This is a genomic window from Pseudomonas sp. M5A4_2d (genome assembly GCF_053345295.1).
Genome location: NZ_JBKEZW010000012.1, coordinates 1 through 57,671 on the forward strand (window position 1 = coordinate 1; position 57,671 = coordinate 57,671).

The 57,671-nt window shown below is 60.7% G+C and carries 47 protein-coding genes, 1 other RNA gene and 1 pseudogene (1 of these 49 running past the window's edge); 29 read left to right on the top strand and 20 right to left on the bottom strand.

The window, feature by feature from the left end; translation table 11 throughout:
* The 5 genes and pseudogenes from ACLBW8_RS24325 to ACLBW8_RS24345 all read left to right on the top strand — a co-directional run.
* Positions 1–227 (top strand): annotated as a pseudogene (locus ACLBW8_RS24325) (hypothetical protein); the annotation flags it as partial.
* A gap of 324 nt (positions 228–551) precedes the next feature.
* Complete coding sequence (locus ACLBW8_RS24330; RefSeq protein WP_064450744.1) at positions 552–2,234, top strand: fatty acid--CoA ligase; 1,683 nt, start codon at positions 552–554, stop codon at positions 2,232–2,234.
* Positions 2,235–2,567: 333 nt separating this feature from the next.
* Complete coding sequence (locus tag ACLBW8_RS24335; RefSeq protein WP_447806495.1) at positions 2,568–4,427, top strand: DUF1302 domain-containing protein; 1,860 nt, start codon at positions 2,568–2,570, stop codon at positions 4,425–4,427.
* Positions 4,428–4,470: 43 nt separating this feature from the next.
* Positions 4,471–5,835, top strand: a complete 1,365-nt coding sequence (locus tag ACLBW8_RS24340; RefSeq protein ID WP_128590793.1) for a DUF1329 domain-containing protein — start codon at positions 4,471–4,473, stop codon at positions 5,833–5,835.
* Positions 5,836–6,087: 252 nt separating this feature from the next.
* Complete coding sequence (locus tag ACLBW8_RS24345; RefSeq protein ID WP_447806566.1) at positions 6,088–8,817, top strand: LuxR C-terminal-related transcriptional regulator; 2,730 nt, start codon at positions 6,088–6,090, stop codon at positions 8,815–8,817.
* Positions 8,818–8,819: 2 nt separating this feature from the next.
* Here the strand turns inward: ACLBW8_RS24345 and ACLBW8_RS24350 are convergent, their stop codons facing one another.
* From ACLBW8_RS24350 to ACLBW8_RS24365, 4 genes are read right to left on the bottom strand one after another with little or no spacing between them, the layout of a single operon-like run.
* Complete coding sequence (locus ACLBW8_RS24350; RefSeq protein ID WP_262667046.1) at positions 8,820–9,380, bottom strand: PqiC family protein; 561 nt, start codon at positions 9,378–9,380, stop codon at positions 8,820–8,822.
* A 14-nt stretch (positions 9,381–9,394) separates the two neighbouring features.
* Positions 9,395–11,044 carry a PqiB family protein gene (locus ACLBW8_RS24355; protein WP_064450749.1) on the bottom strand — a complete coding sequence of 550 codons (1,650 nt, stop codon included), beginning with the start codon at positions 11,042–11,044 and terminating at the stop codon, positions 9,395–9,397.
* A complete protein-coding gene (locus tag ACLBW8_RS24360; protein WP_447806496.1) occupies positions 11,025–11,669 on the bottom strand; it encodes a paraquat-inducible protein A in 645 nt (214 codons plus the stop codon). The genes ACLBW8_RS24355 and ACLBW8_RS24360 overlap by 20 nt, the downstream gene beginning before the upstream one ends.
* Positions 11,666–12,256 (bottom strand): paraquat-inducible protein A, encoded by a 591-nt coding sequence (locus ACLBW8_RS24365; protein ID WP_447806497.1) that lies wholly within the window; start codon positions 12,254–12,256, stop codon positions 11,666–11,668. Before ACLBW8_RS24365 ends, ACLBW8_RS24360 begins: the two co-directional genes overlap by 4 nt.
* Positions 12,257–12,420: 164 nt before the next feature.
* On the opposite strand from ACLBW8_RS24365, the gene ACLBW8_RS24370 reads away from it, so the two are divergent.
* Positions 12,421–13,065, top strand: a complete 645-nt coding sequence (locus ACLBW8_RS24370; protein ID WP_064450752.1) for an MBL fold metallo-hydrolase — start codon at positions 12,421–12,423, stop codon at positions 13,063–13,065.
* A 221-nt stretch (positions 13,066–13,286) separates the two neighbouring features.
* Positions 13,287–14,063 carry an OmpA family protein gene (locus tag ACLBW8_RS24375; protein WP_053254460.1) on the top strand — a complete coding sequence of 259 codons (777 nt, stop codon included), beginning with the start codon at positions 13,287–13,289 and terminating at the stop codon, positions 14,061–14,063.
* A 69-nt stretch (positions 14,064–14,132) separates the two neighbouring features.
* Here the strand turns inward: ACLBW8_RS24375 and ACLBW8_RS24380 are convergent, their stop codons facing one another.
* The 4 genes from ACLBW8_RS24380 to ACLBW8_RS24395 all read right to left on the bottom strand — a co-directional run bounded on the left by ACLBW8_RS24380 (position 14,133) and on the right by ACLBW8_RS24395 (position 17,579).
* The gene (locus tag ACLBW8_RS24380; RefSeq protein WP_064450753.1) at positions 14,133–14,714 is read right to left on the bottom strand and encodes a BON domain-containing protein; all 582 of its coding nucleotides are present in this window, start codon (positions 14,712–14,714) and stop codon (positions 14,133–14,135) included.
* Positions 14,711–15,304 carry a phosphoheptose isomerase gene (locus ACLBW8_RS24385; RefSeq protein ID WP_003216190.1) on the bottom strand — a complete coding sequence of 198 codons (594 nt, stop codon included), beginning with the start codon at positions 15,302–15,304 and terminating at the stop codon, positions 14,711–14,713. Before ACLBW8_RS24385 ends, ACLBW8_RS24380 begins: the two co-directional genes overlap by 4 nt.
* A gap of 92 nt (positions 15,305–15,396) precedes the next feature.
* Positions 15,397–15,768: a YraN family protein gene (locus ACLBW8_RS24390; protein ID WP_064450754.1), complete on the bottom strand. Its 372-nt coding sequence runs from the start codon at positions 15,766–15,768 to the stop codon at positions 15,397–15,399.
* Positions 15,768–17,579, bottom strand: coding sequence for a penicillin-binding protein activator (locus ACLBW8_RS24395; RefSeq protein ID WP_064450755.1), 1,812 nt, complete (start codon positions 17,577–17,579; stop codon positions 15,768–15,770). The genes ACLBW8_RS24390 and ACLBW8_RS24395 overlap by 1 nt, the downstream gene beginning before the upstream one ends.
* 176 nt (positions 17,580–17,755) lie before the next feature.
* On the opposite strand from ACLBW8_RS24395, the gene rsmI reads away from it, so the two are divergent.
* From rsmI to lpxC, 18 genes are all read left to right on the top strand, one after another.
* On the top strand, positions 17,756–18,661 hold the full coding sequence (gene rsmI, locus ACLBW8_RS24400; protein ID WP_167353675.1) for a 16S rRNA (cytidine(1402)-2'-O)-methyltransferase: 906 nt from the start codon (positions 17,756–17,758) through the stop codon (positions 18,659–18,661).
* Positions 18,662–18,756: 95 nt separating this feature from the next.
* Positions 18,757–19,110: RNase P RNA component class A (gene rnpB, locus ACLBW8_RS24405), an RNA gene on the top strand.
* A gap of 355 nt (positions 19,111–19,465) precedes the next feature.
* A complete protein-coding gene (mraZ, locus tag ACLBW8_RS24410; RefSeq protein ID WP_064450756.1) occupies positions 19,466–19,921 on the top strand; it encodes a division/cell wall cluster transcriptional repressor MraZ in 456 nt (151 codons plus the stop codon).
* Complete coding sequence (gene rsmH / locus ACLBW8_RS24415) at positions 19,918–20,865, top strand: 16S rRNA (cytosine(1402)-N(4))-methyltransferase RsmH (RefSeq protein ID WP_064450757.1); 948 nt, start codon at positions 19,918–19,920, stop codon at positions 20,863–20,865. The genes mraZ and rsmH overlap by 4 nt, the downstream gene beginning before the upstream one ends.
* Entirely contained in the window at positions 20,862–21,155 is a 294-nt protein-coding gene (gene ftsL / locus ACLBW8_RS24420; RefSeq protein ID WP_003216203.1) for a cell division protein FtsL, read from the top strand. The genes rsmH and ftsL overlap by 4 nt, the downstream gene beginning before the upstream one ends.
* Positions 21,155–22,897, top strand: a complete 1,743-nt coding sequence (locus ACLBW8_RS24425; protein WP_167353720.1) for a peptidoglycan D,D-transpeptidase FtsI family protein — start codon at positions 21,155–21,157, stop codon at positions 22,895–22,897. Before ftsL ends, ACLBW8_RS24425 begins: the two co-directional genes overlap by 1 nt.
* Positions 22,897–24,360, top strand: coding sequence for a UDP-N-acetylmuramoyl-L-alanyl-D-glutamate--2,6-diaminopimelate ligase (locus ACLBW8_RS24430; RefSeq protein ID WP_447806498.1), 1,464 nt, complete (start codon positions 22,897–22,899; stop codon positions 24,358–24,360). Before ACLBW8_RS24425 ends, ACLBW8_RS24430 begins: the two co-directional genes overlap by 1 nt.
* Positions 24,353–25,723 carry a UDP-N-acetylmuramoyl-tripeptide--D-alanyl-D-alanine ligase gene (locus ACLBW8_RS24435; protein WP_259763025.1) on the top strand — a complete coding sequence of 457 codons (1,371 nt, stop codon included), beginning with the start codon at positions 24,353–24,355 and terminating at the stop codon, positions 25,721–25,723. Before ACLBW8_RS24430 ends, ACLBW8_RS24435 begins: the two co-directional genes overlap by 8 nt.
* On the top strand, positions 25,723–26,805 hold the full coding sequence (gene mraY / locus ACLBW8_RS24440) for a phospho-N-acetylmuramoyl-pentapeptide-transferase (protein ID WP_058414269.1): 1,083 nt from the start codon (positions 25,723–25,725) through the stop codon (positions 26,803–26,805). The genes ACLBW8_RS24435 and mraY overlap by 1 nt, the downstream gene beginning before the upstream one ends.
* A gap of 6 nt (positions 26,806–26,811) precedes the next feature.
* Positions 26,812–28,158 carry a UDP-N-acetylmuramoyl-L-alanine--D-glutamate ligase gene (gene murD / locus ACLBW8_RS24445; RefSeq protein ID WP_447806499.1) on the top strand — a complete coding sequence of 449 codons (1,347 nt, stop codon included), beginning with the start codon at positions 26,812–26,814 and terminating at the stop codon, positions 28,156–28,158.
* Positions 28,155–29,372, top strand: coding sequence for a putative lipid II flippase FtsW (gene ftsW / locus ACLBW8_RS24450; protein ID WP_064450762.1), 1,218 nt, complete (start codon positions 28,155–28,157; stop codon positions 29,370–29,372). Before murD ends, ftsW begins: the two co-directional genes overlap by 4 nt.
* The gene (gene murG / locus ACLBW8_RS24455; RefSeq protein WP_128590812.1) at positions 29,362–30,432 is read left to right on the top strand and encodes an undecaprenyldiphospho-muramoylpentapeptide beta-N-acetylglucosaminyltransferase; all 1,071 of its coding nucleotides are present in this window, start codon (positions 29,362–29,364) and stop codon (positions 30,430–30,432) included. The genes ftsW and murG overlap by 11 nt, the downstream gene beginning before the upstream one ends.
* Positions 30,425–31,870 (top strand): UDP-N-acetylmuramate--L-alanine ligase, encoded by a 1,446-nt coding sequence (gene murC / locus ACLBW8_RS24460; RefSeq protein ID WP_432751536.1) that lies wholly within the window; start codon positions 30,425–30,427, stop codon positions 31,868–31,870. The genes murG and murC overlap by 8 nt, the downstream gene beginning before the upstream one ends.
* Positions 31,867–32,823, top strand: coding sequence for a D-alanine--D-alanine ligase (locus ACLBW8_RS24465; protein ID WP_064450765.1), 957 nt, complete (start codon positions 31,867–31,869; stop codon positions 32,821–32,823). Before murC ends, ACLBW8_RS24465 begins: the two co-directional genes overlap by 4 nt.
* 4 nt (positions 32,824–32,827) lie before the next feature.
* Positions 32,828–33,697, top strand: coding sequence for a cell division protein FtsQ/DivIB (locus tag ACLBW8_RS24470; protein ID WP_064450766.1), 870 nt, complete (start codon positions 32,828–32,830; stop codon positions 33,695–33,697).
* 15 nt (positions 33,698–33,712) lie between these two features.
* Positions 33,713–34,975 (top strand): cell division protein FtsA, encoded by a 1,263-nt coding sequence (gene ftsA / locus ACLBW8_RS24475; protein WP_017738691.1) that lies wholly within the window; start codon positions 33,713–33,715, stop codon positions 34,973–34,975.
* A gap of 74 nt (positions 34,976–35,049) precedes the next feature.
* Positions 35,050–36,255: a cell division protein FtsZ gene (gene ftsZ / locus ACLBW8_RS24480; protein WP_053254475.1), complete on the top strand. Its 1,206-nt coding sequence runs from the start codon at positions 35,050–35,052 to the stop codon at positions 36,253–36,255.
* Between the two features lie 112 nt (positions 36,256–36,367).
* Positions 36,368–37,279 (top strand): UDP-3-O-acyl-N-acetylglucosamine deacetylase, encoded by a 912-nt coding sequence (gene lpxC, locus ACLBW8_RS24485; RefSeq protein ID WP_003216227.1) that lies wholly within the window; start codon positions 36,368–36,370, stop codon positions 37,277–37,279.
* Positions 37,280–37,487: 208 nt separating this feature from the next.
* Here lpxC and ACLBW8_RS24490 read toward each other — a convergent pair whose 3' ends face one another.
* The 7 genes from ACLBW8_RS24490 to ACLBW8_RS24520 form a co-directional block, all read right to left on the bottom strand.
* Entirely contained in the window at positions 37,488–38,978 is a 1,491-nt protein-coding gene (locus tag ACLBW8_RS24490; RefSeq protein ID WP_447806500.1) for a diguanylate cyclase, read from the bottom strand.
* A gap of 63 nt (positions 38,979–39,041) precedes the next feature.
* On the bottom strand, positions 39,042–40,535 hold the full coding sequence (locus ACLBW8_RS24495; protein ID WP_447806501.1) for a diguanylate cyclase: 1,494 nt from the start codon (positions 40,533–40,535) through the stop codon (positions 39,042–39,044).
* 86 nt (positions 40,536–40,621) lie between these two features.
* Positions 40,622–41,944, bottom strand: a complete 1,323-nt coding sequence (locus ACLBW8_RS24500; protein ID WP_128590817.1) for an OprD family porin — start codon at positions 41,942–41,944, stop codon at positions 40,622–40,624.
* Between the two features lie 404 nt (positions 41,945–42,348).
* Entirely contained in the window at positions 42,349–43,713 is a 1,365-nt protein-coding gene (locus ACLBW8_RS24505; RefSeq protein ID WP_064450770.1) for a heavy metal sensor histidine kinase, read from the bottom strand.
* Positions 43,703–44,380 (bottom strand): heavy metal response regulator transcription factor, encoded by a 678-nt coding sequence (locus ACLBW8_RS24510; RefSeq protein WP_053254480.1) that lies wholly within the window; start codon positions 44,378–44,380, stop codon positions 43,703–43,705. The genes ACLBW8_RS24505 and ACLBW8_RS24510 overlap by 11 nt, the downstream gene beginning before the upstream one ends.
* Before the next feature lie 31 nt (positions 44,381–44,411).
* Positions 44,412–47,507, bottom strand: coding sequence for a multidrug efflux RND transporter permease subunit (locus tag ACLBW8_RS24515; protein ID WP_064450772.1), 3,096 nt, complete (start codon positions 47,505–47,507; stop codon positions 44,412–44,414).
* Complete coding sequence (locus tag ACLBW8_RS24520) at positions 47,504–48,670, bottom strand: efflux RND transporter periplasmic adaptor subunit (RefSeq protein ID WP_064450773.1); 1,167 nt, start codon at positions 48,668–48,670, stop codon at positions 47,504–47,506. Before ACLBW8_RS24520 ends, ACLBW8_RS24515 begins: the two co-directional genes overlap by 4 nt.
* Positions 48,671–48,885: 215 nt before the next feature.
* Here ACLBW8_RS24520 and ACLBW8_RS24525 point away from each other — a divergent pair, with 215 nt between their 5' ends.
* Complete coding sequence (locus ACLBW8_RS24525; RefSeq protein ID WP_053254483.1) at positions 48,886–49,119, top strand: hypothetical protein; 234 nt, start codon at positions 48,886–48,888, stop codon at positions 49,117–49,119.
* Between the two features lie 174 nt (positions 49,120–49,293).
* Positions 49,294–50,058 carry a transporter substrate-binding domain-containing protein gene (locus ACLBW8_RS24530; RefSeq protein WP_410524792.1) on the top strand — a complete coding sequence of 255 codons (765 nt, stop codon included), beginning with the start codon at positions 49,294–49,296 and terminating at the stop codon, positions 50,056–50,058.
* A gap of 72 nt (positions 50,059–50,130) precedes the next feature.
* On the opposite strand, the gene ACLBW8_RS24535 is transcribed toward ACLBW8_RS24530, so the two are convergent.
* The 5 genes from ACLBW8_RS24535 to ACLBW8_RS24555 form a co-directional block, all read right to left on the bottom strand.
* On the bottom strand, positions 50,131–50,874 hold the full coding sequence (locus tag ACLBW8_RS24535; protein WP_447806502.1) for a YkgJ family cysteine cluster protein: 744 nt from the start codon (positions 50,872–50,874) through the stop codon (positions 50,131–50,133).
* A 108-nt stretch (positions 50,875–50,982) separates the two neighbouring features.
* Positions 50,983–51,465, bottom strand: a complete 483-nt coding sequence (locus ACLBW8_RS24540) for a GNAT family N-acetyltransferase (RefSeq protein ID WP_447806503.1) — start codon at positions 51,463–51,465, stop codon at positions 50,983–50,985.
* A 3-nt stretch (positions 51,466–51,468) separates the two neighbouring features.
* On the bottom strand, positions 51,469–52,371 hold the full coding sequence (locus ACLBW8_RS24545; RefSeq protein ID WP_221293981.1) for a chemotaxis protein CheV: 903 nt from the start codon (positions 52,369–52,371) through the stop codon (positions 51,469–51,471).
* Positions 52,372–52,595: 224 nt separating this feature from the next.
* Positions 52,596–53,570: a 2-hydroxyacid dehydrogenase gene (locus ACLBW8_RS24550; RefSeq protein WP_447806504.1), complete on the bottom strand. Its 975-nt coding sequence runs from the start codon at positions 53,568–53,570 to the stop codon at positions 52,596–52,598.
* Between the two features lie 448 nt (positions 53,571–54,018).
* Positions 54,019–54,987: a LysR family transcriptional regulator gene (locus ACLBW8_RS24555; protein ID WP_053254489.1), complete on the bottom strand. Its 969-nt coding sequence runs from the start codon at positions 54,985–54,987 to the stop codon at positions 54,019–54,021.
* 182 nt (positions 54,988–55,169) lie between these two features.
* Here ACLBW8_RS24555 and ACLBW8_RS24560 point away from each other — a divergent pair, with 182 nt between their 5' ends.
* Positions 55,170–56,681 (top strand): efflux transporter outer membrane subunit, encoded by a 1,512-nt coding sequence (locus tag ACLBW8_RS24560; protein WP_447806505.1) that lies wholly within the window; start codon positions 55,170–55,172, stop codon positions 56,679–56,681.
* Between the two features lie 10 nt (positions 56,682–56,691).
* Positions 56,692–57,671, top strand: partial view of an FUSC family protein gene (locus ACLBW8_RS24565; RefSeq protein WP_447806506.1) — the beginning only. It continues 1,198 nt past the right edge of the window; 980 of the gene's 2,178 nt are visible here — the first part of the coding sequence; its start codon is at positions 56,692–56,694; the stop codon falls past the right edge of the window.

Below are 57,671 nucleotides of genomic sequence, written 5' to 3' on the forward strand. Positions count from 1 at the left end.
CGGCCAGCGTGGTTAACGGGGCCTGTCAGATCAAGATCAACAGCAGATCAAAAGCAGAGCACGGCGGCCTGGTAGCCGACCTGAGTGGTAGAAGCGAAAGCAGGGCAAAAGCAGGGCAAAAGCAAATCTGCTTTTCTGTGGGAGCTGGCTTGCCTGCGATGCAGACACCTCGGTACATCAGGAATAGCCAGTTGATGCCATCGCAGGCAAGCCAGCTCCCACATTGACCGAGTACGACCCTAAGAGCCGCACACCCTCCGCTTGATGTACCCAGTTCATAATTTAGGAGCGACGATTCGACTTGCTCGCGAATGCGGTAGGTCAGTCACCAGCCGCATCAACTGGCACACCGCTCCGCGTTTGCTTTTGATCTAACCACTCAGGTCGGCTTTCAGGTCTCCTGCATTTGACTCACAAACGCCCTGGTAATGGCGTAAAGCTAGCATTCATTGAGCGCTGCAAATCATTCCTTTGGCTGATTTAGCTGAAACATAAGCGCTCTAAAGTGCAGGTCTTCAAGCCAAGACCGTGCAGTCAGATAAGGGATTCGTATGTTGCAGACCCGTGTTATCCCGCCCGCCGAAGGCGCTTACCAATACCCGCTGTTGATCAAACGCCTGTTGATGTCCGGGGCGCGCTACGAGAAGACCCGGGAAATCATCTACCGCGACAAACTGCGCTACACCTACCCAACCCTGATCGAACGCGTTGCCCGCCTGGCCAATGTGTTGACCGAAGCCGGGGTCAAGGCCGGTGACACCGTCGCCGTGATGGACTGGGACAGCCACCGTTACCTGGAATGCATGTTCGCCATCCCGATGATTGGCGCGGTGATCCACACGATCAATGTGCGGCTGTCGCCGGAACAAATCCTCTACACCATGAACCACGCCGAAGACCGCTTTGTGCTGGTCAACAGTGAGTTTGTCGGGCTCTACCAGGCCATTGCCGGCCAGTTGACCACGGTCGACAAGACCCTGCTGCTCACCGACGGCGATTCCAAAACCGCCGAGTTGCCCCATCTGGTCGGTGAGTACGAAACCCTGCTGGCGGCCGCGAGCCCCAAGTACGACTTCCAGGACTTCGACGAAAACTCGGTTGCCACCACCTTCTACACCACCGGCACCACCGGCAACCCCAAGGGCGTGTACTTCACCCACCGCCAGTTGGTGCTGCACACCATGGGGGTGGCGACCATCATGGGCAGTGTCGACAGCGTGCGCCTGCTGGGCACCAACGATGTGTACATGCCGATAACACCGATGTTCCACGTCCACGCCTGGGGCTTGCCGTATGTGGCAACCATGCTCGGCTTGAAGCAGGTGTACCCCGGCCGCTACGACCCGGAATACCTGGTGGAGTTGTGGCGCAAGGAAAAGGTCACCTTCTCCCACTGCGTGCCGACCATCCTGCAAATGGTGCTTAACGCCAAGGCTGCCCAGGACGTGGACTTTGGCGGATGGAAAATCGTCATCGGCGGCAGCGCGCTTAATCGCACGCTGTATGAAGCGTCCAAAGCGCGAGGCATTCAACTGACCGCCGCTTACGGCATGTCCGAAACCGGGCCGCTGGTGTCTTGCGCCCATCTCAACGAAGAGCTGATGGCCGGCAGCGAAGACGAACGCACCACCTACCGCATCAAGGCCGGCGTGCCCGGGCCGTTGGTGGAAGCGGCGATCATCGACGGCGACGGCAACTTCCTGCCCGCCGATGGCGAGTCGCAGGGCGAGTTGGTGCTGCGGGCGCCCTGGCTGACCGAAGGCTATTACAACGAGCCGCAAAAGGGCGCCGAGCTGTGGGAAGGCGGCTGGATGCACACTGGCGATGTGGCCACTCTGGATGCGTTTGGCGTGATCGATATTCGCGACCGCATCAAGGACGTGATCAAGACCGGTGGCGAGTGGATCTCGTCCCTGGCCCTCGAAGACCTGGTCAGCCGTCACCCGGCGGTACGCGAAGTAGCGGTGGTGGGCATCGCCGACCCGCAATGGGGCGAGCGTCCGTTTGCCTTGCTGGTGGTGCGTGATGGCCATGTGATAGGTGCCCGCGAGCTCAAGGAACACCTCAAGCCTTTCGTCGAGCTGGGCCATTTGAGCAAGTGGGCCATTCCTAGCCAGATCGCCGTTGTTACTGAAATTCCCAAGACCAGCGTAGGGAAACTCGACAAAAAACGTATCCGCATCGACATCATTGAATGGCAGGCCAACAACAGCACGTTCCTGTCCACTCTCTGACGCCTCTCGCCGCGCCCGTTCGGGCGCGGCAATGCTCTATCTCGCGCCTTCACTTGTGATTTATCGATTTTCAGCCATCCTTGCCTCGCCGGCCTTCGTCGGCGTGGCGAAAGGGTTGTGGCAGACGGGTCGGTGATGCAAATCACACTTTAGAGGGATCAAGCGATACCCCCCGCTGGCTATAGTCCCTTCCAGAGTTTTTCAAGGATGTTGTGCTTCGGGCCATGGGGGCTCGGTTGCCGTTCAGCATTGGAATCGTTGTATTCCGGCCGTTACAAGCATCCAGAAGAAAGAACTCACTGCCATAACAATAATGCACATGGAGTAGCGTCGATGACCTCAGTAAACCAGTTCTGGCGCCGGGCAAGACTGCCCCTGGCCGTCAGTCTCGCTTCTACGCTCGCCGGGCCCGCATTCGGCGTCAGTTTCAACATCGGTGAAATCGAAGGTAGCTTTGACTCATCCCTGTCCGTAGGGGCGAGCTGGTCGACTGCCGGTCGCAATAAAGACCTGATCGGTGCCAACAACGGTGGCAGGGGGTTGTCGCAAACCTCTGATGACGGCCACCTGAACTTCAACAAGGGTGATGCCTTCTCGAAGATCTTCAAGGGCATCCATGACCTTGAGTTGAAATACGGCGATACCGGCATCTTTGTGCGTGGCAAATACTGGTACGACTTCGCGCTGCAAAACGAAGACCTCGACTTCAAGAACGTCAGTAACGATGGCCGCAAAGAGGGCGCCAAGTCCTCTGGCGGGCAGATTCTCGATGCCTTCGTCTACCACAACTACACCATCGCCGATCAGCCGGGTAACGTGCGTCTTGGCAAGCAGGTCGTAAGCTGGGGCGAAAGTACGTTCATTGGTGGCGGTATCAACTCGATCAACCCGATCGACGTCTCTGCATTCCGCCGTCCGGGCGCCGAGATCAAGGAAGGCCTGATTCCGGTCAACATGTTCTACGTGTCCCAGACCCTGACCGATAACCTCTCTGCAGAGGCGTTCTACCAGTTGGAGTGGGACCAGACCGTGGTGGATAACTGCGGTACGTTCTTCTCCCAGCCGGACGTGATCGCCGATGGTTGCAGCAATAACCTGCGCGTCTTGAACAAGCGTTCCACCATCCCTGGCGCGGCCTTGCCAACCCTTAACGCGCTTGGCGTCGATGTGAACAACGAAGGCGTGCTGGTGCGTCGCGGCGGTGACCGTGATGCACGCGACAGCGGCCAGTTCGGCGTGGCCATGCACTACAACTTCGAGCCGCTGGACACTGAGTTCGGCGCGTATTTCATGAACTACCACAGCCGTGCGCCGATCTTCAGCGCGACAGGTGCGCCAAACTCGGCTTACACCCGTCCGCTGGGGCCATTGGCGGCATTGCGTCCGTTGATCGTGGCGGGCAGTTCGAATTACTTCGTTGAGTACCCGGAAGATATCCGCCTCTATGGCTTGAGCTTCTCCACCACGCTGCCTACCGGCACTGCCTGGAGTGGTGAATTGAGCTATCGGCCAAACGCGCCGGTCCAGCTGAGCACCACCGATATTCTGTATGCGGGCGTCACGCCGATTCCGGGCTTTGGCAATGCTTCGGTGCTCAAGGGCACGCCGGGCCAGGACCTGCACGGTTACAACCGCAAGGAAGTGACCCAGTTCCAGACCACCTTTACGCACTTCTTCGACCAGGTGATGGGCGCCACCCGCCTGACAACCGTGGGCGAAATCGGCGTGACCCATGTGGGCGGCCTGGAGAGCAAAAACGTTGCACGTTATGGCCGTGATCCGGTCTTTGGTCCCGGCTCCCTGCCTGGCGGTTTTTGCAACGCACTCAACAACTCGACAGCCAACGGCGCAGGTCTGCCCAATGCGTCCGGCCTGAACACCAACTGCAACAATGACGGCTACACCACTGCGACGTCCTGGGGTTACCGCGCCCGGGCAATCTGGGAATACCCGGATGTGTTTGCCGGTGTGAACCTCAAGCCCAACGTGGCCTGGTCCCATGACGTCAAAGGTTACTCACCAGGCCCTGGCGGCAACTTTGAAGAAGGTCGCAAGGCCGTCAGCCTGGGTGTCGATGCCGAGTACCAGAACACCTACACCGTCAGCCTGAACTACACCAACTTCTTTGGTGGCAAATTCACCACGGTGGATGATCGCGATTTCATCGCTCTGAGCGCCGGCGTGAACTTCTAAGCACACTCTTTTCAGATGCATGTAATTCAGGAAGAACCAGAACATGAAAATAACTAAAAGTCTGTTGCATGTGGGTGTGCTTGGGCTGTCGATCATGGCGGGTAGCGTCATGGCGGCAGTCTCGGCGGATGAGGCGGCCAAACTGGGCACGACCCTGACGCCGATGGGCGCCGAAATGGCCGGTAACGCGGCCGGCACCATTCCGAAATGGTCGCCACTGCCGACCAATGCCGGCGCTGTGGACGCCCGTGGTTTCCTGGCCAACCCGTATGCCAGCGAACAACCGCAGTTCACCATCACCGCGCAGAACGTCGAGCAGTACAAAGACAAGCTGGCGCCTGGGCAGTACGCGATGTTCAAGCGTTACCCGGACACCTTCAAGATGCCGGTCTACCCGACGCATCGCGGCGCCACCGTGCCGGCTGATGTGTTCGCGGCCATCAAGAAGAACGCCACCCACACCAACCTGGTGTCGGGCGGCAACGGCCTGGAAAACTTCGAAACCGCTGTACCGTTCCCGATTCCCAAGAGCGGCGTCGAGGTTATCTGGAACCACATCACCCGTTATCGCGGCGGCAGCGTGACCCGCCTGGTCACCCAGGCCACCCCGCAAACCAACGGCTCGTTCAGCCTGGTGTACTTCCGCGATCAGTTCGTGTTCCGCGACAAGATGAAGGACTACGACCCGAAAAACCCGGGCAACGTGCTGTTCTACTTCAAGCAGCAAGTGACCGCGCCGGCGCGTCTGGCCGGTGGTGTGCTGCTGGTGCACGAAACCCTCGACCAGGTGAAAGAACCGCGTTCGGCATGGGTCTACAACGCCGGCCAGCGCCGTGTGCGCCGGGCACCGCAAGTGTCCTATGACGGGCCGGGTACCGCTGCCGACGGCCTGCGTACCTCGGACAACCTCGACATGTACAACGGCGCACCCGACCGCTACGACTGGAAGCTGGAAGGCAAAAAAGAAATCTACATCGCCTCCAACAGCTACAAGATCGACGATCCGAAACTCAAGTATGTCGACATCATCAAGGCCGGCCACATCAACCAGGACCTGGCTCGCTACGAGCTGCGTCGCGTCTGGCACGTGGTCGCGACTTTGAAGGAAGGCCAGCGCCACATTTACGCCAAACGTGACTTCTTCATCGACGAAGACACCTGGCAAGCAGCGGTCATCGACCACTACGACGGCCGTGGCCAACTGTGGCGCGTCGCCGAAGCCCATGCCGAGAACTACTACGACAAGCAAGTGCCGTGGTACGCCCTGGAAACCCTCTACGACCTGCAGTCCGGCCGCTACCTGGCGCTGGGCATGAAGAACGAAGAGAAGCAGGCGTATGACTTCGGCTTCACCGCCACCACCAGCGACTTCACCCCCGCGGCCTTGCGCCAGGACGGTGTTCGCTAAGCCGCACTCGCTCGACAATGTGGGAGGGGGCTTGCTCCCGATAGCGGTGGATCAGTCGATGTATTGAGTGACTGACACACCCTTATCGGGAGCAAGCCCCCTCCCACTTTTGTTTGTGGTGTTCTGACTGGGATATTTTTTGTCGCAGTTCTTTTTCAGGCAAATGTTGCAAAGATCTACAAACCTGCCGCTTTTACCGCTAGTCTGCGGACATCTGCAATGCCGACAACAGCCTTCTACAAGAGCCCGGCGATGACTGATCTGTCCCGAATCCAAGGGCCTGCAAGCGCTGTGATTCCGACGCTGGAAGCGCGCTTCTACAGGCCACCGTTGCCTGACGGCTATGTGCTGCGCCCGCGCCTGTGCGAGCGGCTGAGCGCGGGGCTGGAAGGGCGACTGTTACTGGTCAGCGCCCCGGCCGGGTTCGGCAAGAGTTCGTTGGCGGTGGAGTTCTGCCAGAGCCTGCCCGCCCATTGGCAAAGCCTGTGGCTGGGCCTGAGCCCTCGGGATAACGACCCCGGCCGCTTCCTCGAGCGCCTGCTCGACGGTTTACAACAATACTTCCCACAGCTCGGCGCCCAGTCCCTGGGCCTGCTGAAAATGCGCCAGCGTCACCAACCCTTTGCCTTTGAAGAATGGCTCGATGGCTTGCTCGATGAGCTGACGCTGCACCTGTCCACGCGCGCGCCGATATTGCTGGTGCTGGATGACTACCACCTGGCCCAGGGCCCGGTGCTGGATCGCTGCCTGCAATTTTTCCTCAACCATTTGCCCGATGGGCTGTTGGTCATGGTCACCAGCCGCCAACGTCCGGACTGGCATCTGGCACGACTGCGGTTGTCGCGGCACCTGCTGGAACTGCACGAACAAGACCTGCGCCTGACCCATGACGAGTCGCTGGCTGTGTTGGATCGGCACAGCAGCTCGTTGCGCGGCGAGGCCCTGGATAACTTGATTCGTCGCAGTGAGGGCTGGGTGGCCGGCCTGCGCTTCTGGTTGCTGGCCATTTCCGAAGCCGGCAATGAGGCCGTGTTGCCGCAACACTTGCACGGCGGCGAAGGGCTGATTCGCGATTACTTGCTGGAAGAGGTCATCGACTGTCTGCCGGTTGAAGTGCAAGCGTTTTTGTACGACACCGCCCCTCAGGATCGTTTCTGCAGTGAGTTGTGCGACGCCGTGCGTGAGGCCCATGACAGCGCAGAAATCCTCGGGTATTTGCAGGCCCACCAAGTGTTTCTGGTGCCGCTGGACGAGCAGGGCCACTGGTATCGTTATCACCATCTGTTTTCCGACTTGCTGCGCACCCGCCGTGCCAGCAATGCCACGTTGCCGATTGCCAGCCTGCACCTGCGGGCCTGCCGCTGGTTCAACGCCCAGGGTTTGATTGATGAGGCGGTGGAGCAGGCGTTGCGCGCCGGCCATCTGGATGTGGCGGCGAACCTGGTGCAAAACCTGTCGGAGGAGCAACTGCTGGCTGAACAGAATGTCGGCATGCTGCTGCGCTGGAAGATGGACTTGCCCGACAGCCTGCTGATCAGCACGCCGCGGTTGATCGTGCTCTACAGCTGGGCGTTGGGGCTGGCCTGTCAGTTGGATGCGGCGGAAGAATTGTCCGGCTATCTCAGTCGGTTCCTGCCGGCGCCGTCGGCCACTGCGCAAAAATCGATGCTGGCGCAATGGCTGGCGCTGAGCGGGATCATCGCTCGCGGCCGAGGCGATCGCGAGTTGACCCAGCGCTATTGCAGCGAGGCGTTGGAAAGCCTGCCGCACAAGCGTTACGGCCAGCGCCTGATGTGTTTGTCGACCCTGTCCAACCTGGCCATCGTCGACGCCGATCTGTGGCGCGCCCGTGGCCTGAATCGCGAATCCCTGGAGTTGGCCCAGCGCGTCGGCAACCCGCTGTTTGAAGCCTTGGCCCACTACGACCGGGCGCGTGTCTTACAAGCGCGCGGCGAAATCCTGCGTTCGCTGGATGAAGTGCGCCAAGGCTTGCAGCGCCTGCAGGGCCTGGCGCCCCAGCGCCTGTACGCCGTGCGTGCGCGGTTATCGCTCTACGAAGGTTATTTGCTGCTGGTGCGTTACCAGCCCGAGGCCGGCCTTGCACGCTTACGTGCCGGCTTGAGCGAGGCCCGCGCCTGCCGGGATATCAGTGTGTTGATCGGGCATTGCGTCATCGCCAGCTTTGAAGGGCGGCGTGGCGATTTCCCGAAGGCCTTCGCCGAACTCGCCGAAGCCGAGCGCTTGATGCATATCTGGGACGTGCCGCCGATCTACTACCTGGCGATGATCACCCTGATCAAATGCGAGTTGTGGCTGGCCCAAGGGCGCACTGACCTGGCCGACGCCTGGCTGGTTCGGCTGGGGCAAACCTACAATGGCGAGCACGCCGCCGCCGCCCCGGAGTTTCACCCACACCTGCCGCAACACATCGGGCTGCAACAGGCCGCGCTGGACGCTACTCGGCATCAGCCCGCCGCCGCATTGGAACGCCTCGAAGACCTGGCGCAACAGGCGCATAACAGTGGGCGCCAGATGATTGCGCTGATGGCCCTGACCCAGCAGGCGTATTTACTGCTGGAATGCGGCCAGGAAGCCAAGGCGCGGCCAATAGTGGTTCAGGCCCTTGAAGCCGCCGCCGGTGGTGCGTTGCAGCCGTTCCAGCGCCTGCTGGAACGTTACCCGGACTGGATGCGTGAGCAACTGGGCAAAGACCCCCATGGTTTGCTGAACCAGAGTCTGTTGGCGCTGCTGCCGGCAGTCGCTGACGCGCCGGCGGCGCCCAATCACGAAACGCTGAGCACCCGCGAACTCGCGGTGCTGCAACTGATTGCCCAGGGCTGCTCGAACCAGGAGATCAGCAATCAGTTGTTCATCTCCCTGCACACGGTGAAGACCCACGCCAGCCATATCAACAGCAAGTTGGGCGTGGAGCGCCGCACCCAAGCGGTAGCGCGGGCCAAGTCGATGGGCTTGCTGGCCTGAAACTACCGCGCGGTCGGGCACTCTTTCAGCGATGTGTCTACCGCTTGGCTGACCAGGGCGGCGAAGCGCTTGACGTTGTTCTGGTGCGCCGCCACGAGGTCGTCGATGCTCGGGCCTGCTGGCGTTTGCAAGGTGGTGCGGCAGTTCAACGGCGGGCGGTCACCGCCGCTGGTTGGCCTCAGGCGCCAGCGCACGTCGAGCAACGCGTACTGCCCGGGCACCGAGTCAAAACGTTGAACCTCAAGGCGCAACGACACGGCTTGCCGGGAATGACTGTTCGCCAGTTGATCCACCAGCGCACTTTTCAGCTCATCGGCCAGGCTGGCGGCCCACCACTGGGTTTCCAGAATCGCCACACCACTGTCACCCTGACGAATCACGATCTGCGGCCGGTCAACCTGTGGCGGCACGCTGATGCTTTCAATGCGGATATCGCTCGCCTGCGCTTGAGTGGCGTTATTCCAGTGCGCCGGCGTCAGGGTGTGGAATGCAATCGGCTCACTGCGACACGCCGCGAGTAGCACCAGCGCGGTAACCAGAGTGATTTTCAAGGGACGGGTCATGGCGGCTCCATTGCTCATTTGCGCGGTGGCCCTTGCAGGTCCAGGGGCGCGGCGTTGTCGGGGCGACCGCGAATCAGCGACTCCGGATGTCGGCCGAGGTAGTCCGACAGTTCGCGCAAGGAGCGCGACATGCGCGCCAGTTCATCCAGGGTCTGGGTCAGTTGTTCGCGTTGCGGCGAGTCGTCGGCCAGGGTCGAGTTGGCCGATTGCAGCGTCTTGCTCACGTCGCCCAGCGTGGCCTGTACACCGGGCAGGGTTTTGGCGTTGAACTGGGCGAGCCCTTTGCGCAGTTCGACCAGGCTGCTGTCGAGGTTACCCGCAATGCGCTCGACGGGCAGTTGGTTGAGCTTGTTGACGATGCCTTCGAGTTTTTCCTGCAGTTGTTCCAGGTTGCCGGGAATGGTCGGAATGTTGATCGGGCGCAGGTTCGGGTCAAACGCAACTTTTTCGGCTTTGGGGAAGAAATCCAGGGCGATGTACAGCTGGCCAGTCAGCAGGTTGCCGCTGCGAGCCTGGGCACGCAGGCCGTTTTCGATAAACGTGCCGATCAAGCGAACGCCCCCCGCTTCGTCGTTGGGGTCATGATTGGTGGCCTTGAGCAGCTTGGTATTGGCTTCCCCGAGCAATTGCGGATAAATCACGATGCCGACGTTGATCGGAAAGCTGCGCTTCTTCGCATCGTAATCCAGGTTGATCGACACCACTTTGCCGAACTCGACGCCGAGGAACTCCACCGGTGCACCGACTTTCAGGCCGCGCAGGGCCTGATCAAACCGCAAGGCCATATATTGCCCTTTGCCATTGGGCGGGGCGAGGGCGCTTTGCTGGTCGTCGAACAGCTCATAGGCGTGATCTTCAGCGGCCGGCTTGTCGTTGGGGCTGTAGGGCGGCGCCTGGAAAGCGATGCCTCCAGCCAGCATTGACGACAGCGACTCGGTTTTAAGCGCGAAGCCATTGGCGCCGACGCTCAGGTCAATACCACTGGCGTTCCAGAATCGCGTGTTTTCGGTGACATACACATCATTGGGCGCATGCACGAAGACTTCGATATTCACGCCTTTGCCGTCGTCATCCAGCTCATAGGCCACCACCTGGCCGACCGGAATTTTGCGGTAATACACTGGCGAGCCGATATCCAGCGAACCCAGGCCCTGGGTATGCAGGGTAAAACGTTTGCCCGGTTCGCCATAGGTGATGGGCGGCGGGTTTTCCAGGCCTTTGAACTGTTTTGCGCGGGTGTCGGACTGGCCGATATCGGCACCGATGTAGTCGCCTGACAGCAAGGTGTCGATGCCGGACACGCCACCGGCGCCGATGCGCGGGCGGACAACCCAGAATTTTGAGTCTTCTCGGGTGAAGCTTTCCGCCTGCTTGGCCAACTTGATCGTGGCGTTGACGCTTTTCTGGTCGTCACTCAAGGCCACGTCAGAGACCTGGCCGATCACCACATTGCGATATTTGACGTCAGTTTTGTTGGCGACCAAGCCGCTGCCGGTCTTGAAATTGAGGACGATGGTCGGTCCCTGTTGCAGCACGCTGTGAACCACCAGCGAAATCCCCACCAGCACCGCCACTATCGGCACGATCCACACCAGCGAAACGCTGAAACGTCGTGTCTTGATCGCGGGTGAGCCGGCCGGCGTGTCAGTGTTGGGTGAGCTCATCCGAGGTCTCCTCATTGTGTGGGTTTTCCCAGATCAGCCGTGGATCAAAACTCATGGCTGCCAGCATCGTGAAGACCACCACCAGGCCAAAAAACAGGATGCCCAGGCGCGGTTCGATGGTGCCCAGCGCCTGGAACTTCACCAGTGCGGCCACCAGTGCAACCACAATCACATCGAGCATCGACCAGTAGCCGATCAGCTCGACAAACCGAAACAGCTTGGAGCGTTCCTTGCGCGCCCACAGGCTCTTGCGTTGCACGGTGACCAGCAGCAGCGTCAACGACACGAACTTGATTCCCGGCACTGCAATGCTGGCGATGAAAATGATCAGGGCAATGTCCCAGGCGCCGTGCTGCCAGAACTCCAGTACGCCACTCATGATGGTGCTGTCCGCCCCCGAGCCGAGCATCGTCGTATTCATCACCGGTAACAAATTTGCCGGGATATAAAACGCGAGTGCCGTGAGCATATAGGCCCAGGTGCGCGTCAGTGAGTGAATCTTGCGCCGGTGCAGGGGCGCGCCGCAGCGTTCGCACTCGCTGGGCTCGTCGCGCATGTCGCACGACTGGCCGCAGGTGTGGCATAGGCATAGGTTCAGCTCGCGGGCGGTCGGTGGCGAATTCATACGGTGTCCCACAAGTCGCGCACATCACGCCCGGCGATGCGGATCAGCAACAGGGCCAGGGCGGCAAGGGCAAACAGGCCGGTGCCGGGTATCACGTCGAGCATGCCGGCCAGTTTGAACACGGCCACCATCGAGCCCAGCAAGCAGACTTCCAGCATGCTCCACGGCCTGAGCGCTTCCAGCCAGCGCATGCACAATTTGAACGCCGGCGAGCGCTTGCCGGTCAAGGCGAAACTCAAGACCCAGATCAGCAACAGCAGTTGAAAAACCGGCGCGATGATCATGGAAATCGCCGCCACCAACGCAATAAAGGTGATCGGCCCCAGGCTCAACGCAACCACCGAATCCCACAGGGTCGCGCTGTTTTTCAAGCCTTGCAGGCTGATGCTCATCACCGGGTAAAAGTTGGCGAAGGTCCACAATACTGCCGCCGTGACGGTCAGCGCGAGTCGCTGTTGCACTGACAACCCGTTGTAGCGCTGCAATACGCCGGCGCAGCGTGTGCACAGGGCTTTTTGATGTTTGGCGAGCGTGACCTTTTCGTACACACAATCGCAGTGTTCGCAGATGACCCGGTGATTCGCCATAAGTCTCGCTCCAGACGCGACGCTGCGGTGTTGGACGTGCTACGGGTTTGATGGCGCCTGAGTAGATTAGCAGTTGAAGCATCCCAAGCTTGATCCCTTCCTGATCAAGGGCAAGGTCAACCATACTGCGACTGGAATGTGCCATAGAGTTTGCAGGAACGCCCATGAATATCGAAAAAGCCGCGCTGATCCGAGAAACCTTCCCCGTCGGCCCGTTGCAGTGCAACTGCACCATTATCGGCGACCCGATCACCAAAAAAGCCATCGTGGTCGACCCGGGCGGTAATCACGAGCTGATCCTGGCACGCCTCGACGCGCTGGGCTTGAAGGTGGTGAGCATCATCCATACCCATGCGCACCTCGATCACTTCCTGGCGTCCGGCCAGTTGAAAGAGAAAACCGGTGCCACCCTGCATTTGCACAAGGAGGACCAATTCCTCTGGGACAACCTGGAAATGCAGTGCCAGATGTTCCGCGTGCCCTACACGCCGGTGCCGCCGCCGGATCGCTGGCTGGAAGATGACGAGGAGTTGGCCTGCGGTTGCGGGGTGGCGCTGCATACGCCGGGGCACACACCGGGCTCGATGAGCTTTTGGTTTGCCGATGCCAGGTTATTGATCGCCGGAGACACCTTGTTCAAGCGCGGTGTGGGGCGTACGGATCTGTGGGGCGGGGACCAGGCGACCATCGTGCGTTCGATCAAGCAGCGTTTGTATACCCTGGATGAGGGCGCAACCGTCGTGACGGGGCATGGGCCGGACACGCGTCTTGGGGATGAAATGCGTGAGAACCCGTTCGTAAGGGCTTAGGTATCTTCGCGGATACCAAGTGGCAACCGTTCGACGATCCCTATAAAGAAAATGACAATTCCCGTTCAGGAAGTCTCTGCTAGGGTTTTAGAGTGCTCGTCGGTTGTAGAGCGCGGGCCTGCCGGGCATGGAATTTTTACCGTTTGTCGTGTTCCAAACTCGGCACAGGTCTATTGCCAATGTCCTCTGCATCACAGAATGCAAAAGTAGGAGCTTTCTTCATGTTCACTTCGCGTCGTCTGCTTGTCGTTGCCACGGCTGTTGCCTTGTTGTCCGGCTGTGCGTCTCCTAACCCTTATGATGGAAGCCAAGGACAGGCAAACGGCTCATCGGGCATCAGCAACACGGCCAAATACGGTGGCCTGGCTGCATTGGCCGGTGGTCTGGCCGGTGCTGCGATCGACCACAATAACCGTGGCAAGGGCGCCCTGATTGGTGCTGCCGTTGCGGGCCTGGGTGGTGCGGGCTATGGCTACTATGCCGACCAGCAGGAAAAGAAACTGCGGGCAAGCATGGCCAATACCGGGGTTGAAGTTCAGCGCCAGGGCGACCAGATCAAGCTGATCATGCCGGGTAACATCACCTTTGCTACCAACTCGGCGGATATTGCCGGCAGTTTCTACACGCCGCTGAACAACCTGGCCAACTCGCTCAAGCAGTTCAACCAGAACACTATCCAGATCGTCGGCTACACCGATAGCACCGGCAGCCGCCAGTTGAACATGGACCTGTCCCAGCGTCGTGCGCAAAGCGTGGCCAACTACCTGACCTCCCAAGGTGTCAGCCCGACCAACCTGAGTGCACGCGGTGCCGGCCCGGATAACCCGATTGCCAGCAACGCCGATGTGAATGGCCGTGCCCAGAACCGTCGCGTAGAGGTTAACCTCGGCCCGATTCCGGGTCAGCAATACGGTCAGCCTGGGCAACAGCAGCAACAGCAACAGGCGCCACAGCAGAACAACCAGTTCCAGGGCAACCCATACCAGCAGTACCAGTAAACACCGGCCACAAAAAAGGGCGCCGTGCAATCAATGCACGGCGCCCTTTTTTTGTGGCTGTCGGTTACATCAGTCGATGTATTCGAACACTTTCACGATTTTCTGCACGCCGGACACACCCTGTACCAGGTTGGCCGCACGGGTGGCTTCCGCCTGCGTCAGCAGGCCCATCATGTAGACGATGCCGTTGTCGGTGACGATCTTGATGCGCGAGCCAGGGATCGCGTTGTCGGTCAGCATCTGCGCCTTGATCTTGGTGGTCAGCAGGGCATCGTTGCTGATGGCCAGCAGCGTGATCGGGTCCATGACTTGCAGTTCGTTGTGAACCTTTTTCACCCGTTGCACGCTGGAGGCCGCTTGTTCAGCCTGCGCCTTGAGGTCGGCACGCGGGGTTTGGCCGGCGAGCAACACCACGCCGTTGAAGCTGGTCACGACAATGCGCGACGCACCATTGCCCAAGTCGGTGGCGGCCTTGGCGACGTTCACTTCAACTTTGGTTTCGATCAACGAGTCGTCAATCTTGCTGCCGAAGGTGCGTGTGCCCTTGTCGTCCTGGATGGGGGTGTCACGTGTCGCAGTGATTGCCGTGCTGCAGCCGCTGATGGCGAGGCACAGCGTAATGGCCAAAAGGCTGATGCGGTTAACGGTCATTCTTCACTCCCGAACAGTTGGCTGTCGATCAAATCGCACAGGCAGTGGATCGCCAGCAGGTGGACTTCTTGAATGCGTGCAGTGACATTGGCCGGGACGCGGATCTCCACGTCTTCAGGCAATAGCAGCGAGGCCATGCCGCCGCCATCGCGTCCGGTCAATGCTACGACAATCATTTCTCGATCATGTGCGGCCTGGATCGCTTGAATAATGTTTGCCGAGTTGCCGCTGGTGGAAATCGCCAGCAACACATCACCCGGCTGGCCAAGGGCACGGATCTGCTTGGAGAAGATTTCGTTGTAGCTGTAGTCATTGGCGATCGAGGTAATCGTCGAGGTGTCGGTCGTCAAGGCAATGGCCGGCAGGCTCGGGCGCTCGCGCTCGAAGCGGTTGAGCAGCTCGGAGGAAAAATGCTGGGCATCACCGGCCGAACCGCCGTTGCCGCACGAAAGCATTTTGCCCTCGTTGAGCAAGGCATTGACCATGACCTGACTGGCTTGCTCGATGTGCGGTGCAAGTACGTCCATCGCCTGTTGCTTGGTATCGATGCTGGCCTGGAAAAGCTGGCGAATTCGGGATTGCATGTCCATCTGTGTGACCTTAAGTAGCGCGGCTGTGTGGCACAGGAATGTGCAGCCCGCAAAGCAAAGAGCAAAAGTGTGTGGTGAAGATGTCCGGTGAATCAGCTGTCGAAGGCATCTTTGAGCCAGTTCGGATCAGCAGGACCAGACGGTGTGCTTTCTATGGCAACCACATCGAAACGGCAGGGATAGTCAGCCCAGCGATGCTCTTTTTGCAGGAAAAACTGCGCAGCGAGTATCAGCTTCTGACGCTTGCGCCCGTCGATACTGGCGAGCGCGCCACCCCATTGTGCGTGTTTTCTGTAGCGGACTTCGACGAATACTACTGTATCGCCGTCAAGCATGACCAGATCAAGCTCACCGCGTTTACACAACCAGTTCTGCGCCAGAAGGCGCAGACCCCGTTGTTGAAGATACTCGAGAGCTTGCAGTTCGGCGTCCTTGCCGCTTTGTGCGCTGGACCGCTCGGGCATCAGCGCGGGGTGTCCGGCAGGCGCTGGATATCGCCGCCGACGAACTTCGCCCACGGCATCTGGCGGTCAACGCGCTGGTTGGCGCTGATGCCCAGGTTGCCCGAGAGACCGTCAACGCGCGTGTCCGGCAGTGCCTTGAGTTGGCCCAGGCGCGGTGCCAGGCGGTAGGCGTCCACGCCCATCGCATACAGGCGGCCGAGGCTGCCATTGGCCTGTGGCCATTGCGCGGCAACCTGATTGCGCAGTGGGTCAGTGGTGTTGAGCAACCAAGGGGTTTCGCAGAACATCACGTTAGTCATGTCCAGGTACTGGTTTTTATCGCCACTGGCGCTGAACACGTGGGACGTCGCATACACCGGCACATCACCGGCGTACTGGAAGTTCAGGGTCGGCTTGATCTGCTGGGCCAGTTGCGGTGTCACGGCCAGGAAGATGAACTCGATGTCCTGACGGCGCGAAGGCTGCGCCGCTACGTCGGTGCCGACGGTGCTTTGCAGGCTCTTGGCGCGACCTTCACTTTTACGCAGTTGGAACAGGTCGGCAATCTGTTGGGCGAGGGCGACCGGCTGATCGACATACTCGACGCCGACGACAGTGCCGCCATTGGCTTCCCAGTCCTGACGGAAGGCTTTGTAAACGCGCTCGCCCCATTCGCCACGGGGTACCATGGCGGCTGCGCGATGCAAGCCGTCGGCGCGGGCGCGGCGCGAGACTTCGCGGGCTTCGTCTTCAGCTGCCAGGCCGAACTGAAACAGTTGCGGCGGGTTCTGATCGACTTCGCTGTAGTTCAACGCCAGGGTGGTAATCGGCAGTTGCGGGCGCGCGGCCAGTTGTTTGACCAGCGGTTTTTCCAACGGGCCGACCACCAGTTGTACGCCGGCGGCCTGGGCCTTGGCGTAGAAGTCGTCGATGGAGCTCAAGCGCGAACTGTCATAGAACTCGATGACTGGCGGCTTCTGTCCGGCTTGTTCAGCCTGGTAGTGCGCGGCCATGAAGCCTTCGCGCAGTGCCTTGCCGACCGAGGCCAGCGGACCTTCCTGCGGCAGCAGCAGGGCGATTTTGCTCAGGGGCTGGCTGGCCAGTTCCTTGAGCTTGGTCAGCGGGGTTGGCAGATCCACCGCCGCTGGGTGGCCTGGGTTCTGAGCGCGCCAGGTATCGATAGCGGCTTGCTGCTGCTCCAGGGTCCCGGCGCCTTTGACGGCCTTGGCCAGGCTGATCCAGCCGTCGAGTGTCGGGTTGCCGCTGGCTTGCAGTTGTTCGGCCGGCAGCGCGGCAATCAACGCCCAGATGGCTTCGTGGTTGCTCTTGGCGGCGTCACCTGTCAGCAGCGGGGCCATGGCGACACGCTCGCGAGCGGCTGCCAGGGTCTGGCCATCCGCTTCATAGGCGCGCGCATGCACGGTGCCGGTGCGGACCTGCTGGTCTGTCGGCAGCTCCTTCAGGCTTTGCAGGCTGGGGTGGTTCAGGGCGGCCAGCGCAGCCTTGGGCTGGTTGCGCGCCATGGCCAATTCGGCAGCCAGTGTGCTGGCAAATACTTGCGCGGCCGGCTTCAGGACATCCAGGGGCACCTGCGCAAGAATCTGCGACGAACGGCCAGGGTTGTTCTGGTGGTAGGCCAGGTCTGCCGCACTCAGGCGCAACAACGCGGCCTTTTCTGGCGTCTTGGCGGAAGTGGCCTGTTCGAGCAGTTGCTCGATACTGGCGTCCGGGGTCCGGGGGAGGTCGCCAAGGCTGGACGAGGGCGAGCTGGCGCAAGCGGCCAATAAGGCAGCGAGGCAGAGGGCGGAGAGCAGCCGCAGGCAAGCGATCATGTAAGTGTTCCTGATACCGATCAAATTAGCGTGGAATTGTACCCAAGCACTGGCCCAGGCGCGATGTTACTGGTGTGAAACCGTCGATTTAGGTCATGTAAATGTTGCTATTCGTCATCGGCGGCTGAAAAGGCATCAGCGTTGATGGCATATTTTCGAAGCGCCTACGCGTTACAATGCGGCTTTTGCCAACCATCGAGGTGTGCGTTTTGACTGCTCCAGGTCCTTTGAATTCCACTGCAGGCTCGCTTTTTGTCGTGGCGACGCCCATTGGCAACCTGGACGACATCAGTGCCCGGGCACTGAAAGTGTTGCGCGACGTAAAACTGATCGCGGCGGAAGACACACGGCACTCCCAGCGTTTGATGCAGCATTTTGGTATCAGCACGCCATTAGCCGCGTGCCATGAACATAACGAGCGCGAAGAAGGCAGCCGTTTTATCACCCGCTTGTTGGCCGGTGATGATGTGGCGTTAATCTCGGATGCCGGAACCCCGTTGATTTCCGATCCCGGCTACCACCTGGTCCGCCAGGCCCGTGCCGCAGGTATCAATGTAGTGCCTGTTCCGGGGGCTTGCGCGCTGATTGCTGCATTATCGGCAGCCGGGTTGCCCTCAGACCGTTTTATCTTCGAAGGTTTCCTGCCGGCCAAGGCGGTTGGGCGTCGGGCGCGTCTGCAAGCCTTAAAGGAAGAACCGCGCACCTTGATCTTCTATGAAGCCCCGCACCGCATTCTTGAATGCCTGCAGGATATGGAACTGGTGTTTGGCGGTGAGCGCCTGGCGCTGCTGGCCCGGGAGCTGACCAAGACCTTCGAAACCCTAAAGGGCTTGCCCCTCGAAGAGCTGCGAGCCTTTGTCGAGGGTGACAGCAATCAGCAGCGCGGCGAATGTGTGGTGCTGGTAGCCGGTTGGACTGCGCCGGAAAGTGAAGATGCCGTGAGCAGCGAAGCCATGCGTGTGCTGGATTTGTTGCTCAAGGAGATGCCGCTCAAGCGTGCAGCAGCCCTGGCGGCTGAAATAACCGGTGTGCGTAAGAATGTGCTTTATCAGGTCGCACTGGATAAACAGAAAGCCGAATAGTTCCGGGGTTAAACCTGTATTCCGTCTGAACGTGATGGCATTGCTGCACTTTAATACTTGTCCTGAGCCCGCCGTGCCGTTAACCTGCGCGGCGGAGAGTCGATTGGACAGTCGCTGCCTTCTATGAAAATTAGGGGGGGGAGGAAAGTCCGGGCTCCATAGGGCGAAGTGCCAGGTAATGCCTGGGAGGCGTGAGCCTACGGAAAGTGCCACAGAAAATAACCGCCTAAGCACTTCGGTGCCGGTAAGGGTGAAAAGGTGCGGTAAGAGCGCACCGCACGACTGGCAACAGTTCGTGGCTAGGTAAACCCCACTTGGAGCAAGACCAAATAGGGTCCCAAGGCGTGGCCCGCGCTGGGACCGGGTAGGTTGCTAAAGATGTCCAGTGATGGCCATCGTAGACGAATGACTGTTCAAGACAGAACCCGGCTTACAGATCGACTCTCCACCTTTTTTCCTTCTGTTCGAATCTCGTGCAGAAACCCGGTAGTAACGCAAGAATCCCTCCCTGCCAAATCATTGGCAGATGCATCTTCGTAATACCAAAAAAATCTTACTCTTAATAAATTACTTTAACTTTAAGCCATAGCTCTATGAGCTATCTGCGGTTGTTGAGTCAAAAACATCGCCAAACTCTCGTTTCTCCTCCTTTTACGTTCCTAAATCTCCGTTCTGTAAGGCTTTTCCTTGAATCCGCGCCTTGACGGTGTGGTAGGCGCATTCCTATAGTGTGCGCAAGTGGCGGAAAGTGGCACAAAGTGGGTTTTTTGAACGTAAAACGCTAAAATTTGGAGAAACGCATCTGTGTTTCGCGGAGCTAACGCTATCAGTCTCGATGCAAAAGGCCGTCTCGCTATGCCGAGCCGGTATCGTGACGAGCTCGTTTCGCGAAGTTCAGGCCAGTTAATCATCACGATTGACGCCGTTGACCCTTGTTTGTGTGTTTACCCGCTCGATGAGTGGGAGTTGATCGAAACCAAGTTGCGCGCTCTGCCTTCATTGCGTGAAGAAAACCGCCGCCTGCAGCGTCTGCTGATCGGTAATGCCGTCGACCTAGAGCTCGATGGCAGCGGTCGTTTCCTGGTGCCTCCGCGTTTGCGCGAGTACGCCAAGCTGGATAAGCGCGCAATGCTGGTAGGCCAACTGAACAAGTTCCAATTGTGGGACGAAGATGCCTGGGATGCTGTTTCTGCAGCTGACCTGGCTGCTATTCAACAACCGGGCGCTATGCCTGATGAACTGCGTGATTTGATCCTGTGACTATTGATAGCGGCTTTAACCACATCACCGTACTGCTTGACGAAGCCGTTGAGGCTCTCGCCGTACGCGCGGATGGCTGCTATTTGGATGGCACCTTCGGCAGGGGTGGGCACAGCCGGTTGATACTCAGCCAGCTCGGGCCTGACGGCAAACTCCTCGGGTTTGACAAAGACCCTCAAGCGATTGCCACCGGGCAAGCGCTAGCGGCCGAAGACGGCCGCTTTGTCGTTGTGCAGCGTAGCTTTGCCGAGCTGGGTGCCGAAGTGGCCGAGCGCGGCATGGCAGGCAAAGTGGCCGGGGTTCTGCTCGACCTGGGCGTGTCTTCGCCACAGCTTGACGACCCGGAGCGCGGCTTCAGTTTCATGAACGACGGCCCGCTCGATATGCGCATGGACCCTACTCGCGGCATCAGCGCTGCGCAGTTCATCGCCACCGCGCCCCACGAAGAAATTACCCGTGTATTCAAGGAATACGGCGAAGAGCGCTTCGCTGGCCGTATGGCTCGCGCGGTTGTCGAGCGCCGCGAAATCCAGCCGTTTGAACGCACCGCCGACCTGGCTGAAGTGCTGAAAGTCGCCAACCCTGCGTGGGAAAAGGGCAAGAACCCTGCGACCCGCGCATTCCAGGGCCTGCGCATTCACGTCAATAACGAACTGGGCGATCTGGAGGCCGGCCTCGAAGCCGCACTGGAAGCCCTGGAAGTGGGCGGTCGCCTGGTGGTGATCAGCTTCCACTCCCTGGAAGACCGCATCGTCAAGCTGTTCATGCGTCGTCTGGTCAAGGGCGAGTCCGATAACCTGCCGCGCAACCTGCCGGTACGTTTTGAAGCCTTTGTGCCGAAAATCAAAATCCATGGCAAAGCGCAGTTCGCTTCCGAAGCCGAACTCAAGGCCAACCCACGTTCCCGTAGCGCCGTCATGCGCGTCGCGGAGAAGCTGCGGTGAGCAAGCTTTTCGCCAAGCCCCTCCCGGGCGGCAGCTTCTTTATGTTGCTGCTGTTTGTCGGCGTGCTGGTGTCCGCGATTGCGGTGTCCTACAGCGCCCACTACAACCGCCAATTGCTCAATACCCTTTATGGGGAATTGAGTGTGCGTGACAAAGCGCAGGCGGAATGGGGCCGGTTGATCCTTGAGCAAAGTACCTGGACGGCCCATAGCCGCATCGAAGTATTGGCCACCGAACAGCTTAAAATGCATATTCCGGGCGCGGCTGAAGTTCGCATGGTGGCGCCATGATGAAACTTGAAGGCGCACTCTACCCATGGCGCTTCCGTCTGATGCTGGGCTTGCTGGCACTCATGGTGGGCGCGATTGCCTGGCGGATCATCGACCTGCAAGTGGTCGACCGTGACTTCCTGATCGGCGAGGGCAATGCCCGTAGCCTGCGGCATATCCCGATTCCTGCGCACCGCGGCCTGATCACCGACCGTAACGGCGAGCCTCTGGCCGTCAGTACGCCGGTGACCACTCTGTGGGCCAACGCCAAGGAACTGCAAACCGCCAAGGAAAAATGGCCAGAGCTTGCTGCCGCCCTGGGTCAAGACCCGAAAGCCCTGGCCGAACGCCTGGAGGCCCAGGCTAATAAAGAATTCATCTACCTTGTTCGCGGGCTCACCCCCGAGCAAGGCCAGCAAGTGCTCGACCTTAAAGTCCCCGGTGTCTACGGCATCGAGGAGTTTCGGCGTTTCTACCCGGCCGGTGAAACCACCGCGCACATGGTTGGCTTTACCGACATCGATGACCATGGCCGTGAAGGCGTAGAGCTGGCCTACGATGAATGGCTGGCCGGCGTTCCCGGTAAGCGGCAGGTCATCAAGGATCGGCGCGGCAGACTGATCAAGGATGTCCAGGTCACCAAAAACGCCAAGGCTGGTAAGCCCTTGGCGTTGTCGATTGACCTGCGCCTGCAATACCTGGCCAACCGCGAACTGCGTAACGCGATCATCGAAAACGGCGCCAAGGCCGGCAGCCTGGTGATCATGGACGTGAAGACCGGCGAGATCCTCGCCATGGTCAACCAGCCGACCTACAACCCGAACAACCGTCGCAACCTGCAACCGGCGATGATGCGTAACCGCGCGATGATCGATGTGTTCGAACCTGGTTCGACCATGAAAGCCATCTCCATGAGTGCCGCCCTGGAAACCGGGCGCTGGAAGCCGAGCGACAAAGTCGAGGTTTACCCGGGCACCCTGCAACTGGGCAAATACACCATTCGTGACGTATCCCGTACCGAAGGCCCAGTGCTGGATTTGACCGGCATTCTGATCAACTCCAGTAACGTGGGCATGAGTAAGGTCGCCTTCGATATCGGCGGCGAAACCATCTATCACCTGGCGCAAAAAATCGGCTTGGGTCAACCCACAGGCCTGGATTTCCCGGGTGAGCGCGTGGGCAACCTGCCGAACTACCGCGACTGGAAAAAGGCCGAGACCGCCACGCTGTCCTACGGCTACGGCCTGTCGGTGACCGCGATCCAGTTGGCCCATGCCTTCTCTGTATTGGCCAATAATGGCCGAATGGTTCCCTTGAGCCTGATCCATGTCGACGAAGCGCCGAAAGCCACCCAGGTGATCCCGGAAAACGTCGCCAAGACCATGCAAGGCATGCTGCAACAAGTGATCGAAGCACCGCGCGGCGTATTCCGTGCCCAGGTGCCGGCGTATCACGTGGCAGGCAAGTCGGGTACCGCCCGTAAAACGTCGGTGGGCACCAAGGGTTACGCCGAAAACTCATACCGCTCGCTGTTCGCCGGCTTTGGCCCGATGAGCGACCCGCGCTACGCCATTGTTGTCGTGATTGATGAACCGAGTAAGGCCGGCTACTTCGGTGGCCTGGTATCGGCGCCCGTGTTCAGCAAAGTGATGTCCGGCACCCTGCGCCTGATGAACATCACGCCGGACAACTTGCCGCCGACTCAACAAGCGAACGCCGGGCCACCGGCCGCTGCTGCCAAAGCCAATGGAGGGCGCGGCTGATGTCTCTTAGTCTGAACAAGATTTTTGCCCACGCCGGTCGCGATCTGCTGATTCGCGAGTTGAGCCTGGACAGTCGTAATGTACGCGCCGGTGACTTGTTCCTGGCGGTGCCTGGCGGCAAGTTCGATGGCCGTGCGCACATTGCGGATGCCTTGCAACGCGGTGCGGCCGCCGTCGCTTATGAAGTGGAAGGCGCCACCGTGCTGCCGATCACCGATGTGCCGTTGATTCCGGTCAAGGGTCTGGCTGCGCAGCTGTCGGACATTGCCGGGCGTTTCTATGGCGACCCGAGCCGTCAATTGAACCTGGTGGGCGTGACGGGCACCAACGGCAAGACCAGCGTGACCCAATTGGTCGCGCAAGCCCTTGACCTGCTGGGTCAGCACTGCGGCATTGTCGGCACCCTGGGCACCGGTTTTTATGGCGCGCTGCAAAGCGGCATGCACACCACACCGAACCCGATTGCTGTGCAAGCCACCCTGGCCGACCTGAAAAAGGCTGGTGCCAAGGCCGTTGCCATGGAAGTCTCCTCACACGGTCTGGACCAGGGGCGCGTGGCTGCCCTGGCGTTTGACGTGGCGGTAATGACCAACCTGTCCCGCGATCACCTCGATTACCACGGCACCATGGAAGCGTACGCCGCCGCCAAGGCCAAGCTGTTTGTCTGGAATGACCTGAAGTGCCGGGTGGTCAACCTGGATGATGCATTCGGTCGTCAGTTGGCTGCCGAAGACAGTGAAGCGCGCTTGATCACCTACAGCCTGGAAGATTCCAGCGCGTACCTGTATTGCCGTGAAGCCCAATTTAATGATGAAGGCGTGCTCGCCACCTTGGTCACGCCGCAGGGCGAGCACCACTTGCGCAGCGCACTTCTCGGCCGTTTCAACCTGAGCAACGTGCTTGCCGCCATCGGCGCACTGCTCGGCCTGGATTACGCGCTGGATGAAATCCTGCGTGTGCTGCCGAAGCTGGAAGGCCCTGCCGGTCGCATGCAGCGCCTGGGTGGCGGTACACAACCGCTGGTCGTGGTCGATTACGCCCATACCCCGGACGCCCTGGAAAAGGTGCTCGAAGCCTTGCGCCCACACGCCAAGGGCAAGCTGCTGTGCCTGTTCGGCTGCGGCGGTGATCGCGATCGCGGCAAACGTCCGTTGATGGCCGAGATCGTCGAGCGCCTGGCTGATGGCGTGCTCGTGACTGACGACAACCCGCGTAGCGAAGCCCCGAGCCAGATTTTCGATGACATCCGTGTCGGCTTTAAAGACGCCTCCAAGGCGAGCTTCGTTGCCGGTCGCGGCGCAGCCATTGCGCAATTGATCGCCAGCGCCAGCGCTGACGATGTTGTGGTGCTGGCCGGTAAAGGTCACGAGGACTATCAGGAAATCAACGGCCAACGCCATGCCTTCTCTGACCTGGTCGAGGCCGATCACGCGCTGACGGCCTGGGAGATCGCCCATGCTTAAGGCGATGAAGTTCAGCGAACTGACCCAGGCCTTGTCGGCCCGCGTACTGTCGAGCGATTGCAGCTTCGACGGTGTCAGTATCGACAGTCGCAACATCAAACCGGGGCAACTGTTTGTCGCATTGGCCGGCCCGCGTTTCGATGGACACGACTACCTGAACGAGGTCGCCGCCAAAGGTGCCGTAGGCGCCTTGGTACAGCGCGAAGTGGCGGATTCCACTTTGCCGCAGTTGTTGGTCGCTGATACCCGCCTGGCTTTGGGCCAACTGGGGGCTCTGAACCGCGCTGCCTTTAACAAGCCGGTTGCAGCCATCACCGGCTCCAGCGGCAAAACCACGGTCAAGGAACTGCTCGCTGGCGTCCTGCGCACGCGCGGGCCGGTCCTCGCCACCCGTGGCAACCTGAACAATGATTTCGGCGCTCCGCTGACCCTGCTCGAACTGGCCCCGGAACACACGGCGGCGGTGATCGAGCTGGGCGCTTCGCGTATTGGCGAAATTGCCTACACCGTGGCGCTGACCAAGCCCCACGTTGCGATTCTCAATAACGCCGGTACCGCCCACGTTGGCGAGTTCGGCGGCCCGGAAAAAATCGTCGAAGCCAAGGGCGAAATCCTTGAGGGCCTCGATGCTTCGGGCACCGCTGTATTGAACCTCGACGACAAGGCATTCGAGACCTGGCGTGTACGCGCCGCCGGTCGCAAGGTGCTGACGTTTGCCGTGCTGAACGCGGCGGCTGATTTCCATGCCTCCACGATCACCGTCGACGCCCGTGGCTGCCCGTCCTTCACCTTGCATACCCCGCAAGGCAGTGAGCATGTGCAATTGAATCTGCTGGGCAACCATAACGTCGCCAATGCCTTGGCCGCTGCCGCTGCCGCCCATGCCATGGGTGTGTCGCTGTTCGGAATTGCCACTGGCCTGGGCGCGGTGCAGCCGGTTAAAGGCCGCACGGTCGCGCAGTTGGCTACCAACGGCATGCGTGTGATTGATGACACTTACAACGCCAACCAATCCTCGGTCTGTGCCGCCATTGACCTGCTCAAAGGCTTCGAGGGGCGCAAGGTATTGGTGCTGGGCGATATCGCCGAGCTGGGCGACTGGGCCGAACAGTCCCATCGCGAAGTCGGCGCCTACGCCACAGGCAAAGTCGATGCGCTCTACGCCGTCGGCCCGAACATGGCTCACGCGGTAAACGCTTTCGGTCTCGGCGCGCGGCATTTTGCAACCCAGGCCGAGCTGATCCAGGCGCTGGGCGTGGCTGAACAAGACAAACACACAACCATTTTGATCAAGGGATCGCGCAGCGCGGTGATGGAAAACGTCGTCGCGGCCTTGTGTGGCTCAAGTACGGAGAAACATTAATGCTGCTGCTGCTGGCTGAGTATCTGCAACAGTTCCACAAAGGCTTCGCGGTCTTTCAGTACCTGACCCTGCGCGGGATTCTGGGTGTGCTGACCGCGCTGTCTCTGTCGCTGTTCCTGGGGCCGTGGATGATCCGCACCCTGCAGAACCTGCAAATTGGTCAATCGGTTCGCAATGACGGCCCGCAGTCGCACCTGTCCAAGTCCGGCACCCCGACCATGGGCGGCGCGTTGATCCTCTCGTCCATCGGCATCAGCACCTTGCTGTGGGCCGACCTGCATAACCGCTACGTGTGGACGGTGCTGCTGGTGACCTTGTTGTTCGGCGCCATTGGCTGGGTTGATGACTACCGCAAAGTGATCGAAAAGAACTCCAAGGGGCTGCCGAGCCGCTGGAAGTATTTCTGGCAGTCGGTGTTCGGCCTTGCGGCGGCGATCTTCCTTTACACCACCGCGCCGAGCGCCGTGGAAACCACCTTGATCATCCCGATGCTCAAGGATGCGAGCATTCCACTGGGCATTGGCTTCGTGGTGCTGACCTACTTCGTCATCGTCGGCTCCAGCAACGCCGTGAACCTGACTGACGGCCTCGATGGCCTGGCGATCATGCCGACGGTGATGGTGGGCGGCGCGCTCGGCATCTTCTGCTACCTGTCGGGTAACGTGAAGTTCGCTGAATACCTGCTGATCCCTTATGTGCCGGGCGCGGGTGAGTTGATCGTGTTCTGCGGCGCGCTGATCGGTGCCGGCCTGGGCTTCCTGTGGTTCAACACCTATCCCGCACAAGTCTTCATGGGCGACGTCGGCGCACTGGCGCTGGGCGCAGCCTTGGGCACCATCGCCGTGATCGTTCGCCAGGAAATCGTGCTGTTCATCATGGGCGGTGTGTTCGTGATGGAAACCCTGTCGGTGGTCATCCAGGTGGCCTCCTTCAAATTGACCGGGCGCCGCGTGTTCCGTATGGCGCCGATTCACCACCACTTTGAACTCAAGGGCTGGCCCGAGCCGCGTGTGATTGTCCGTTTCTGGATCATCACCGTGATTCTGGTACTGGTCGGCCTTGCCACCCTGAAACTGAGGTAGAAACGAGTGTCCCTGATCGCTTCAGACCACTTCCGCATCGTTGTCGGCCTCGGCAAGAGCGGCATGTCCCTGGTTCGCTTCCTCGCGAACCGGGGCACGTCGTTTGCCGTGGCCGACACGCGGGAAAATCCACCGGAGCTGGTCACGCTGCGCCGTGACTACCCGCACGTGGAAGTGCGTTGTGGCGAGTTGGATGTCGAGTTTCTGTGCCGCGCCGATGAGCTCTACGTGAGCCCCGGCCTGGCTCTTTCGACACCGGCCCTGCAAGCGGCAGCGGCGCGTGGTGTGAAGCTGTCCGGCGACATCGACCTGTTCACACGTAACGCCAAGGCGCCGATCGTGGCCATCAGCGGCTCCAACGCAAAAAGCACCGTGACGACCCTGGTCGGCGAGATGGCGGTTGCGGCCGGCAAGCGCGTGGCTGTGGGCGGCAACCTCGGCACGCCGGCGCTGGACCTGCTCAGCGACGACGTCGAGCTGTACGTGATGGAGCTGTCGAGCTTCCAGCTGGAAACCACGCACGACCTGGGTGCCGAAGTGGCCACCGTGCTGAACGTCAGCGAAGACCACATGGATCGTTACAGCGGCCTGCCGGCGTATCACCTGGCCAAGCACCGGATCTTCCGCGGTGCCCGGCAAGTGGTGGTCAACCGCCAGGATGCCCTGAGCCGTCCGCTGATGGGCGAGGGCCTGCCATGCTGGACCTTCGGCCTCGGCAAACCCGACTTCAAGGCGTTCGGCATTCGCGAAGAGAACGGCGAGAAATACCTGGCCTTCGAATTCCAGAACCTGATGCCGGTCCGCGAACTGAAAATCCGTGGCGCACATAACCAGTCCAATGCCCTGGCGGCCTTGGCGCTGGGCCATGCTGTGGGCCTGCCGTTTGATGCCATGTTGTCCAGCCTGCGCACATTCGCCGGCCTTGAGCACCGCTGCCAGTGGGTGCGCGACCTCAATGGCGTCAGCTATTACAACGATTCCAAGGCCACCAACGTCGGTGCTGCCCTGGCGGCCATCGAAGGCCTCGGTGCTGACATCGAAGGCAAGCTGGTGCTGATCGCCGGTGGCGATGGCAAGGGTGCCGACTTCAAGGACCTTAAAGGGCCGGTGGCTGCGCATTGTCGCGCCGTGGTGCTGATGGGGCGTGATGCCGACCTGATCGCCGCCGCCCTGGGTGACGCTGTGCCGCAAGTGCGCGCCACGTCCCTGGACGACGCCATTGCCCAGTGCAAAGCCATGGCCCAGCCGGGTGATGCCGTGCTGCTGTCGCCGGCGTGCGCCAGCTTCGACATGTTCAAGAACTACGAAGAGCGCGGCCAGCTGTTCGCCCGCGGCGTGGAGGCCTTGGCATGAATTTCAGAAATATCATCAAGCCGTATCCGTCGCCGATCATCACCGGGCGTGGTATCGACCTCGACTTCCCGATGCTTGCCGGTTGCCTCGCGTTGCTGGGCCTGGGCCTGGTGATGATTACGTCGGCGTCCTCCGAAGTGGCCGCCGTGCAGTCAGGCAACACCCTGTACATGATGATCCGCCACCTGGTGTACCTGGTGATTGGTCTGGGCGCGTGCATCGTCACCATGATGATTCCGATTGCTACCTGGCAGCGCCTGGGTTGGCTGATGCTGATCGGTGCGTTTGGTTTGCTGGTCATGGTGATCCTCCCCGGCATCGGCCGCGAGGTGAACGGTTCGATGCGCTGGATCGGCTTCGGTGCGTTCAACGTGCAGCCGTCTGAAATCGCCAAGGTTTTCGTGGTGATCTACCTCGCCGGTTATTTGGTCCGCCGTCAGAAAGAAGTGCGCGAAAGCTGGATGGGCTTCTTCAAGCCGTTCATCGTGCTGCTGCCCATGGCCGGCCTATTGCTGATGGAGCCCGACTTCGGCGCCACCGTCGTTATGATGGGCGCGGCTGCAGCCATGCTGTTCCTTGGGGGCGTGGGCCTGTTCCGTTTCACCTTGATGGTGGTGCTGGCCGTGGCCGCAGTAACCGTTCTGGTGCAGGCGCAACCCTACCGGATGGCCCGTCTGATTACCTTCACCGACCCCTGGTCCGACCAGTTCGGCTCCGGTTACCAGTTGACCCAGGCGTTGATCGCCTTTGGTCGCGGCGAGTGGCTGGGCGTGGGCCTGGGCAACAGCGTGCAGAAGCAGTTCTACCTGCCGGAAGCGCACACCGACTTCGTGTTCTCGGTACTCGCCGAAGAACTCGGCGTGGTCGGTTCGCTGTGCACTGTCGCGCTGTTCGTGTTCGTGTGTGTACGCGGCATGTACATCGGCTTGTGGGCCGAGAAGGCCAAACAGTATTTCGCCGCGTATGTGGCCTACGGCTTGTCGTTCCTGTGGATCGGCCAGTTCCTGATCAACATCGGTGTGAACGTCGGCCTGCTGCCGACCAAGGGCCTGACCTTGCCGTTCCTCAGTTATGGCGGCAGTTCGTTGGTGATTTGCTGCGCGTGTCTCGGGTTATTGCTGCGCATCGAGTGGGAGAGTCGAACCCACTTGGGCAGCGAAGAGATGGAATTCAGCGAGAGCGATTTTGCCGAGGAGCCGAACCATGGGCGCTAACGTGCTGATCATGGCGGGCGGCACCGGGGGCCATGTGTTCCCGGCCCTGGCTTGCGCGCGTGAATTCCAGAACCGTGGCTACACCGTGCATTGGCTCGGTACGCCGCGCGGCATTGAAAATGAATTGGTGCCGAACGCCGGCTTGCCACTGCATTTGATCAACGTCACCGGCCTGCGCGGCAAGGGCAAACTGTCCCTGCTCAAGGCGCCGTTCGTGTTGCTCAAGGCCGTCTGGCAGGCGCGCAAAATCATCCGTGAATTGAAGCCGGTGTGTGTGCTGGGTTTTGGCGGTTATGTGACCGGTCCTGGCGGTGTCGCCGCCAAGCTCGCCGGTGTGCCGGTGATTGTGCACGAACAGAACGCCGTCGCCGGCACCGCGAACCGTTTGCTGGTGCCGTTGGCCGCGCGAGTGTGTGAGGCCTTCCCGAAAACCTTTGCTGGCTCGGACAAGCTTCGCACCACAGGCAACCCGGTGCGTACCGAGCTGTTCATGGATATTGCCCGCCAAGCGCTGACAGGCCGAAAGCCACACTTGCTGATCCTTGGCGGGAGCCTGGGTGCTGAGCCGCTGAACAAGTTGCTGCCTGAGGCACTCTCGCAGCTGCCTGTGGAATTGCGGCCAGAGGTGTTTCACCAGGCTGGCAAAAATCATGATGAAGTCACTGCCCAACGCTATCGCGAGGCGGGTGTGGAGGCTGATGTACAGCCCTTCATCAAAGACATGGCCCACGCCTATGGCTGGGCCGACCTGGTGGTCTGTCGCGCAGGCGCGTTGACCGTCAGTGAACTGGCTGCGGCCGGTCTGCCGTCCTTGCTGGTGCCTTTGCCCCACGCCATCGACGATCACCAGACCCGCAACGCCGAATATTTGGCCGGGGAGGGCGCTGCCTTCCTGCTGCCGCAAAGAACGACTGGCGCCGCCGATTTGGCCGCACGCCTGACCGAGGTTTTGATGCAACCGGAACGACTCAACAGCATGGCGAGCACCGCAAGCCGCCTGGCTAAACCTGACGCAACCCGCACCGTGGTCGATATCTGCCTGGAGGTGGCCCATGGTTGAGAATCAGAAAGCCATGCCACAACCCGAGATGCGCCGCATTCGTCGCATTCACTTCGTCGGCATCGGCGGCGTGGGCATGTGCGGGATTGCCGAAGTGCTGCTGAACCTGGGTTATCAGGTGTCCGGCTCCGACTTGAAAGAGTCGCCGGTGACTGATCGCCTGAAGAGTTTTGGTGCACAGATCTTTATCGGCCACCGTGCCGAGAACGCCGCCGAGGCTGACGTGCTGGTGGTATCCAGCGCCGTGAACACCTCCAACCCGGAAGTGGCCACTGCCCTTGAACGTCGTATTCCGGTCGTGCCGCGTGCCGAGATGCTCGCCGAGCTGATGCGCTATCGTCACGGCATCGCCGTCGCCGGTACCCACGGCAAAACCACCACCACCAGCCTGATCGCTTCGGTGTTCGCGGCCGGTGGCCTGGACCCGACGTTCGTGATCGGTGGCCGTCTGAATGCAGCGGGTACCAATGCCCAGCTCGGCACCAGCCGTTACCTGATCGCCGAAGCCGATGAAAGCGACGCAAGCTTCCTGCACCTGCAACCGCTGGTCGCTGTCGTCACCAACATCGACGAAGACCACATGGCGACCTACGACGGTGACTTCAACAAGTTGAAGAAAACCTTCGTCGAGTTCCTGCACAACCTGCCGTTCTACGGTTTGGCCGTGGTGTGCCTGGACGATCCGGTGGTTCGCGAAATCCTGCCGCAGGTCAAGCGTCCGACCGTGACCTATGGCTTCAGCGAAGACGCTGACGTGCGCGCGATCAATGTGCGCCAGGAAGGCATGCAAACCTTCTTTACCGTATTACGCCCCGATCGCGAGCCGCTGGACGTGTCGGTGAACATGCCGGGCAACCACAACGTGCTCAACTCCCTGGCGACCATCTGCATCGCGTCCGATGAGGGCGTCAGCGATGAAGCCATCGTCGAAGGCCTGTCGCGCTTTGCCGGTGTCGGCCGTCGCTTCCAGGTCTACGGCCAACTGCCGGTAGACGGCGGCGACGTGATGCTGGTGGACGACTACGGTCATCACCCGACCGAAGTCGCAGCCGTCATCAAAGCCGTACGCGGTGGCTGGCCGGAGCGCCGCCTGGTGATGGTTTACCAGCCGCACCGCTACAGCCGCACCCGCGATCTGTATGACGACTTCGTCAATGTATTGGCCGATGCCAACGTGCTGCTGCTGATGGAAGTCTACCCGGCCGGTGAAGAGCCGATCCCGGGCGCGGACAGCCGCAAGCTGTGCAACAGCATCCGTCAGCGTGGCCAGTTGGACCCGATCTACATCGAGCGCGGTGTGGACCTGGCGCCGATCGTCAAGCCGCTGCTGCGTGCCGGCGACATCCTGCTGTGCCAGGGCGCCGGCGATATCGGTGGTCTTGCGCCTAAATTGCTCGCGAGCCCGCTGTTTGCAGCCGTGCAGGGGAAGTCGAAATGACCACGAACTACGACGCCCTGTTTTCCACCATCACGCCCGCCGACTTTGGCCGCGTGGCCGTGCTGTTTGGCGGCAAGAGCGCTGAGCGCGAAGTGTCGCTCAAGTCCGGCAATGCCGTGCTTGAGGCGCTGCAAAGCGCCGGCGTGAACGCGTTCGGTATCGACGTGGGCGATGATTTCCTCGCCCGCCTGCAAGCCGAGAAGATTGATCGCGCCTTCATCATCCTGCACGGCCGTGGCGGTGAAGACGGCAGCATGCAAGGCCTGCTCGAGTGCGCCGGCATCCCTTATACCGGCAGCGGCATACTTGCTTCGGCACTGGCGATGGACAAGTTGCGCACCAAGCAGGTGTGGCACAGCCTGGGTATTCCAACCCCGCGTCACAGCGTGCTGTGCAGCGAAGACGATTGTATTTCTGCAGCCAAGGAACTGGGCCTGCCTTTGATCGTCAAACCTGCCCATGAAGGCTCCAGTATCGGCATGGCCAAAGTGAACTCGGCCGCCGAATTGATCGACGCATGGAAAGCGGCAAGTACCTACGATTCGCAAGTGTTGGTGGAACAGTGGATCCAGGGTCCCGAGTACACCATCGCCACCCTGCGTGGCCAGGTATTGCCGCCTATCGCATTGGGCACGCCCCACACCTTTTATGACTACGACGCCAAATACCTGGCCTCCGATACTCAGTACCGGATCCCATGTGGCCTCGACGCAATCAAGGAACAGGAATTGATGGACCTCACGGCGAAAGCCTGTGAGGCGCTGGGTATCGCCGGTTGGGCGAGGGCAGACGTGATGCAGGATGACCAAGGGAATTTCTGGTTCCTTGAAGTCAACACTGCTCCCGGCATGACCGATCACAGCCTGGTACCTATGGCAGCCCGTGCCGCCGGTTTGGATTTCCAGCAGTTGGTGCTGGCGATCCTGGCCGCAAGCATTGAGCCAAGAGGCTAAGCACATGAACGGCGCATCGCTTCGTCATCAGCCCCCACAAGCTCCCGGCCGCAAGCCGGTGCCGCGGGGTGCCAGCCGGATGGTGGCTAAAGAACCGATGTCGGCGCGCCTGCCGAAAGCCAACTTTGGTTTTATCAAAGCGCTGTTCTGGCCGGTGCTGCTGGTGGCGTTGGGCTTCGGCACTTACGAAGGCGCACAGCGTCTGTTGCCGTATGCCGACCGGCCGATCACCAAGATCAGCGTGCAGGGCGACTTGAGCTACATCAGCCAGCAAGCGGTACAGCAGCGCATCGGCCCGTACCTGGCGGCGAGCTTCTTCACCATCGACCTGGCCGGTATGCGTTCGGAGTTGGAACAGATGCCATGGATCGCGCATGCCGAAGTCCGCCGCGTATGGCCGGACCAGGTGACGATCCGCCTGGAAGAGCAATTGCCTGTTGCCCGTTGGGGCGATGGCGCGCTGTTGAACAACCAGGGTCAGGCGTTTACCCCGCGTGAACTGGCCAACTACGAGCACCTGCCGCAGTTGTTCGGGCCACAGCGGGCGCAACAGCAAGTGATGCAGCAGTACCAGGCCTTGAGCCAGATGCTGCGGCCACTGGGCTTCTCCATTGCACGCCTGGAATTGCGTGAACGGGGCAGCTGGTTTTTGACCACCGGTGCAGGCAGTTCCGGCCCCGGTATCGAGTTGTTGCTGGGACGCGACCGCTTGGTAGAAAAGATGCGCCGCTTTATTGCCATCTATGACAAGACCTTGAAAGAACAGATTACGAACATTGCGAGCGTCGACCTGCGTTACGCCAACGGCCTGGCCGTCGGCTGGCGTGAACCGGCTGCGCCGACGACAGCCAAACCCGCTGTCGCGAAGAATTAAGAAGAGGCAGGACCCATGGCAAACGTGCAAAGCGGCAAAATGATCGTCGGTCTCGATATCGGCACCTCCAAAGTGGTGGCGCTGGTGGGCGAGGTCGGGGAAGACGGCGTTATCGAAATCGTCGGTATTGGCACGCATCCGTCCCGGGGCCTGAAGAAGGGCGTGGTGGTGAACATCGAGTCCACCGTGCAATCGATCCAGCGCGCCATCGAAGAAGCGCAGCTGATGGCCGGTTGCCGGATTCACTCGGCGTTCGTCGGCGTGGCCGGCAACCACATCCGCAGCCTGAACTCCCACGGCATCGTGGCGATTCGCGACCGCGAAGTCAGCGCGGCCGACCTTGAGCGCGTACTCGACGCTGCCCAGGCCGTGGCGATTCCAGCTGACCAGCGTGTGCTGCACACACTGCCGCAGGACTACGTGATCGACAACCAGGAAGGCGTTCGCGAGCCTCTGGGCATGTCGGGCGTACGTCTGGAAGCCAAGGTTCACGTGGTGACCTGCGCCGTCAACGCCGCACAGAACATTGAAAAATGCGTGCGCCGCTGCGGCCTGGAAATCGACGACATCATTCTCGAGCAGCTGGCTTCGGCCTATTCGGTACTGACCGACGACGAAAAAGAACTGGGCGTGTGCCTGGTGGACATCGGCGGCGGCACCACCGACATCGCGATTTTCACCGAGGGTGCGATCCGTCACACCGCCGTGATCCCGATTGCCGGCGACCAAGTCACCAACGACATCGCGATGGCGTTGCGCACGCCGACCCAGTACGCCGAAGAAATCAAGATCCGTTACGCCTGCGCCCTGGCCAAACTGGCCGGTGCCGGTGAAACCATCAAGGTGCCAAGCGTGGGCGACCGTCCTCCGCGCGAGCTGTCGCGCCAGGCCCTGGCCGAAGTGGTCGAGCCGCGTTACGACGAGCTGTTCACCCTGATCCAGGCTGAACTGCGCCGCAGCGGCTACGAAGATTTGATCCCGGCCGGCATCGTGCTGACCGGTGGCACCTCGAAGATGGAAGGAGCGGTCGAATTGGCCGAGGAAATCTTCCACATGCCGGTCCGTCTGGGCGTGCCCCATGGCGTCAAAGGCCTGGGCGACGTGGTGCGCAACCCGATTTATTCCACCGGTGTGGGCTTGCTGTTGTACGGGCTGCAAAAGCAGACCGACGGCATTTCCCTGTCGGGCCCGAGCATCCGTGACAGCTACCGCAGCGACGACGAGGCCAAAGCGCCGTTGTTCGAGCGGCTGCAGGCTTGGGTAAAAGGCAATTTCTAAAGATTTACCGCGACACGGCAACACAGCAATAAGCAGTAGGCGAAAAAACTAGAGAAAACGAAAGGAGAGGGAACATGTTCGAACTCGTAGACAACATCCCCGCAAGCCCGGTTATCAAAGTAATCGGTGTCGGCGGTGGCGGCGGCAACGCTGTCAACCATATGGTCAAGAGCAACATTGAAGGCGTTGAATTTATCTGCGCCAACACTGATGCCCAGGCGCTGAAAAGCATCGGCGCGCGGACCATCCTGCAATTGGGCACAGCCGTGACCAAAGGCCTTGGCGCTGGCGCCAACCCGGAAGTCGGCCGTCAAGCCGCGCTGGAAGACCGCGAGCGTATTGCTGAAGTGCTGCAAGGCACCAACATGGTGTTCATCACCACCGGCATGGGCGGCGGTACCGGTACCGGTGCAGCGCCGATCATTGCCGAAGTGGCCAAGGAAATGGGCATTCTGACGGTTGCTGTCGTGACCCGTCCGTTCCCGTTCGAAGGTCGCAAGCGCATGCAGATTGCCGACGAAGGCATCCGTCTGCTGTCTGAAAGCGTCGACTCGTTGATCACCATTCCCAACGAGAAGCTGCTGACCATCCTGGGCAAGGACGCAAGCCTGCTGTCCGCGTTCGCCAAGGCTGACGATGTGCTGGCCGGTGCCGTTCGCGGTATCTCCGACATCATCAAGCGCCCGGGCATGATCAACGTCGACTTCGCCGACGTACGTACCGTCATGAGCGAAATGGGCATGGCGATGATGGGCACTGGCTGCGCCAGCGGTCCGAACCGTGCACGTGAAGCCACTGAAGCGGCCATCCGCAACCCGTTGCTGGAAGACGTGAACCTGCAAGGCGCACGCGGCATCCTGGTGAATATCACCGCCGGTCCTGACCTGTCCCTGGGTGAGTACTCCGACGTGGGTAGCATCATCGAAGCCTTCGCTTCCGAGCACGCGATGGTTAAAGTCGGTACCGTTATCGATCCGGACATGCGTGATGAACTGCATGTAACCGTGGTTGCTACCGGCCTGGGCGCAAAAATCGAGAAGCCTGTAAAGGTCATCGACAATACCGTTCACACCGGCCACAACAGTCACGCCAGCCAAGCGGCTGCCGCTCCAGCGCCTGCGCGCCAGGAACTGCCGTCGGTGAACTACCGTGATCTGGACCGTCCGACCGTGATGCGCAACCAGGCTCAGGCCGGTGCTGCGGCGTCCCGTAGCCTGAATCCGCAGGATGATCTGGATTACCTGGACATCCCGGCATTCTTGCGTCGTCAGGCCGATTAATGGAATGTATCAGGGCTATGAAGGTGATTGGTGTTCAGCAAAGGTCTGGTCTGCTATTATCGCCAGCCTTTGTTGATACCAGTTCGCAATTTGCGCTGAAGCGGTCCAAGCCATGATTAAACAACGCACCCTGAAGAATATTATTCGTGCCACAGGTGTAGGTCTGCACTCCGGGGAGAAGGTATACCTGACCCTCAAGCCTGCACCTGTCGACACCGGCATCGTGTTTGTGCGTGCCGACCTGGACCCTGTGGTGCAGATTCCTGCTCGCGCGGAAAACGTTGGCGAAACCACTATGTCGACCACATTGGTCAACGGTGACGTCAAAGTGGACACGGTGGAGCACTTGCTCTCGGCCATGGCTGGCCTGGGCATCGATAACGCCTACGTCGAGCTCTCCGCGTCCGAAGTCCCCATCATGGATGGCAGCGCTGGTCCCTTCGTATTCTTGATTCAATCTGCCGGCCTGGAAGAACAGGACGCAGCCAAGAAGTTCATACGCATTCTGCGGGAAGTGACAGTAGAAGACGGCGACAAGCGCGCCACCTTCGTCCCGTTCGAAGGCTTTAAAGTGAGCTTTGAGATCGATTTCGATCACCCGGTATTCCGTGACCGCACCCAAAGTGCAAGCGTGGATTTTTCCAGCACTTCGTTCGTAAAAGAAGTCAGCCGCGCCCGTACCTTTGGTTTCATGAGTGACATCGAGTACCTGCGCAAGCACAACCTCGCACTCGGCGGCAGCGTTGAAAACGCCATTGTGGTCGACGCGGATGGTGTACTGAACGAAGACGGCCTTCGCTATGAAGACGAATTCGTGAAGCACAAGATCCTCGATGCAATCGGTGACCTCTACCTGCTGGGCAATAGCCTGATAGGCGAGTTCAAAGGCTTCAAGTCGGGCCACGCCCTGAACAACCAGCTGCTGCGCAAGTTGATTGCACAAACAGATGCTTGGGAAGTTGTGACCTTCGAAGATGCCAGCACCGCACCGATCTCTTACATGCGTCCCGTTGCGGCGGTGTAAGTAACAACTCTCTTCTTTAGTTTTGAAAGGCTGCCTTCGGGTGGCCTTTTTTTATGCCCGCCTTTTCTGAGAGCGCAGCCATTCCATGTGGGAGCTGGCTTGCCTGCGATAGCATCACTGAGGTGTGTCAGTTATACCGAGGCGCCTGCCTCGCAGCCGCGCTGAAGCTCGACAACGCCCACATCGATTGGCTGCGCACTCACGAATCTCAAAGCGTTGCAGCATCCACAATCCGATTGCGTCCTGTGTGCTTGGCCTCATACAGCGCCTGATCGGCACTCAGCAACAATGCCTCCAAGGTAGTGCGGCTGCGTTTATCCCAGGTACTCATGCCGATACTCACGGTAATCGGCCGCTCGGCACCGGCCACCCGTGGCAAGTGCTCGACACTGCTGCGGATATGCTCGGCAATCACCCACGCGCCCTTGACGTCGGTGTGCGGCAGCACCACCGCAAACTCCTCCCCGCCAAATCGTGCCGCCAGATCGGCTGGCCGGCGGATGTTATCTTCGATGACGTGAGCCACCGCGCGCAAGGCCTCGTCACCACCGTGATGGCCATGGCGATCGTTGAAGGCCTTGAAGTGGTCAACATCGATCATCAGCAGTGTCAGCGGCTCGGTCGAGCGTTGCGCACGGTCCCATTCCAGGTGCAGACGCTGGTCCAGGGTGCGGCGGTTGGCCAGGCCGGTCAGTGCGTCGGTGGCTGCCAGTTCTGACAGCACCTGTTCGGCGCGATGGCGGCGGCGCAGTTCTTTGCTCAGCATCCAGGTCAACCACAATAGGCCAATGCACAGCACGCCCGTCGCGAAGCTGATCAGCAGGGCGGCTCGCTTCCATTGGGCGAAAACTTCGTCGCTGGACAGGGCCACCGCCACGATCAGCGGCAAGTTGCCGACGCTGGAGAAGGTATAAAGCCGTTCCTGCCGGTCAACGCTGGAAATGCCTCGAAAGTTGCCCTCACGTTCCTTGAGCATCCGCGTCACGTTGGGACGCTGGCTGAAGTCCTTATTGATCAGGTCCTGAGCCAGCAGGGGGTGCTGTGCCAGCACAATGCCTTCGTGGTTGATCAGGTTGATGGTGCTGTTGCTGCCGATATTCAGGCTGCTGAACAACTGATGGAAGTACGACAGGCGCATGGTGGCCACCGCGACGCCCTGGAAGCGCCCGTCCGGCCCGGATAGGCGGCGGCTGAATGCAATACGCCACTTATCGTCGCACACGCAGCGCGCCATGAACGGGCGGCTGATATACAGCCCGAGGTCCGGATTGTTCCGTTGAGCCTGGAAGTAGTCACGATCAGCAAAATTTTCTTTCTTTGGCGTGAGTAAGGAAGCGTCTGCGATGACCTCGCCATTGGCATCCAGCAGCAGGGTATCGCCCTTGTATGGCGCGGCAGCGGAGCGGTCGAACAGTATGAGGTGGCGAATACTGGCTGAGACGTCTTGCAGGTCACTGCGTTCGGTGGCGGCGATCAGCCCCTTGAGTGCCATGTCGTAGAGCTCGATGTTGCGCAGCACATCGGTGTCGATCAGTTGGGTGATGTTGTTCGCGGTGCGTTGGGCGGTCTGCAGGGTATTGGCGTGTTCGCGAATCAACAGCGCCGCCACCATCCCCACGATCAACAGGGCCGTGAGGACGCTGCCCAGGATCAACAAGCGTTCCGGGCGACGTGTGGGGCGGGAAAGGCGTGGGCTCATCGGGCTTACTTCTGCTTCGAGGATGCCAATAGCGTAGTCCTTGTATGGCTGTGCAGGGTCAGTTCAGCGCGCGGCAGCCTCCACAACCCGGTTGCGCCCACTGTGCTTGGCCTCATACAACGCCTGATCCGCCCGCAGCAGCAAAGCTTCCAGAGGCAAGCGGCTGTGTTTGTCCCAGGTACTCATGCCGATACTCACGGTAATCGGATGCTCGGCGCCGGCTACCCGTGGCAAGTGTTCGACACTGCTGCGGATATGTTCGGCGATCACCCAGGCGCCCTTGGCATCCGTGTCGGGCAGCACCACTGCAAATTCTTCCCCTCCATAACGTGCGGCCAAGTCGGCCGGGCGACGGATGTTACTGCCGATGACTTGGGCGACCGTGCGCAATGCCTCGTCGCCACCGCGGTGGCCATGGCGGTCGTTGAAGGCCTTGAAGTGGTCAACGTCGATCATCAGCAGCGTCAGCGGTTCGGTCGAACGTTGCGCACGGTCCCATTCCTGACGCAGGCGCTGGTCCAGAGTGCGGCGGTTGGCAAGCCCGGTCAGGGCATCGGTGGCTGCCAGCTCAGACAGTTCCTGCTCGGCACGATAGCGGCGGCGTAGTTCGTGGCGCAGCATCCAGGTCAGCCATAGCAGGCCAATACACAGCACGCCGGTGGCGCCACTGGTCAGCAGTGCGGCGCGCTTCCAGGGCGCGAACACGTCCTCGCTGGCCAGCGCCACCACCACAATCAGCGGCAACTCGCCGACATTGGTGAACGTGTACAAACGCTCAGTACCGCTGAGGGTCGAGATCGCCCGGAAGCTGCCTTCGCCTTCGCGCAATATACGTTTGAAATTGGGCCGATCGCTCAGGTCCTTATCAATCATGTCGCGCTCCAGCAACGGCTGCTGGGCCAGGAGAATGCCCTGATTGTTCAGCAGGTTGACGGAGCTGCCATTGCCGATGGTCAGGCGGTTGAACAATTGATCGAAATACGCCAGGCGCATCGTCGCCACGGCCACGCCAGCGAATTCGCCGTCCGGGCCCGCTACCCTGCGACTGAACGCGATGCGCCACACCTGATCGCAGGCGCAGCGGATCTTGAACGGGCGGCTGATAAACAGCCCCGCCTGCGCGTTTTGTTTATGGGTCTGGAAATAATCACGGTTGGCGAAATTGCGCGGCGTCGGCCAGAGGGTCGAGGAGTCGGCGATCACGTTTCCATCGGCATCCAGCAACAGCACTTCACCTTTGAAGGGCGCCGCGGTGGATTGATCAAACTGCACCATGTGGCGGATGTCCGGGGACGCCTGCGACAGGTCCTTGCGCTCGGTGGCCGAGATCAGGCCCTGCAGCGCCAAGTCATAGAGTTCGACATTACGCAGCACATCGGCGTTGATCAGTTGGGTAATGTTGGTGCTCGCGCGCTTGGCCGCCTGCACGGTGCTGGCGTGTTCGCGGGTCAGCAACGCGGCGACGATAACCACAATCAGGGTGACGGTGAGACTACTGCCCAGAATCAGCAAAAGCTCCGGGCGTGCAGGCAGGGTAGGAGTGCGGGGTGGACTCATCGCGCAGGCTTCAGCAGGGAAGATACTGGCAGTTTAGTTCTACGCGATGAAAATTAAATCATGGGTTAAAAAGAAAGATCAGTGCCTTAGAACACGTTGATCGGGTAGTCCACGATCACCCGGTACTCATCCACATCCCGGTCCACTGCCGAGTAGCCGTTGCCGCCGCGGTTGGTCGCCCACTGCAGCCGCACGGCCAAATCCTTGGCTTTGCCGCCTTGCACCACGTACTTCAGGTCGATATCCCGCTCCCAGTGTTTCGCGTCCTTGCCATCGGCGCTGTACCAGGCGCTGTAGCCACGGCTGTTCGGGTCGACTTTGGTCAGGTCGGTCTTGCCGCTGATATAGGACACGGCGGACGTCAGCCCGGGCATGCCGAGGCCGGCGAAGTCGTAGGCATACTTGAGTTTCCACGAGCGCTCGTTGGGGCCGTTGAAGTCCGAGTATTGCTGGGAGTTATCCAGGTAAATGCTGTCGCCCTGGCTGATGTAGTCGAACGGCGTGTTGCCGTTGACCCGCTGGTAGGCAGCGGTGACGCTGTGGTTACCCACGCCGACGGTGAAATGCAGGCTGTAGGTGTTGTTGTCGATAGTGCCCAGCAGCGACTGGCCGGTGTCCTCGGTGTGGTAGTAGTGCAGGCCGGGGTTGAGGCTGACCAGATCATTCAGCGCGTAGGTGTAGTCCAGGTCGTAGTAATACTGATGCCATACATCCTTGAGTTCGGAGGCATACAGGTTGCTGGTCAGGCCGGGAACACCGCTGAACGACACGCCGGCCCAGTTCAGGTGCTGGCTGTCGGCGTGGTCCGGCAGCGTGCCGTAGCTGGTGCCGATGCGACGGTGGCCGCTCTGGTTGTAGAGCTTGGTGAAACTGGCCTGGCCGCCTTCGAGCATCCAGCCGTCGAAGCTGTGGTTGGTCAGGCTTACGCCACGGAAGTCCTGCGGCAACATGCGGGTCATGCCGCCGGCGATGACCGGGTTGTTGAGGAACAGGTCACCGGCCTTCAGTTCGGTGTCGAAGGCACGCATTTTCAAGGTGCCGCCAGCGGTGGAGAACGAGCCTGGGGCTTTGCCGTTGCCGGAGCCTACGGGCAGGATGCTGGAGCCATCGGTGCCGCCACCGCCGTCAAGCTTGAGGCCGAGCATGGCGTTGAGGTCGAGGCCAAAGCCGACGGTGCCCTCGGTGAAGCCGGACTCGAAGGTGCCGATAAAGCCCTGGCCCCATTCCTTGCTGTCATCGGTGTGAATGTCGCGACGGTCGCGGTTCATGTAGTAGTTGCGGGTGTTGATTTTGAAGCTTGAACCTTCGACAAAGCCGTCAGCTTTAGGCGTGTCTGCCGCGTGGGCAAGGGGGATGATCGTTGCTGCAATCGCGAGGAATAACGGGGTGAACGTCAGCGAGTTCTTCACCGGTGGAGCTCCTTTGGTCAATCGAAAACGGCCAATGTCGTGGGGGTATGCCTGGCCTTTTTTAACGGCAAAAAAAAGCCGCTGAAGTCAGCGGCTTTAAACAGATTCCCAGTGTAGAGCCCTGGAAATAAGTCGAGGGAAATTCGGGTGAGCGGGGAAGCTGTCTTTGCCGTCGCGCTCATCGGTGCGTCAAAGTAACGCAGGCGAGCGGTGCGATACAGAGTGTAACAAGATAATGACTGTTGCCCAAACCGCAACAGTCAATGTCTGGGTCGATGCGCCGAGATCTAAATGTGGGAGCGGGCTTGCTCGCGAAAGCAGTGGGTCAGCCAGCACATGTGGCGACTGACACTGCGCATTCGCGAGCAAGCCCGCTCCCACAATGACTGAGGTGTTCTAAAGATTTAGACGGGCAACGTAATGCCAAACGTATTGCCGCCACCGTCACTGCGCACAAACACATCCCCGCCATGCATCAACGCAATCGCCTTGACGATGGCCAGCCCCAACCCGTGATTGGCCCCGCTGTTGCTGCGCGACGCGTCCACCCGATAGAAGCGTTCGAACAGCCGTGGCAAATGCTCGCTGGCAATTTCATCGCCAGGGTTGGTCACCCCGATGGCCACCTGATGCGCCTGCACTTCGATGTTCACTTCGATGATCTGCCCTGGCGCGGTGTGCTGTACCGCATTACTCAGCAGGTTGATCAGTGCGCGGCGCAGGTGGGCTTTTTCGATCTGCACCACGGCATCGCCGCGCACCCGAACCTTGACTTGGGCGTCTTCGAGGATGAAGTCCAGGTAGTCGAGGGTGGTGGCGACTTCATCGGCCAGGGAGCTTTCAATCAGCTTGGTGGCCTTGCTGCCCTGGTCGGCGCTGGCGAGGAACAGCATGTCATTGATGATCGAGCGCAGGCGTTCCAGCTCTTCGAGGTTCGATTGCAACACCTCGAAGTAATGCTCGGCGGAACGGCCGCGCGTCAGCGCTACTTGGGTCTGGCCGATCAGGTTGGTCAGCGGCGAGCGCAGTTCGTGGGCGACGTCGGCGTTGAATGACTCCAGGCGCGAGTAGGCCTGTTCAACCCGATCCAGCGTTGAGTTAAACGAGTTGACGAACTGGCTCAGCTCCGGCGGCAACGGCGACAAGTGCAGGCGCCCGGAGAGTTTGGGCGGTGCGAGTTTTTGCGCTTCATCCGAGAGTTTGCCCAGCGGCTTGAGGCCGATACGCGAGACCCAGAACCCCAGCAGCGCCGCCAGGACCACGCCGACGAACGCCAGGCCGATCAAGGCCATCAACAGGTGGTGCTGGGTGGCGCGGAAGTTTTCGGTGTCGATGGCGATCATAAAGCGCAGCGGCGGGCGTTGTTCTTTGGCCGGGAATTGGCTCAGCAACACCTTGAACGGGTATTTATGCCCAGGCAGGCGCAAGTCGCGTTTGCCGGTCGGCCCTTGGGCGAAGGCGCGGATCTGCGCGTCGGGGTTGCCGTACTCGTAGTTCGGGTCGCTGCTCACCACCCAGAAGCGGATGCGCTTGTCTTCCTCGCCGAGCAATTTCAGTTTGGCGGTGATTTTCGCCCAGTGGTCCGGCGTGCCGAAGCGGTTCACCGACGATTCCAGCACGCTGTAGCGCGCCTCCAGCTCGGCCTCCGGCAACAACCCCAGGCCCCGATCCACTTGCTGGTACAGCGCGCCGCCGATCAACACGAAGATCAGCAGCGCCACCAGGGTGAACATGCCGCTCAGGCGCAGGGCGATGGAGTTAGCCGACACTGCGGTTCTCCAGCACGTAGCCCATGCCGCGAATGGTGTGCAGCAGCTTGTGCTCGAACGGCCCGTCGAGCTTGGCGCGCAGGCGCTTGATTGCCACTTCGACCACATTGGCGTCGCTGTCGAAATTGATGTCCCAGACCATCTCCGCAATGGCGGTCTTGGACAGGATCTCACCCTGGCGCCGCGCCAAGACGCTGAGCAGTGAGAACTCCTTGGCGGTCAGGTCCAGGCGCAAGCCGTTGCGACTGGCCTTGCGGCTGATCAAATCGATCCACAGGTCGGCGACGGTGACCTGCACCGGCTCATGGCCGCCGCTGCGACGGGTCAGGGCTTGCAGGCGCGCCACCAGTTCCAGGAACGAAAACGGTTTGCCCAAATAGTCGTCGGCACCTTCACGCAGGCCACGAATGCGGTCTTCCACGCGCTCGCGGGCGGTGAGCATGATCACCGGCGTTTGCTTGCGCGCACGCAGTGCTCGCAATACGCCGAAGCCATCGAGGCCGGGCAGCATCACGTCGAGCACGATCACCGCGTAATCGTTCTCCAGCGCCAGGTGCAAACCCTCGACGCCTTCGCGCGCCACATCGACGGTGTAGCCTTGCTCCGTCAGGCCGCGGTGCAGGTAGTCCGCGGTTTTTTCTTCATCTTCAATAATCAGGACGCGCATGAGCCTTTTGCTCCAGGACGGGGCCTGAGCCTCAGTGTGTGGTCGCCAGCTCAGGGGCTGGTTTGGGCCGGTGGAAAAACCGTTCAAGGTACAAGTATATGACCGGTGTGGTGAACAGGGTCAGCGCCTGGCTCACCAGCAAGCCGCCAACCACTGCGATACCCAGCGGCTGACGCAGTTCCGCACCAGGCCCGGAACCGAGCATCAACGGCACCGCGCCGAGCAAGGCGGCGAGGGTGGTCATGATGATCGGTCGGAACCGGGTGACGCACGCTTCGTAAATCGCCTCCTCAGGCGCCAGCCCGCGTACGCGCTGGGCTTCCAGGGCAAAGTCGATCATCAGGATGCCGTTTTTCTTCACAATCCCGATCAGCAACACCAGGCCGATCAAGGCCATGATCGAAAAATCCTGGCCCAGCAGCCACAGCATGATCAGTGCACCCAGGCCCGCCGAGGGCAAGGTGGAGATGATCGTCAACGGGTGCACGAAGCTCTCATACAGCACACCCAGAATAATGTAGACCGCCACCAACGCGGCGAGGATCAGCCACGGCTGGCTGGCCAACGAACTCTGGAACGCCTGGGCCGCACCCTGGAACGTGCCGATCATGGTGGCCGGCATGCCGATTTCATTCTTGGCCTGGTTGAGCATGATCACCGCATCACCCAACGCCACGCCGGGGGCGAGGTTGAAGGACAGGTTGGCGGCGGGGAACATGCCGTCATGGCTGATGGACAACGGCCCCACGGTCGGCGGGTCGACCTTGGCCAGCGCCGACAGCGGCACCATCTCGTTGGTCAGGGGTGAACGCAGGTAGAAGTAGTTCAGGCTTTCGGCCTTGCCGCGTTGCTGGCTGTCCAGTTCGAGCACCACTTGATACTGGTTGATCTCGGTCTGGAACTCGTTGATCTGACGCTGGCCGAACGCGTCATAGAGCGCCTGGTCGACATCGGTAGCGGTCAGGCCAAAGCGCGCAGCGGCCTGACGGTCGATGCTGATGTGGGTAATGCTGCCGCCCAGTTGCAGGTCGTTGGACAGGTCGCGGAAGGCCGGGTTGGCGCGCAGTTTTTCGGTCAGGCGTTGGGTCCAGGTGTTCAGCGTCGGGCCGTCGTTGCTCTTGAGCACATACTGATACTGGGCGCGGCTGGGGCCGGAGCTGAGGTTGATGTCCTGGCCGGCGCGCAGGTACAGCACGATACCCGGCACCTTCGCCAGTTTTGGGCGGATGCGGTCGATGAACTGGCTGGCGGATACATCGCGATCACCGCGGTCTTTCAAGGCGATCCAGAAGCGGCCGTTGGCGATGGTCTGGTTGCTGCCGGTGACGCCCACCGAGTGGGAAAAGGCTTCCACCGCCGGGTCAGCCTTGATGATTTCGGCCAGGGCCTTGTGCTTGGCGACCATGTCCGGGTACGACACGTCGGCCGCCGCTTCGCTGGTGCCGAGTACAAAGCCGGTGTCCTGTACCGGGAAGAAACCCTTGGGGATAAACACGTAGCCGACCACGGCCAAGGCCAGGGTCACCATGAAAATGGCCGCCATCGTACGTTGATGGGCCAATGCACGGCGCAGGTTACGCGCGTAGCCGGCGAGCAGGCGTTCGCTGAAGCCGGGTTTGTCGTGGGCGTGATGCGTCGGCGCGCGCATGAACAACGCGGCCAGGGTAGGCGCCAGTGTCAGCGAGACCACCACCGAAATCAGGATGGTCGACGTGGCCGTCAGCGCAAACTCCTTGAACAGCCGCCCGACCACGCCGCCCATGAACAGCAGCGGAATAAACGCCGCCACCAGCGAGAAGCTGATGGACACCACGGTAAAGCCAATCTCGCCGGAACCCTTGATCGCGGCTTCGCGCTTGTCGAGCCCTGCTTCCAGGTGGCGGTGAATGTTCTCCACCACCACGATGGCATCGTCCACCACAAAGCCCACGGCGATCACGATCGCCACCAGCGTCAGGTTGTTCAGGCTGAAGCCCATCAGGTACATCAAGGCGAAACTGGCGATCAGCGACACACCCAGCACGCTGGACACAATCATCGTCGCGGATAACTGGCGCAGGAACAGTGCCATCACGGCCACCACCAGCAAGATGGCGATCAGCAAGGTGACTTCCACTTCATGCAGGGAGGCGCGGATGGTCTTGGTGCGGTCGGTCAACACGCTGACCTGCACCGACGCCGGCAACATGCCCTCCAGGCGCGGCAACTCGGCTTGAATGCGGTCGACGGTCTCGACAATGTTGGCGCCGGGCTGGCGCGAAATGACCAGGTTGACCCCCGGTGTATCGCCGGACCAGGCCTGGACGTAGGCGTTTTCCGAACCATTGATGACTTTGGCGACATCACGCAGTTGAACCGGCGCGCCATTTTTGTAGGAAACGATTAACTGGCCGTATTCCTCCGGCTGAAACAATTGGTCGTTGGTCGACAGGGTCGACACACTGTTCTCGCCGTAAATCGCGCCTTTGGCCAGGTTCAAACTGGACTGTTGAATAGCCAGGCGCACGTCGGCGAGGGTCAGGCCGATCGCCGCAAGTTTATCCGGCGAGGCTTGTACACGAATCGCCGGGCGCTGCTGGCCGGTGATGTTGATCTGGCCGACGCCGTCGATCTGGCTGATCTGACGGGCCAACAGGGTTTCCACATAGTCGCTCAGTTCGGTGCTGGGCATGTTGTCGGAGCTGACGCTGAGGATCAGCACCGGGCTGTCCGCCGGGTTGACCTTCTTCCAGGTCGGCAGGCTCGGCATATCACTGGGCAGTTTGCCGGACGCGGTGTTGATCGCCGCCTGCACTTCCTGGGCAGCGGTGTCGATGCTCTTGTTCAGGGTGAATTGCAGGGTCAGGAGGCTTGAGCCCAAGGCACTGCTGGAGGTCATTTGGGTCATGCCGGGGATGGCGCTGAATTGCACCTCCAGCGGCGTAGCAACCGACGACGCCATGGTGTCCGGGCTGGCGCCGGGCAGGGTTGCGGTCACCTGGATGGTCGGAAATTCCGCTTCCGGCAGTGGGGCGATGGCCAGTCGCGGGAAGGCAATCAGCCCCAACAGCACCAAAGCAAAGGTCAGCAGCAGGGTGGCAACCGGGTGGTCGACGCACCAGGCGGACGGCGAACGGCTGCCACTCATGGCTGCACCTTGGCGTCGACGGTACGGATGACTTGAGGCGGTTCTTTGAGCACTTCCACCTGGGCGCCGGCCTTGAGTCGCGATTGGCCGTCGCTGACCAGTACATCGCCGGCCTGCACGCCCTTGATGATGTTCACATCGCTGTTCTGATAGGTGATCTGCACCGGCACAACCTCCACCTTGTCACCGTTGATGCGGTACACGAAATGCGAATCCAGGCCGCGTTGCACCACGGTCGGCGGTACCACCAGGGCATTTTTGTCGAGGGCGGTCTGGATCTTGATGGTCACCAGTTGCCCCGGCCACAGGCGCTGCGAGGCGTTCTGGAATTCAGCCTTGGCGCGCAAGGTGCCGGTGGTGGAACTGATCTGGTTGTCGATCAGGCTCAAGTGGCCTTCGCCGAGCAGGTCGCCGGTCTGGCCGTCGGTGTCGGCCCCCATGTAGGCATCGACGCTGGCTTGGGTCGGCGCCGCGATCAAGCCTTGCAGGGTTGGTAGCATTTGTTGCGGTAAGGAAAATTCGACGGCAATCGGGTCGATTTGCGTCACGGAGAACAGGCCCTGGGTGTCACTCATGCGCAGGAAGTTGCCCTCATCTACCGTGCGAATACCGACGCGGCCAGTGACCGGCGAGCGAATCTGGGTGTAGGAGAGTTGTACTTGGGCCGAATCAATCGCGGCCTGATTACCTTGCGCCGTGGCCTTGAGCTGGTTGACCAAGGCTTGTTGCTGGTCATAGGTCTGCTTCGAGACGCCGTCGTCGATGCTCAGTTCTTTGTAGCGTTTGAGGTTGACCAACGCCACTTGCAGCTGCGCCTGGCTTTCCCCCAGTTGAGCCTTGGCCTGGTCGAGGCTGGCGCGGATCGAGCGGTCATCGATCGTCGCCAGCAAGTCACCGGCCTTGACCAACTGGCCCTCTTTGACCAGCAGCTTGGTGAGGATGCCGTCGATTTGCGGGCGGATCACCACGCTGTGTAACGACAGCACCGAGCCGATCCCGCTGACAAACCGGGGGATGTCCTGTTGCGTGACACTCACCACCCGTACCGGAATAGCGGTCGACGCCGCCAGTTTGCTCTTGGCCGGTCGGTTGAATGCCCAAGCTGTAATTGCCACGACCACGAGGGCACCCACGATCAAGGCGGTTTTTCGTTGAATGTGCATGGGGTGGGGCGCCGGGGCAAAGGGGTGGGAGAGTGAAGGTCATTTATAGCCTGCCGACCCGGTCAGCACGGTGACTGCTAACTGACAGGGCTGTCAGTAAACTCCGACCATTCGTACCAGCGGTGGTTAAAGATCCCAGGCGCGCAGGTATACTGCGCGCCAGCGTGGCCCGCAAGTTGGCCCTGCCTCATTTTTTTGCACGCCCCGGAGCTTTCATGACTTCCCCGACACAACCCCCTGTTGAAGCGGCCGACCTCGTCGATCCGGCCAGCGCTGAAAGCGTTGAGAAAGCCGAGATCCCGGCGTTCAAGTTTCCGTTCAAGCCGGGTGAACTGGCCGGGGCCAAGAATGCCGCCCAGCCTTGGTATAAAAATGGCGCCAAAAACGGCCACACCAAGTCGCCAGGCATGGCCCCGCCGGGCACTCGTCGCTCCATGGGTAAACGCTAAGAATAAGTCAGCGAGCGCTATAGCGGCGTTTGCCTACAGGTTCTGCTTATATTTCTGATTGTAGGTCCGCGACCGTTTCTTGAAAGTTTGCACAGCCGCTGCACCGCCCCATTAATTGAACGGAGCTGGGTGCAGTGAGGCTGGTCTTTCAGGAAAAGGACGTTTCCCGTGGCACTGATACAGCGCTTTGCACTGCTTGCCCTGTTGTTCTCGATTGATGCCGTTGCGGTTATTGAACCGCCTCGGCGCGAAATCCGCTTCGCTGTTGCCGCGCAATTCCCGCCTTTCCAAAGCCGCAACCTGCAAGGCCAACTGGTCGGCCTGAATATCGACCTGGGTAACGCCCTGTGCCAGCAACTGAAGGTGCGCTGCACCTGGGTCGACCAGGTGCTTGTCGAAAACATCCCCGCGCTTGATGCCCGGCAATTCGATGCGATCATGGGGATGGCACCCACGTCTGAACGGCGGCGATGGGTGGGCTTCACCGATAACCTTTATCCCTTCACGACGCGTTTGGTCGCCCGCAGATCCTCAGGCCTGATGCCGACCATCAGTTCGCTCAAGGGCAAGCGAGTGGGTGTATTGCTGGGCAGCAACCGCGAAGCTTTTACCCGCTCGAAGTGGGCGCCCGAGGGCGTGATCATCGAGAGTTTCTGGCTCAATGACGAACTGGTCCGCAGCCTGGTGGCCGGCGATATCGATGCGACCCTGCAGGGCACCGTGGAAATTCGGGGCGCGCTGCTCGACACCGACGCCGGCCAGGATTTCAACTTCCTGGGCCCTGCCATTTCGGCCGAACTGTTGGGCGACGGCGTGGCGATCGCGGTGCGCAAGCCCGATACGGCGTTACGCAATCAACTCAACCGTGCCCTTGAAGAGCTGATGCAAAACGGCCAATACCAACGGATCCTCGCGCCCTACCACTTGGAAGCGCCGTGACGGTTCATTAATTGCGCGCGCTGGCGCAGGACAGGTTCATAGCCAGCTTCTGACGCCTTGCAACCTGTGTGCTCAAGCCGTGCGCAGGGAAATAAACGCGTAGTTGGCCGGCACCTCGGTAGCAATCTGTGCGCCGGCATCCAGCAACTGCTCGGCGATGTCCAGGCCGGACACATGAAACACCCACTCACTGGCCACGGATGGCTGGTCAACCGCCAGCTCGATGGCCTGGGCAAAGGCGTGCATGTCGGGAAGGTACGCGGTAAACCCATCGCCCTTTAGCGCGGTGGTGCGAATGCCCAGCAGCGCACACACAGCCTCTTTGGTGTGTACGTCGTCACGGTCTGCCTGCCGGGAGCGGCGGATCAGTTCTGCCAGCTGCTGGTCCACCAACTCGCCTCCCACGATCAGCGCCGGGCCCTGTTCCCAGGATTCCGGCGGGCAGTCCTTGGCGGCAGGGTTCAGCGGGATGTGCGGGTTGATTTCCATCGGGTAGATACGGCACACCAACGGGCGGCGCTCATAAATGCCGCAGCGGTTGTCTTCGTCAAGATTCCGGCAGCGCCCGGCGTTGTAGGCGGCAAACGTGATGGCCACAAACGCCTCGGTATTGCCACTGGGCACCACCACCGAACGGCGCTCGGCGTGTTCGCGTTGTAGCACGGGCAAGCCCAGGCCATTGCCGAGAAAACCCTCTACCAGAACAATAACGTTACCGCCGTCAGCCGCCCAACTCCGGGCCTCTTCGAGGGTCAGGGGCACATGATGGTCGGTGCAGCATTTGCCGCAACTCACGCAGGAAAAATGAGTGTTCATGGAGGATCTGTCACCAGGCAAGGTCAGAGGGCACTCTTGAACAGTGGCGGGATTTTGCCTCTATTCACTGTTCAGGCTCTGTGGAAGCAAGTTATGCGCCAGTGCCTGTCAGTCTGCGGGGACCAGGTCGCGCAGCACAAAGACCATGCCTGCACTTTCATACAGTTGCCGGGCGCGCAGGTTGCTCTCGCGTACTTTGAGGTCTACGTAGGGTTCGCCGCGCTGCTTGAACACCTGAAAGGTGTGCAGCAGCAACGCGCGACCCAGCCCCTGGCCTTGGGCGCAGGGGTGTATGGAGAGGTTCTTGATAAACGCGCTGGTCCAGCATTGAGCCACGCCGAGAATACCGTCACGGTGACTGGCCACCAGGCACAGCGTCGGGTCGAACTCGGCATCGGTGACGAACTGCTGCCGCCAGTGTTCCAGGCTGGCGACACGACCACCGCCTTGATCCTGGGTCATGCGCAACACCGCATGAATCGCCGGGGCCAGCTCGTCGCGGTAATGCTCCAGCCGGATCTCCGCTGGCCACTGCGGCGCAGGCAGGCTGGCGGTAAGGTCGCGGCGCAGCAGTTGGAAGTATTCCGCCACCGGTTACAGGCCCTTTTGCGCCACAGCCTTGGCAGCGATAACCAGGCACTTGGTCAGCTCGGGCGACGAAAACTTGGTCAGCACCGCGTCGGCGCCGGCCAGGCGGGCTTTTTCGCTGTTCATCGCGCTGTCCAGGGAGGTGTGCAGCAACACGTACAAATCCTGGAAATCCGGGGTTTCGCGCAGGGTGCGGGTGAGGGCGTACCCGTCCATTTCGGACATTTCGATGTCCGACACCACCACGTTGATCTGCTCGACCGTGCCTTGCAGCTCCAGCAGTACATCGATGGCTTCCTTGGCGCTGCGTGCGGTATGGCACGTCAGGCCGAGGTTGCGCAGGGTGTGCACCGATTGCTGCAGGGCGACCTGGCTGTCGTCCACCACCAGAATCCGCGCGTTACCGAGCACTTCGGCCTCTTCCATGGTCAAGTCGGTCGGCGCTACTTCAATCGGCGCCGGAGCGATGGCGTGGATGACCTTTTCGATATCCAACACCTGCACCAGCCCGCCTTCGACCTGGGTCACCCCAGTGATAAACGAGCGATTACCGCCGGAACCATAGGGCGGCGGGCGGATGTCGGTGGTCAGGCAGTGCACGATCTTGCTCACCGCCTGTACGTGCAGGCCCTGCTTGGAGCGGCTGACGTCGGTCACAATCAGGCAGCCGCCGTTCGGGTCTTGCAGGGGCATTTCGCCGAGGGCGCGGCTCAGGTCGATCACTGAGAGCGAGGCACCGCGCAGCGTGGCGATGCCTTTGACGTGGGGGTGTGACTCCGGCAGCTTGGTCAGCGGCGGGCACGGGATGATTTCACTGACTTTAAGCAGGTTAATGGCCATCAACTTGCCGCTGCGCAAGGTAAAGAGCAGAAGCGAGAGTGAATCTGCGCGGGCTTTGGTGGTGGACATAAAAACCTTCTGAGGATCAGGAATGACGATCTATAGAGGGTTATCGACTTGGGCACGCCAGGCTTTAACCGGATTTTTGGAATGCAGCTGGTTGAGATGAACAGGCGTGTGTGGGAACTGGTTCGCCTGCGATAGCGTCACCTCGGTATCACTGATACACCGAGGCGCCTGCATCGCGGGCAAGCCCGGCTCTCACATGGGGCCGCTCCTGCATTGGTCAGCTGTCAGCCCTTCCACACCTGCGGGTTCACCAGATCCTGCGGACGCTGGCCGAGCAGGGCGCTGCGCAGGTTGTCCAGGGCGCGGTTGGCCATGGCCTCACGGGTTTCATTCGTGGCCGAGCCGATGTGCGGCAGGGTCACGGCATTGCTCAGCTGGAACAGCGGCGATTCAGCCAGCGGCTCCTGTTCATACACATCCAGCCCGGCGCCACGGATTTTCTGGGTTTGCAGCGCTTCGATCAGCGCCGGCTCATCCACCACCGGGCCACGGGAAATATTGATCAGGATCGCGCTGGGCTTCATCAGCCCCAACTCGCGGGTGCTGATCAGGTGGCGGGTCTTTTCGCTCAACGGCACCACCAGGCAAACGAAGTCCGACTCGGCCAGCAACTGGTCCAGGCTGCGAAATTGCGCCCCCAGCGCCTGTTCCAGCTCGGTCTTGCGGCTGTTGCCGCTGTACAGAATCGGCATATTGAAACCCAGGCGTCCACGTCGGGCGACAGCCGCGCCGATATTGCCCATGCCGACGATACCGAGGGTCTTGCCATGCACGTCGCAGCCGAACAGCGGCGCGCCGACGCTGGCTTTCCACTGGCCGGCCTTGGTCCAGGCGTCCAGCTCGGCCACACGGCGTGCGCTGCTCATCAGCAAGGCGAAGGCCAGGTCGGCGGTGCTTTCGGTGAGCACGTCGGGGGTATTGGTGAGCATGATCCCGCGCTCGTTGAAGTACGGCACGTCGTAGTTGTCGTAGCCCACCGAGACGCTGGAGACCACTTCCAGTTTGCTGGCGCCCTCAAGCTGCGCGCGCCCGAGTTTGCGGCCCACGCCGATCAAACCGTGGGCGTGGGGCAGGGCTTCGTTGAATTGAGCATTGATGTCCCCGCGCTTGGGGTCGGGCGCGATCACCTCGAAGTCCTGATGCAGGCGTTCGATCATGTGCGGGGTGACGCGGCTGAAGGCGAGGACAGTCTTTTTCATTGCAGGCGGGCTCATCGACTACGGAAGAATACCAAGCACGCTAACATTCCTGTCGACGATTGTCAGGACGACCCTTTAACAGTGGGAGCTGGCTTTACCCCACCACTCGGTGCCTCGCTTAGGCTCGGTATGCCCTCTCTCCGGCTTGAATCCGTGGTTAACGGGGCCTGTCAGATCAAAAGCAAGAGCTGAGTGGTTGAAGCAAAAGCAGTGCAGAAGCACCGCGGCACACTCTCTGTCTGATGTATCGAGATCCAAATGTGGGAGCGGGCTTGCTCGCGAATGCGATGGGTCAGCCAGCTTATCTGTAACTGATACATCGCCTTCGCGAGCAAGCCCGCTCCCACAATTTGACCGAGTTCAACTGCCAGCACCGCTGTGCTCTGCTTTCTGTGGGAGCTGGCTTGTCGGACCGCTCCCACATTTGAGTTATATCGACGAGCAGAAATCAGTTCGCCAGCCGAGCGCCGCTGAGGCTGCCACTCAATTCATACGCCACCAACTCCGCCTGATGCGCCGCCAGAATCTCCGGCAACGAACCGCGCAGGTATTCGACCCAGGTCTTGATCTTCGCATCCAGGTACTGGCGTGACGGGTAGATGGCGTACAGGTTCAGCTCTTGCGAGCGATAGGTTGGCATCACGCGCACCAGTGTGCCGTTGCGCAGGCCTTCGATGGCCGCATACACCGGCAACAGGCCAACGCCCATGCCGCTGGTGATCGCGGTTTTCATCGCATCGGCCGAGTTGACCAGAAACGGCGAGGTGTTGATCGCCACGCTTTCCTGGCCTTCGGGGCCATTGAAGGTCCATTTATCCAGCTGGATAACCGGGCTCACCAGGCGCAGGCAGGCGTGGTTGAGCAAATCCTGCGGCCGTTGCGCGCAGCCTTTGGCCTTGACGTAGTCCGGCGAGGCGCACGCGATGCTGTAGGTGATGCCCAGGCGCTGGGACACGAAGCCCGAATCCGGCAGCTCGCTGGCCAGCACGATGGACACGTCGTAGCCCTCGTCGAGCAGGTCCGGCACGCGGTTGGCCAGGGTCAGGTCGAAGGTCACGTCGGGGTGGGTGCGGCGGTAGCGGGCAATTGCGTCAATCACGAAATGCTGGCCGATGCCGGTCATGGTGTGCACTTTCAACTGCCCGGCAGGGCGCGCGTGGGCGTCGCTGGCTTCGGCCTCGGCCTCCTCGACATAGGCGAGGATCTGTTCGCAGCGCAGCAAGTAACGTTTACCGGCTTCGGTCAGTGCAATGCGACGGGTGGTGCGGTTGAGCAAGCGGGTTTGCAGATGGGCCTCAAGGTTGGAGACCGCGCGCGAGACGTTGGCGGTGGTGGTGTCCAGTTGCACGGCGGCGGCGGTGAAGCTGCCGGCTTCGGCCACGCAACTGAAAGCGCGCATGTTTTGCAAAGTGTCCATGGAGTGTTCTCAGGGGAGATAACAAATTGTGACAGAAAGTTACGCCGTCCAGTGATCCCTACCAACGGATTATCGCCTGAACGGTAACAAAGATTCACAGGAATGCCAGCTTATCGTCCTCCATCGCGCCCCCTAGAATTGCGCCACCTTCCCCGCAACACCACCTCAGGAATACGCTTGCCGTGCCGCGTCGCATCAACAGAGAGCTGAAGGCTCTCAGTGTCTGGGCCTTATCGTTAGCAATCAGCGGCTGCATCGGAACCGGAGGAATCGCCCCCCAAGGCCAGGCCCTCAACGCCAATAACCTGGTCACCGACGAAGCGATCCGGAGCGCCGCCCGAGACGCCCACTGGCCCACCACCCACTGGTGGCAAGCCTACGGCGATCCGCAATTGAACCGCTGGGTGGAACTTGCCACGCAAAACAGCCCGAGCATGGCCATGGCCGCCGCGCGGGTGCGTGAAGCGCGGGCCATGGCCGGGATTGCCGAGTCGGCCGAGTCGTTGCAGATCAACAGTGACACTACCCTCAAGCGCCACAATTGGCCGAAGGATCAGTTTTACGGTCCGGGCGAACTGAGCGGCGCCAACACCTGGGACAACAATTCGTCCCTGGGCCTGAGTTACGCCCTCGACCTGTGGGGCCGCGAAAGTAACAGCACCGAACGCGCCGTCGACCTGGCCCATATGAGCGCTGCCGAAGCGCGCCAGGCCCAGCTCGAATTGCAAAACAACGTGGTGCGCGCCTATATCCAGCTGTCGTTGCACTATGCCAACCGCGACATCGTTGCCGCCACGTTGGCCCAGCAACAGCAAATTCTCGACCTGGCCAACAAACGCCTGAATGCCGGGATCGGCACCCATTTTGATGTCAGCCAGGCTGAAACGCCGTTGCCGGAAACCCATCGCCAACTCGACGCCGTGGACGAAGAAATCGCCCTGAGCCGTAACCAGCTGGCGGCGTTGGCGGGCAAAGGTCCGGGTGAAGGCGCGCAACTGCAACGGCCGAGCCTGGCCCTCGCCGCGCCGCTGAAATTGCCATCGAGCTTGCCGGCGCAATTGCTTGGTCAGCGCCCGGACGTGGTCGCCAGCCGTTGGCAAGTCGCCGCCCAGGCCCGAGGCATTGATGTGGCCCATGCCGGTTTCTACCCCAATGTCGACCTGGTCGGCAGCCTGGGTTTCGTCGCTACCGGCGGCACCATGCTGGGCTTTCTCAGCGGTCAGAAATTCAACTACAACGTCGGCCCGGCGATCACCTTGCCGATCTTCGACGGCGGCCGTTTGCGGGCGCAGTTGGGCGAGGCCAGCGCTGGTTATGACATCGCTGTGGCCAAGTACAACCAGACTCTGGTGAATGCGCTCAAGGGCATCAGCGACCAGTTGATCCGCCGCGAATCCATGGACAAGCAGTCGGCCTTTGCCGCGCAGTCGGTGGCCTCGGCACAGAAAACCTACGACATCGCGATGATCGCATATCAGCGCGGCCTTACCGACTACCTCAATGTGCTGAACGCCCAGACCCTGCTGTTCCGCCAGCAACAGGTGGAGCAACAGGTGCAGGCCGCGCGCCTGAGTGCCCATGCCGAACTGGTGACCGCCCTGGGTGGCGGGCTCGGCGCCGGTAACGATGTGCCGCAAGATGCCAAAAGCCTCCCCGGCAAAACCCCGGCGGCGCTTGCCGTGTTTGATCACTGAGTAGGCGTTCATGACTTTCTTGCCTGCACCGCTGCGCTGGTTGCACTCCCTTGAGTGGCGCCGTGGTTTTTTCGACTGGGCACGCAGTGATGGCGTGACCTGGGTCTATATCTTCAAGGTGCTGATCGCTGCGTTCCTCACGCTGTGGTTGGCCATGCGCCTGGAGCTGCCGCAACCGCGTACCGCGATGATCACCGTGTTTATCGTGATGCAACCGCAGAGCGGCCAGGTGTTCGCCAAGAGCTTTTACCGCTTCCTCGGCACCCTGGCGGGTTCGGCGGTGATGGTCTTTCTGATTGCCTTGTTTGCGCAGAACACCGAATTGTTCCTCGGCGCACTGGCGATCTGGGTCGGCATTTGCACCGCTGGTGCAACGCGTAACCGCAACTTCCGCGCCTATGGTTTTGTGCTGGCTGGCTACACGGCGGCGATGGTGGGTTTGCCGGCCCTGGCGCACCCGGACGGCGCGTTCATGGCGGCGGTGTGGCGGGTGCTGGAAATTTCCCTGGGGATTCTCTGTTCCACGCTGGTCAGCGCCGCGATCCTGCCGCAGACCAGCAGCGCGGCCATGCGCAACGCCCTGTATCAGCGCTTTGGCGTGTTCGCGCTGTTCGTCACCGACGGCCTGCGTGGGCGCAGCCAGCGCGAAGGTTTTGAGGCCAGCAACGTGCGCTTTATCGCCGAAGCCGTGGGCCTGGAAGGCTTGCGCAGCGTCACCGTGTTTGAAGACCCGCATATGCGTCGGCGCAACGGTCGGCTCAGCCGCCTCAACAGCGAGTTTATGAGCATCACCACGCGTTTCAATGCGCTGCACCAGCTGTTGGAACGGCTGCGCACGGTTGAAGCCGATCATGTGGTCGCGGCGATCAAGCCCGGCCTGCAGGACCTTGCCGAAGTGCTCGACGGCTTCTCCGGCCGTGCCCTCACCAGCCCGGACGCCGCGCGCCTGGTCAACCAACTGAGCACCTACAAGGACGGCCTGCCCGCCAA

Excerpts from the sequence above, each read along its gene's own strand:
- ACLBW8_RS24330 (WP_064450744.1), top strand. The coding sequence starts at position 552 with ATGTTGCAGACCCGTGTTATCCCGCCCGCCGAAGGCGCTTACCAATAC.
- ACLBW8_RS24335 (WP_447806495.1), top strand. The coding sequence starts at position 2,568 with ATGACCTCAGTAAACCAGTTCTGGCGCCGGGCAAGACTGCCCCTGGCC.
- ACLBW8_RS24340 (WP_128590793.1), top strand. The coding sequence starts at position 4,471 with ATGAAAATAACTAAAAGTCTGTTGCATGTGGGTGTGCTTGGGCTGTCG.
- ACLBW8_RS24345 (WP_447806566.1), top strand. The coding sequence starts at position 6,088 with ATGACTGATCTGTCCCGAATCCAAGGGCCTGCAAGCGCTGTGATTCCG.
- ACLBW8_RS24350 (WP_262667046.1), bottom strand. The coding sequence starts at position 9,380 with ATGACCCGTCCCTTGAAAATCACTCTGGTTACCGCGCTGGTGCTACTC.
- ACLBW8_RS24355 (WP_064450749.1), bottom strand. The coding sequence starts at position 11,044 with ATGAGCTCACCCAACACTGACACGCCGGCCGGCTCACCCGCGATCAAG.
- ACLBW8_RS24360 (WP_447806496.1), bottom strand. The coding sequence starts at position 11,669 with ATGAATTCGCCACCGACCGCCCGCGAGCTGAACCTATGCCTATGCCAC.
- ACLBW8_RS24365 (WP_447806497.1), bottom strand. The coding sequence starts at position 12,256 with ATGGCGAATCACCGGGTCATCTGCGAACACTGCGATTGTGTGTACGAA.
- ACLBW8_RS24370 (WP_064450752.1), top strand. The coding sequence starts at position 12,421 with ATGAATATCGAAAAAGCCGCGCTGATCCGAGAAACCTTCCCCGTCGGC.
- ACLBW8_RS24375 (WP_053254460.1), top strand. The coding sequence starts at position 13,287 with ATGTTCACTTCGCGTCGTCTGCTTGTCGTTGCCACGGCTGTTGCCTTG.
- ACLBW8_RS24380 (WP_064450753.1), bottom strand. The coding sequence starts at position 14,714 with ATGACCGTTAACCGCATCAGCCTTTTGGCCATTACGCTGTGCCTCGCC.
- ACLBW8_RS24385 (WP_003216190.1), bottom strand. The coding sequence starts at position 15,304 with ATGGACATGCAATCCCGAATTCGCCAGCTTTTCCAGGCCAGCATCGAT.
- ACLBW8_RS24390 (WP_064450754.1), bottom strand. The coding sequence starts at position 15,768 with ATGCCCGAGCGGTCCAGCGCACAAAGCGGCAAGGACGCCGAACTGCAA.
- ACLBW8_RS24395 (WP_064450755.1), bottom strand. The coding sequence starts at position 17,579 with ATGATCGCTTGCCTGCGGCTGCTCTCCGCCCTCTGCCTCGCTGCCTTA.
- rsmI (WP_167353675.1), top strand. The coding sequence starts at position 17,756 with ATGCGGCTTTTGCCAACCATCGAGGTGTGCGTTTTGACTGCTCCAGGT.
- ACLBW8_RS24425 (WP_167353720.1), top strand. The coding sequence starts at position 21,155 with ATGAAACTTGAAGGCGCACTCTACCCATGGCGCTTCCGTCTGATGCTG.
- ACLBW8_RS24430 (WP_447806498.1), top strand. The coding sequence starts at position 22,897 with ATGTCTCTTAGTCTGAACAAGATTTTTGCCCACGCCGGTCGCGATCTG.
- ACLBW8_RS24435 (WP_259763025.1), top strand. The coding sequence starts at position 24,353 with ATGCTTAAGGCGATGAAGTTCAGCGAACTGACCCAGGCCTTGTCGGCC.
- mraY (WP_058414269.1), top strand. The coding sequence starts at position 25,723 with ATGCTGCTGCTGCTGGCTGAGTATCTGCAACAGTTCCACAAAGGCTTC.
- ftsW (WP_064450762.1), top strand. The coding sequence starts at position 28,155 with ATGAATTTCAGAAATATCATCAAGCCGTATCCGTCGCCGATCATCACC.
- murG (WP_128590812.1), top strand. The coding sequence starts at position 29,362 with ATGGGCGCTAACGTGCTGATCATGGCGGGCGGCACCGGGGGCCATGTG.
- murC (WP_432751536.1), top strand. The coding sequence starts at position 30,425 with ATGGTTGAGAATCAGAAAGCCATGCCACAACCCGAGATGCGCCGCATT.
- ACLBW8_RS24465 (WP_064450765.1), top strand. The coding sequence starts at position 31,867 with ATGACCACGAACTACGACGCCCTGTTTTCCACCATCACGCCCGCCGAC.
- ACLBW8_RS24470 (WP_064450766.1), top strand. The coding sequence starts at position 32,828 with ATGAACGGCGCATCGCTTCGTCATCAGCCCCCACAAGCTCCCGGCCGC.
- ftsA (WP_017738691.1), top strand. The coding sequence starts at position 33,713 with ATGGCAAACGTGCAAAGCGGCAAAATGATCGTCGGTCTCGATATCGGC.
- ftsZ (WP_053254475.1), top strand. The coding sequence starts at position 35,050 with ATGTTCGAACTCGTAGACAACATCCCCGCAAGCCCGGTTATCAAAGTA.
- lpxC (WP_003216227.1), top strand. The coding sequence starts at position 36,368 with ATGATTAAACAACGCACCCTGAAGAATATTATTCGTGCCACAGGTGTA.
- ACLBW8_RS24490 (WP_447806500.1), bottom strand. The coding sequence starts at position 38,978 with ATGAGCCCACGCCTTTCCCGCCCCACACGTCGCCCGGAACGCTTGTTG.
- ACLBW8_RS24495 (WP_447806501.1), bottom strand. The coding sequence starts at position 40,535 with ATGAGTCCACCCCGCACTCCTACCCTGCCTGCACGCCCGGAGCTTTTG.
- ACLBW8_RS24510 (WP_053254480.1), bottom strand. The coding sequence starts at position 44,380 with ATGCGCGTCCTGATTATTGAAGATGAAGAAAAAACCGCGGACTACCTG.
- ACLBW8_RS24515 (WP_064450772.1), bottom strand. The coding sequence starts at position 47,507 with ATGAGTGGCAGCCGTTCGCCGTCCGCCTGGTGCGTCGACCACCCGGTT.
- ACLBW8_RS24520 (WP_064450773.1), bottom strand. The coding sequence starts at position 48,670 with ATGCACATTCAACGAAAAACCGCCTTGATCGTGGGTGCCCTCGTGGTC.
- ACLBW8_RS24525 (WP_053254483.1), top strand. The coding sequence starts at position 48,886 with ATGACTTCCCCGACACAACCCCCTGTTGAAGCGGCCGACCTCGTCGAT.
- ACLBW8_RS24535 (WP_447806502.1), bottom strand. The coding sequence starts at position 50,874 with ATGAACACTCATTTTTCCTGCGTGAGTTGCGGCAAATGCTGCACCGAC.
- ACLBW8_RS24545 (WP_221293981.1), bottom strand. The coding sequence starts at position 52,371 with ATGTCCACCACCAAAGCCCGCGCAGATTCACTCTCGCTTCTGCTCTTT.
- ACLBW8_RS24550 (WP_447806504.1), bottom strand. The coding sequence starts at position 53,570 with ATGAAAAAGACTGTCCTCGCCTTCAGCCGCGTCACCCCGCACATGATC.
- ACLBW8_RS24555 (WP_053254489.1), bottom strand. The coding sequence starts at position 54,987 with ATGGACACTTTGCAAAACATGCGCGCTTTCAGTTGCGTGGCCGAAGCC.